Source organism: Paenibacillus yonginensis (genome assembly GCF_001685395.1).
Taxonomy (GTDB): domain Bacteria; phylum Bacillota; class Bacilli; order Paenibacillales; family Paenibacillaceae; genus Fontibacillus; species Fontibacillus yonginensis.
Map to the genome: position 1 here is coordinate 4,561,372 of NZ_CP014167.1, position 57,671 is coordinate 4,619,042.

Annotated in this window: 37 protein-coding genes (1 of these 37 running past the window's edge); 29 read left to right on the plus strand and 8 right to left on the minus strand. The window is 53.4% G+C overall.

The annotated features are described in order from the left end of the window. Positions 1-2,775, plus strand: the 3' portion of a protein-coding gene (locus AWM70_RS20665; RefSeq protein WP_068700922.1) for a PAS domain S-box protein. The gene continues 264 nt to the left of window position 1, outside the view; only the last 2,775 of its 3,039 coding nucleotides appear in the window; its start codon lies off the left edge, out of view; the stop codon is at positions 2,773-2,775. A gap of 125 nt (positions 2,776-2,900) precedes the next feature. On the opposite strand, the gene pepF is transcribed toward AWM70_RS20665, so the two are convergent. Continuing rightward, positions 2,901-4,715: an oligoendopeptidase F gene (pepF, locus tag AWM70_RS20670; protein WP_068699610.1), complete on the minus strand. Its 1,815-nt coding sequence runs from the start codon at positions 4,713-4,715 to the stop codon at positions 2,901-2,903. Positions 4,716-4,994: 279 nt separating this feature from the next. Then, positions 4,995-7,424, minus strand: coding sequence for a UvrD-helicase domain-containing protein (locus tag AWM70_RS20675; RefSeq protein WP_068699612.1), 2,430 nt, complete (start codon positions 7,422-7,424; stop codon positions 4,995-4,997). A 147-nt stretch (positions 7,425-7,571) separates the two neighbouring features. Between AWM70_RS20675 and AWM70_RS20680 the strand changes: the two genes are divergently transcribed. The 9 genes from AWM70_RS20680 to AWM70_RS20725 all read left to right on the plus strand — a co-directional run bounded on the left by AWM70_RS20680 (position 7,572) and on the right by AWM70_RS20725 (position 17,649). After that, a complete protein-coding gene (locus tag AWM70_RS20680; RefSeq protein ID WP_068699613.1) occupies positions 7,572-7,844 on the plus strand; it encodes a GNAT family N-acetyltransferase in 273 nt (90 codons plus the stop codon). Positions 7,845-7,987: 143 nt separating this feature from the next. After that, positions 7,988-9,016 (plus strand): agmatine deiminase family protein, encoded by a 1,029-nt coding sequence (locus AWM70_RS20685; RefSeq protein ID WP_068699615.1) that lies wholly within the window; start codon positions 7,988-7,990, stop codon positions 9,014-9,016. A 37-nt stretch (positions 9,017-9,053) separates the two neighbouring features. Continuing rightward, the gene (aguB, locus tag AWM70_RS20690; protein WP_068699617.1) at positions 9,054-9,929 is read left to right on the plus strand and encodes an N-carbamoylputrescine amidase; all 876 of its coding nucleotides are present in this window, start codon (positions 9,054-9,056) and stop codon (positions 9,927-9,929) included. A gap of 240 nt (positions 9,930-10,169) precedes the next feature. Beyond that, positions 10,170-11,804 carry a spore germination protein gene (locus tag AWM70_RS20695; protein ID WP_068699619.1) on the plus strand — a complete coding sequence of 545 codons (1,635 nt, stop codon included), beginning with the start codon at positions 10,170-10,172 and terminating at the stop codon, positions 11,802-11,804. 3 nt (positions 11,805-11,807) lie between these two features. Next, positions 11,808-13,085 (plus strand): Ger(x)C family spore germination protein, encoded by a 1,278-nt coding sequence (locus AWM70_RS20700; RefSeq protein WP_068699621.1) that lies wholly within the window; start codon positions 11,808-11,810, stop codon positions 13,083-13,085. Positions 13,086-13,126: 41 nt separating this feature from the next. Next, positions 13,127-14,248, plus strand: coding sequence for a GerAB/ArcD/ProY family transporter (locus AWM70_RS20705; protein ID WP_068699623.1), 1,122 nt, complete (start codon positions 13,127-13,129; stop codon positions 14,246-14,248). A gap of 236 nt (positions 14,249-14,484) precedes the next feature. Next, positions 14,485-15,450 carry an alpha/beta hydrolase gene (locus AWM70_RS20715; RefSeq protein ID WP_068699627.1) on the plus strand — a complete coding sequence of 322 codons (966 nt, stop codon included), beginning with the start codon at positions 14,485-14,487 and terminating at the stop codon, positions 15,448-15,450. Positions 15,451-15,644: 194 nt separating this feature from the next. After that, positions 15,645-16,658, plus strand: a complete 1,014-nt coding sequence (locus AWM70_RS20720) for a phosphotransferase family protein (protein ID WP_068699630.1) — start codon at positions 15,645-15,647, stop codon at positions 16,656-16,658. Then, a complete protein-coding gene (locus AWM70_RS20725) occupies positions 16,651-17,649 on the plus strand; it encodes a glycosyltransferase family 4 protein (protein WP_068699632.1) in 999 nt (332 codons plus the stop codon). The genes AWM70_RS20720 and AWM70_RS20725 overlap by 8 nt, the downstream gene beginning before the upstream one ends. Positions 17,650-17,798: 149 nt before the next feature. Here the strand turns inward: AWM70_RS20725 and AWM70_RS23585 are convergent, their stop codons facing one another. Then, complete coding sequence (locus tag AWM70_RS23585) at positions 17,799-17,954, minus strand: hypothetical protein (protein WP_169823381.1); 156 nt, start codon at positions 17,952-17,954, stop codon at positions 17,799-17,801. A gap of 256 nt (positions 17,955-18,210) precedes the next feature. On the opposite strand from AWM70_RS23585, the gene AWM70_RS20730 reads away from it, so the two are divergent. From AWM70_RS20730 to AWM70_RS20810, 16 genes are all read left to right on the plus strand, one after another. After that, positions 18,211-19,050, plus strand: a complete 840-nt coding sequence (locus tag AWM70_RS20730; RefSeq protein WP_083180584.1) for a formate/nitrite transporter family protein — start codon at positions 18,211-18,213, stop codon at positions 19,048-19,050. 39 nt (positions 19,051-19,089) lie between these two features. Further along, complete coding sequence (locus AWM70_RS20735; RefSeq protein ID WP_068699634.1) at positions 19,090-19,581, plus strand: pyridoxamine 5'-phosphate oxidase family protein; 492 nt, start codon at positions 19,090-19,092, stop codon at positions 19,579-19,581. Between the two features lie 192 nt (positions 19,582-19,773). Next, the gene (locus AWM70_RS20745) at positions 19,774-22,170 is read left to right on the plus strand and encodes a sensor domain-containing protein (protein WP_083180462.1); all 2,397 of its coding nucleotides are present in this window, start codon (positions 19,774-19,776) and stop codon (positions 22,168-22,170) included. A gap of 59 nt (positions 22,171-22,229) precedes the next feature. Beyond that, positions 22,230-24,065 carry a sensor histidine kinase gene (locus AWM70_RS20750; protein WP_068699638.1) on the plus strand — a complete coding sequence of 612 codons (1,836 nt, stop codon included), beginning with the start codon at positions 22,230-22,232 and terminating at the stop codon, positions 24,063-24,065. Then, positions 24,058-25,578 (plus strand): response regulator transcription factor, encoded by a 1,521-nt coding sequence (locus AWM70_RS20755; RefSeq protein ID WP_068699640.1) that lies wholly within the window; start codon positions 24,058-24,060, stop codon positions 25,576-25,578. The genes AWM70_RS20750 and AWM70_RS20755 overlap by 8 nt, the downstream gene beginning before the upstream one ends. Positions 25,579-25,943: 365 nt before the next feature. Next, positions 25,944-27,443, plus strand: coding sequence for an ABC transporter substrate-binding protein (locus tag AWM70_RS20760; protein WP_068699642.1), 1,500 nt, complete (start codon positions 25,944-25,946; stop codon positions 27,441-27,443). A gap of 185 nt (positions 27,444-27,628) precedes the next feature. Beyond that, on the plus strand, positions 27,629-28,558 hold the full coding sequence (locus tag AWM70_RS20765; RefSeq protein ID WP_068699644.1) for an ABC transporter permease: 930 nt from the start codon (positions 27,629-27,631) through the stop codon (positions 28,556-28,558). A 27-nt stretch (positions 28,559-28,585) separates the two neighbouring features. Further along, positions 28,586-29,539 carry a carbohydrate ABC transporter permease gene (locus AWM70_RS20770; RefSeq protein WP_068699646.1) on the plus strand — a complete coding sequence of 318 codons (954 nt, stop codon included), beginning with the start codon at positions 28,586-28,588 and terminating at the stop codon, positions 29,537-29,539. Between the two features lie 82 nt (positions 29,540-29,621). After that, complete coding sequence (locus AWM70_RS20775; protein WP_068699648.1) at positions 29,622-31,925, plus strand: glycoside hydrolase family 3 N-terminal domain-containing protein; 2,304 nt, start codon at positions 29,622-29,624, stop codon at positions 31,923-31,925. Further along, positions 31,925-35,065 carry an alpha-mannosidase gene (locus tag AWM70_RS20780; RefSeq protein WP_068699650.1) on the plus strand — a complete coding sequence of 1,047 codons (3,141 nt, stop codon included), beginning with the start codon at positions 31,925-31,927 and terminating at the stop codon, positions 35,063-35,065. Before AWM70_RS20775 ends, AWM70_RS20780 begins: the two co-directional genes overlap by 1 nt. A gap of 184 nt (positions 35,066-35,249) precedes the next feature. After that, positions 35,250-36,569: a glycoside hydrolase family 125 protein gene (locus AWM70_RS20785; protein ID WP_068699652.1), complete on the plus strand. Its 1,320-nt coding sequence runs from the start codon at positions 35,250-35,252 to the stop codon at positions 36,567-36,569. Continuing rightward, positions 36,566-39,736, plus strand: a complete 3,171-nt coding sequence (locus AWM70_RS20790) for an alpha-amylase family protein (RefSeq protein ID WP_068699655.1) — start codon at positions 36,566-36,568, stop codon at positions 39,734-39,736. The genes AWM70_RS20785 and AWM70_RS20790 overlap by 4 nt, the downstream gene beginning before the upstream one ends. Positions 39,737-39,889: 153 nt before the next feature. After that, a complete protein-coding gene (locus AWM70_RS20795) occupies positions 39,890-42,625 on the plus strand; it encodes an alpha-mannosidase (RefSeq protein WP_068699657.1) in 2,736 nt (911 codons plus the stop codon). A gap of 497 nt (positions 42,626-43,122) precedes the next feature. Beyond that, a complete protein-coding gene (locus AWM70_RS20800) occupies positions 43,123-43,452 on the plus strand; it encodes a thioredoxin family protein (protein ID WP_068699659.1) in 330 nt (109 codons plus the stop codon). A gap of 107 nt (positions 43,453-43,559) precedes the next feature. After that, entirely contained in the window at positions 43,560-44,138 is a 579-nt protein-coding gene (locus AWM70_RS20805; RefSeq protein ID WP_068699661.1) for a nitroreductase family protein, read from the plus strand. A gap of 146 nt (positions 44,139-44,284) precedes the next feature. Beyond that, the gene (locus AWM70_RS20810) at positions 44,285-45,403 is read left to right on the plus strand and encodes an acyltransferase (protein WP_083180463.1); all 1,119 of its coding nucleotides are present in this window, start codon (positions 44,285-44,287) and stop codon (positions 45,401-45,403) included. Between the two features lie 103 nt (positions 45,404-45,506). Here AWM70_RS20810 and AWM70_RS20815 read toward each other — a convergent pair whose 3' ends face one another. From AWM70_RS20815 to AWM70_RS20835, 5 genes are all read right to left on the minus strand, one after another. Next, positions 45,507-47,177, minus strand: a complete 1,671-nt coding sequence (locus AWM70_RS20815; protein WP_068699665.1) for a glycoside hydrolase family 13 protein — start codon at positions 47,175-47,177, stop codon at positions 45,507-45,509. Between the two features lie 60 nt (positions 47,178-47,237). Then, entirely contained in the window at positions 47,238-49,562 is a 2,325-nt protein-coding gene (locus AWM70_RS20820; protein ID WP_068699667.1) for a glycoside hydrolase family 65 protein, read from the minus strand. A gap of 78 nt (positions 49,563-49,640) precedes the next feature. Continuing rightward, on the minus strand, positions 49,641-50,306 hold the full coding sequence (gene pgmB, locus AWM70_RS20825; RefSeq protein ID WP_068699669.1) for a beta-phosphoglucomutase: 666 nt from the start codon (positions 50,304-50,306) through the stop codon (positions 49,641-49,643). A gap of 143 nt (positions 50,307-50,449) precedes the next feature. Then, positions 50,450-51,490: a LacI family DNA-binding transcriptional regulator gene (locus AWM70_RS20830; protein ID WP_068699672.1), complete on the minus strand. Its 1,041-nt coding sequence runs from the start codon at positions 51,488-51,490 to the stop codon at positions 50,450-50,452. Positions 51,491-51,709: 219 nt separating this feature from the next. Continuing rightward, on the minus strand, positions 51,710-53,458 hold the full coding sequence (locus AWM70_RS20835; protein WP_068699674.1) for an alpha-glycosidase: 1,749 nt from the start codon (positions 53,456-53,458) through the stop codon (positions 51,710-51,712). Positions 53,459-53,940: 482 nt separating this feature from the next. On the opposite strand from AWM70_RS20835, the gene AWM70_RS20840 reads away from it, so the two are divergent. From AWM70_RS20840 to AWM70_RS20850, 3 genes are all read left to right on the plus strand, one after another. Further along, positions 53,941-55,263 carry a sugar ABC transporter substrate-binding protein gene (locus AWM70_RS20840; protein WP_068699676.1) on the plus strand — a complete coding sequence of 441 codons (1,323 nt, stop codon included), beginning with the start codon at positions 53,941-53,943 and terminating at the stop codon, positions 55,261-55,263. A 105-nt stretch (positions 55,264-55,368) separates the two neighbouring features. Then, the gene (locus tag AWM70_RS20845; protein ID WP_068699678.1) at positions 55,369-56,670 is read left to right on the plus strand and encodes a carbohydrate ABC transporter permease; all 1,302 of its coding nucleotides are present in this window, start codon (positions 55,369-55,371) and stop codon (positions 56,668-56,670) included. Further along, positions 56,667-57,512 carry a sugar ABC transporter permease gene (locus AWM70_RS20850; protein WP_068699681.1) on the plus strand — a complete coding sequence of 282 codons (846 nt, stop codon included), beginning with the start codon at positions 56,667-56,669 and terminating at the stop codon, positions 57,510-57,512. The genes AWM70_RS20845 and AWM70_RS20850 overlap by 4 nt, the downstream gene beginning before the upstream one ends. Positions 57,513-57,671: the final 159 nt, after the last annotated feature.

Consider the following 57,671-nt stretch of genomic DNA (forward strand, 5'->3'; position numbering starts at 1 on the left):
CATTCGAAGGCCGGCGTTTTGCGCAGGCTAAGCTGGTCGCTGCTGGATGAGGCATCTCCTCTGCAGGAGGCCCGGTTGATCTGCTGTGCGGAAGATGTCACTCCATTGCCTAAAGCTGCGGATAAAGATATAGAAAGTGAAGAACTGTTTGGGCTGATTACCAAAAATGGACAGGACCTCATCTCGATCAGCTCGCCAGACGGCATTATCCAGTACATTTCGCCATCAGTCAACAGGCTGCTGGGATACGATGCTTCAGAAATGGTCGGACAGCTCCGAAGCTCGTTCTATCATCCTGATGATGCCGAAGAAATGAGCAAACCCGGCAAACTTTATTCGGACAAGGATGTTTTCACAAGAAGGGTTCGCCATAAAGACGGGCATTATCTTTGGTTCGAAACCTCCTTCCATGTGATCAAGGATCCGGTAGGGCAAATCCGCCGGGTTCTCGCGATAGGAAGGAACGTCACCGACCGGGTGAACTCGGATGAAATTTTGGCGAAAGCCCAGAAGATCGCACAGGTAGGCTCCTGGAGATGGGATTTAATCAGCGGGGAGCTCTCTTACAGCCGGGAGATGCGCCGGATGTTTGCCAACCGGATGTTTCCTAAGGAAAAAGACCATCAATCTTTGCTCCGGCTAGTTGTGGAGGAAGACAAGGACAGGCTTAACTCGGCAATGGAACGAGCCATTCAGGGAAGCAGCGAAGGCATTACTTACCGGATTAAGCTTCCCAACGGGGAAATTCACACGATCCGTGACCGGTGGGAGGTTTCTTTCACGGACGAAGGAAAGCCCTGCGAGATGATCGGTATGGCCCAAGACATTACGGAACGGGTGGCAATGGAGCAGCAGCTGCTGGAGAAAGAGCGGAAATACCGGCTGATTACGGAAAATACGCTGGATTTCATTTCTCAATGTACGGTTGAGGGGTTTGTTTATTTGTACTGTTCGCCGGCATGTTATAACCTGATCGGCTACACGCCGATCGAACTGCAGGGCACCTGTGTATATGACTACCTTCATCCGGAGGATGTGGGGGTGGTTCGCAGCTATATAGAGGCCTGTCACGAATCCAAAGGCAGCGATTTGCTGCCTCCGCTTACTTACCGGTTTATTCATAAGGACGGTCGCCACGTCTGGTTTGAATCAAACAGCAAGTTCCTGCTCGATGACCGGGGGGAACCGAGCCAGCTTATTTCTACCGCTCGGGATATAACGGAACGCAAAATTATGGAATTCAAACTGAAGGAAAACGAGCAGCGTTACCGCTCCCTGTTCGAATACAACCCTTCGGCGGTTTATTCCATGAGTCTGGAAGGGGATTACCTGACGGCCAACTCCAATCTGGAGAAATTGACCGGGTATTCGCTGGAAGAGCTGATAGGGATGTATTTTGGACCTCTTGTCTCCGAAAAGGATATAGAGCGGACGCTTTATCATTTTAATCAGGCCCGCGAGGGCAAGCCGCAAAGTTATGATTTAACTATTATGCATAAAAAGGGATACCCGGTTGAGATCAATACGGTCAATATCCCGATTGTCGTGGATGATGAAGTTGTTGGCGTCTATGGCATTACCAACGATATTACCGACCGGATCCGTTATATTGAGCAGATTGAACGCCTGAGCCGGGAGCACCGGCTGCTGCTGAATACGGTGTCGGAAGGGATCGTGGGGCTGGACAACGACGGGAAGGTCGTATTTGTCAACCCGGCGGGGGCCGGAATGCTTGGGTTTGATGCTCTTTCGATGATCGGGATTCCCTGCTCCCGGGTTATCCGGGAGACGCGGCAGGATGGCGGCTACCACACGGCCAAGGATTCGCCGATTCTGAAGGCAGTCCAGGCCGGGCTGCCTTATTCCAAGAAAGAAGCGGTGTTCTGGAAACGGGATGAGACCAGCTTCTTCGCTGATTACCAAGTTACGCCGATCTGGGATAAAGGGGAACGCAAAGGGGTAGTTATCGTCTTCCGCGACGTAACCGATGAGAAGGAAATCATCCATGCCAAAGAGTCGGCGGAACGGGCTGATCAGGCCAAATCGGAGTTTCTGGCCATGATGAGCCATGAGCTGCGGACCCCGATGAACGGGATTATCGGCATGATTGATCTTCTCCAGACGACGGAAATGGATGAAGAACAGCAGGAATTCACGGAAATTCTCAGGGACAGCAGTCATGCCCTGCTGCATCTGCTGAATGAAATTCTTGATTTCAGCAAGATCGAGACCGGGAAAATGACGCTGAACAGCGAACCCATTCATCTTCAGGCACTGCTGGGAGGCGTTATTGAGCTGTTCACTCCAAGAGCCAAGGAGAAAGGGATCGGGCTTAAAGCGATGCTGCTGAATCCTGAGCAGATTCCTTCGATCATAATCGGGGATGCCATGCGGATCAGGCAGGTGCTTGTCAACCTGATCAGCAATGCGGTTAAATTTACCGAACTCGGCGGCGTAACCTTGACGCTTGAAGCCGAGCATGCTGCGGATGAACGGCGGACAGCCTTAACGTTCAAAGTGCAGGATACAGGCATCGGTATTCCGTACGAGCAGCGGGATCAGCTGTTTGTGTCTTTCTCCCAGCTGCATCCGCAACTGAACCGCAAATACGGCGGGACAGGACTTGGGCTTGCGATCAGCAAGAAACTGGTCGAGCTGATGGGCGGAACGATCGGGGTGGAAAGTATAGAAGGAGCAGGCTCTACTTTTTATTTTACGATACCTTGTGAACGGGTAGCAGAGGGTGGGATGGAGTCCGAGGTTCATCCTATTTGATTCTGCTGCTGATGACAAATAAAAAAACGGACAAAAAATCGGCGACCTGGCCAGTGGAAGACTGGCGGCGGGTCGCCGATTTTTTAATTTCTTGGGTCTGCTTGCATTCCATTCAGACTATTAGTTTATTGGGCAGCCGACGTTTCGTATAGCGCCTCCAGCTCAGATACAAGCGAACCAACATAAGCGGCTGCTTTGGAAATTGGCTCCCTGCTGGTCATATCGACTCCGGCCATGGCCATCAGCTCGAGCGGAGTCCGGCTGCCGCCGGCTTTGAGCACTTCCAGCCAGCGGTCTACCGCAGGCTGTCCTTCCTCGCGGACCAGCTGAGCGGCAGCGGTCGAAGCCGTTAGACCAGCCGCGTAGGTGTATGGATAAAGGCCCATGTAATAATGCGGCTGGCGCATCCAGGTCAGCTTCGCGCCTTCGTCCAGCTCCAGCTCATCTCCCCAGAACTCGGCGAGGATGTCTCCCTTGAACCGGGACAGGACATCAGCCGTAATCGGTTCGCCGGCTTCGGCATGACGGTAAACGCGGCGCTGGAGTTCGGCTTCCAGCAGGTGCGTCACATAGTTATGGTAATACGTATTCAGCAGCTGGGAAATGATCCAGCGGCGCATCCGTTTGTCTTGCGATTTGGCCATCAGATGGTCGGCCAGCAGGAGCTCGTTCATGGTGGAAGGCGCTTCAATGAAATACATCGACGGACGGTAGTTCACCAAAGCCTGATTTCGGGCTGCCAGCATCAGGTGCCCGGCATGGCCAACCTCGTGGGCTAAAGTAAAGGCTCCCCGCATATTATCGGCCCAGGTGATCAGAATGTAGGAATGCACGCCGTAAATCGAGGAGCAGAAGGCTCCGGTCGACTTCCCGATGTTGTCGGCGTAATCCACCCAGCGCTCGGAGAAAGCGGACTTGACGATTTCGCCGTATTCAGGTCCAAGCACGGTCAGGGTTTCCTGGATAATCCCGCAGGCTTCCTCGTAGGTAACGGAAGGATTGTAATCGGGGTCCAGCGGCGCTTTCAGGTCGCAGAAGAGCATTTGATCGAGACCAAGCTCCTTTTTCTTCAGGGCGGCAAGGCGGCGCATATGCGGAGCCAGCTCGCTGAGCAGCGTGTCATGGATATTGTTGTACATCTCGAGCGTTACCTGCTGAGGCTTCAGCAGCATCTCGGTGACGGAGCCGTATCCGCGCAGGCGCGAGAGTACAACCTGCTTCTTGACTTCGGTGGCATAAGCTTCGGCAAACGTATGGCGCGAGCCGTGCAGCGATTTGGAGAAGGAAGCATAAGCCTCGCGGCGCAGCCGGGTATCCGGCGACATTTCATATTTATTCTCATATAAGCGGAACGAGTTCGGCAGTTTGTCTTCTCCTTCGCCGATATCATCAAAGGTCATGTCGGAGAGCTTGCCGCGCAGATAAATGCGGTAAGGAGCTTCCAGCACCTCGCTGAGGGAAGCGAGCACGCTTTCCGTTTCGGGATTCAGGCGGTGCGGCTTGCTTTCAAGCAGCAGCTTCAGGCTGCGTTCATAAACGGCCAGACCGGGCTCTGCGGCCAGATAAGCTTCGATTTTGCCGTCTTCCAGCTCCAGCAGCTCGGAATCGATAAAGGTCAGCGAAGAGCGGATCTGAGACATCACATCCCCCGATTTGGAGGAGTTCGCCAGGTGGGCCGGATTGGCTCCGTCCTCGGACTGGTGCAGGCGAGCATAACTCGCGGCGCGCATGACCAGCTCCTGCAGGGCATCCTGTTCCTTCAGACAGTCCAGCAGCACGCTGGGGCCTTCATGAAGCCGCCCCTTGAACCGGGTTACATGTTCGGCTTTATCCAGCGCCTCTTGGAGCGCAGCTTCAAACCCTTTCTGCGAATCAAACAGATCATCCAGATTCCAGGTGGACTCGACCGGAACCTCTGCACGTGTCAGCATTTTTGCCATAAACAAACGTCTCCTCTCTCAAACGCAAATATATGTAAGTTAATCTACCACAGTTCTATATTAGCATAGTTCTGCGCCGGATTCTAAGGTTACAACGGGAATGCGGCAGCAGGACATAGTGCCGAGAGGTGAAGCGGGCAGGAAGGGGCTTGGAGGAACGGACGCCAAAAAAAATAAGGAACCTGGGCTGTCCCGCCCGGTTCCTGTATGGGACTGCTAAGCGGCTGAGGCTTAGCGGCTTGCTGAGCCCGCTGGCCGCAGGCTGATGGCTTAGCCAGGTTAACGCCGAACCTGCCGCGTTCCTTTCGCCATCTGCGAGCCGCACAGCGGGCAGAGTCTTTCCGTCAGCTTCGCCTCGCGCTCGCTGACGATCCGGACCCAGGCTGCGCAGCCCTGGGCCGTGCATAGCCACGCCGGCACGACGCGTCCGCGTGCCGGCGCGGCCGAAGCCGCTGCCGCCGCACTGCCGGCGGCAGCTTCACGCGCGGCGCTCCCGCGGTAGCCTCCCGGGAGCGCCGCGCCCGCCCGTGCGCCAGCCGCTGCGGCGCTGGCGCGGGCGATCCGGCTCGGGGCGGCTGTGCCGGCCCCGGGGCCAAGGTCCGGCCGGGACCCGTTGCGCGACCCGGGTCCGGCCGTCTCCGCCGCTGCGCCAACGCCAAACGCGGCGAGCAGAAACCGCGACACGTCCGCCTTCTTGCCCCGGTAGCGCGCGGGGGAGCTGACGACCAGCTCCTCCTTGGCCCGGGTAACGGCGACGTAAGCGAGGCGGCGCTCTTCCTCCAGCGCCGCTTCGTTCTTCTGCCCGGCGGTCAGCTTCGGATGAATATCCTTCATCCGGCCGGCGTCCAGCGCAGAGGCGTGGGGCAGGCTGCCTTCGGAAGCGCCGATCAGATAAACGACGGGGAATTCCAGCCCTTTGGAGCGGTGGATCGTCATCAGGGCGACCCGGTTCCCCTGATCCTCCAGCTTCCGGGTCCTTCCTTCCTCATTTTTGGTCACGACCTCGTCTACGAAAGCCAGGAATTCTTCAATGCCGTCAAAACGTTCGGCGGAAGTCTCCAGCTCGTCCAGAAGCTCCTTCAGCATTTCGCGGTGCTGGGTCGCCTCCTGGCGTTCGTCGGTTTCCAGGTAGCTGTTATAGAAGCCAGCGCGAATCTGCCGGATGGCCTCCACAGGCGGCAGGCGGCGAAGGGAGCGGATCAGCTCGATCCGGCCGTTGAGTTTGTCGATCTGGAAATCCTTCAGCCCGGGCAGGGTTCGCAAATGCACCATTGGCCCTTTTTTGGCGCGGAGCTTCTCTTGCTCCATAATGTGGGCCATCCCCAGCTTCCGGTTAATATAAAGGGTCGGCAAAATACTTTCGATGGCCTGGAAATCCCGGCGGTTCAGCGCTAGCCGCAGATAATCGATAACGGGTCTTACGGCCCGCTGCTGGTAGAGCAGCTGTCCGTCCCCATAGTCGATATAAGGAATACCGCGCAGCACCAGCTGCTCCAACATGGCCCGGTTGTTGCTGGCAGCCCGGTACAGAATAGCGTAATCGCCGTATTGCCTTTTCCCGGTAACCACCTCATGATCAATCCGGTTCAGCAGGAATTCAGCTTCTTTATCCGTTGTATAAGGCCTTAGATACAGCGGCTTGACCCCCTTGCTCTTCCGCGCGGCCTTCAGCGTTTTGACCCGGCGCTGCATATTATGGCGGATCATGTCATTGCCGAGACCGACAATATTCGGGCAGGACCGGTAGTTGATGTCGAGGGTAATAACCGCTGCCCGCGGAAATTGTTTGTCGAATTGCAGGATAAATTCACTGCGCGCTCCGTTGAAGGAATAGATGGTCTGGTCATCGTCCCCGACGGCCATCAGGTTGTTGGCGGGCGCAGCCATCATGCGGACGAGTTCATACTGCAGCAGATTGGTATCCTGGAACTCGTCTACCATCAGGTAACGGAACCGCTCGCGCAGCCAGCGCAGGCTGGAGGGGTCTTCTTTGAGCAGATCATAAGAACGTGTCAGCACGTCATCGAAGTCCATAACCTGCTGCCGGGCTTTCGCGGCTTCGTACCGGAGGAAAATCTGCTTCAGCTCCCGGTCCGTTTCACTGTCCTCCGGCAGCTCGTCCACCTTGACCAGATTCATTTTGGCCGAGGACAGCAGGGCGAGCAGCGTCTCCGGTTCGTAAGCGTCCTGAGGAAGCCCCAGCTCGCGCATGATCTGCTTCAGCATAATATGCTGTCTGGTTGTGTCCGTCAGCAGTTCGGAAGCGGAGCCGCGGCTGTAAAGGAAGCGAAGAAAAAAAGCGTGAAAGGTCCTTGCGGACAAAGCCCGGATATGATGAGCCGACAGTCCGGGCAGTCCGGCAATCCGCTCGCGCATTTCCGCAGCGGCTTTGCTGGAGAAAGTCAGGAGCAGAATAGCGGAAGGAGCCACGCGCCGTACCCCGATCAAATAGCCGGTCCGGCAGACCAGCACGGACGTTTTGCCGGACCCGGCCCCGGCCAGCGTCAGCGCGGGCCCGTCACCGTGACGCACGGCGCGGACCTGCGCCCGGTTCAGAAGAATGCCGCTTTCTTCAAGTCTGCGGAAATACCAGGCATCGGGTTCGGCGTCACCGACCAGCGTGCGGCTGGTTTCGGTGGAGGCCAGAGAGGCGGACGGCACTTGACCTTCCGCCCCATCGGGTCTATGTTGAAATAAAGAACGTTCCATATACGAAATCACCTTGTTTTAGAATGTAGCTGTTGAAGATTTAAATATATCATACTCTGGACGGCCGGTCCGATGAGGTTTGGCCTTTTTGGAGAAACTGCTTACTAAGCGGGGCGCCAAATAAAATCAAATTGGGAGGTTATACGCATGCAGGAAATGGTTAATACAGGGTACGGTTTCGAACTGCAGGAAGACGGAAGAATGGTAGCGGAGATCACCTACCGACAGGAGGGCGATGTTCTGATTGCCGACCACACGTTTGTGTCGGAGGAGCTGCGCGGCCAGAAAGTCGCGGAGAAAATGCTGGATGAGCTGGTCGGCTACGCGCGTCAGCAGGGTTATCAAATCGTTCCGGAGTGCTCTTATGTCCAGACGATGTTCAGACGGCATGAGAAATATGCCGATGTTTGGAGACGTTAACGGAGCGCAGCGATCTTTCGCTTCCGCCAAGCGGAAATTCAGGAAAAATTTCATCTTGCTCACTCATTGAGGCAGGGGGAATTATATTGTATGATGTACTCTGGACTAACCCCCAAAATTTTGATTAAAGCGAGTTGACATAGATGAATCCTAGATCGGCGAACTACGCCATGCCCGCGGAGTGGGCTGAACACGAACGTACTTTGATCTCCTGGCCGGTGCAGGACTCCATGGTCTATCCGGACCAATATGAAGAGGTCAGCCAAGGCTACAAAGAGCTGATCCGGGCGATTGCCGAATTCGAGCCTGTCGGCGTGATCGTGAATCCGGAGGAGGTGGCCCGCGTACGGGCGATGTTCACCGAAGAGAATATCGAGATCCTGCCAGTGGAACACAGCGACGCCTGGCTGCGCGATAACGGACCGACCTTCCTGCTGAACCCGGCCGGCCAGCGTGCCGGGATCAACTGGAACTTTAATGCCTGGGGAGAGAAGTATAAACCGTTCGACCTGGATAACCAGGTAGCGGGGCAGCTGCTCAGCCGTTTCGGCATTACGCAGTTCGATGCGCCGATCACGATGGAAGGCGGCTCTTTCCATGTCGACGGGGAAGGCACGCTGATTACGACCGAAGAGTGCCTGCTGAACGACAACCGCAACCCGCACCTGAGCCGTGAGGAAATCGAGCAGACGCTCAAGGACTATTTGAACGTGGATTCCATTATCTGGCTGAAGCGCGGCTTAAGCGGCGACGAAACCGACGGGCATGTTGATAACGTGGCCTGCTTTGCGGCTCCCGGCAAGGTAATCCTGCAGGTGTGTGACGATCCGACCGACGAGAACTATGAAATTACGCGCGAGAATCTGGCGATTCTTGAAGCGGCCGTGGATGCCAAAGGACGCAAAATCGAAGTGATTCCGGTCCAGCAGCCTCCGGCTGTTCATTATGAGGATTCCAGATTGACGCTCAGCTATTTGAATTTCTATTTCGTTAATGGCGGCATTATTCTGCCGGTGTTTGGCGGAACAGCCGAAGAGACGGACCGTTTGGCCAAAGAAGTGCTGGAGCGCACCTTCCCGGATCGCCGGGTCCGCACGATTAACGGAATGGCCGTGATCCGCGAGGGCGGAAACGTGCACTGCACCACGCAGCAGATGCCTGCCGGCAAATAAGCCGAAGGTCCAAACAAGAAAGGAGAGGGGAACCCCTTTGAGAAATGTAAAGGTTGCAGCCACTCAGATGAGCTGTTCATCGAATATAGAAGAAAATATCGCCAAAGCGGACCGTCTGGTCCGTGAAGCGGCGAAGCAGGGCGCGCAGATTATTCTGCTACAGGAGCTGTTCGAGACGCCTTACTTCTGCCAGAAGGAGAAAGCGGATTATTATCCTTACGCTACGGAACTCGAGCACAACAAGGCCGTGAATCATTTTAAAGAGGTGGCCAAAGAGCTTAAGGTCGTGCTGCCGATCAGCTTTTATGAGAAAAAGAACAACGCCCGCTACAATTCGCTTGCCGTCATCGACGCAAACGGCGAGGTGCTTGGCCGTTACCGCAAAAGCCATATCCCGGACGGGCCGGGTTATGAAGAGAAGTTCTACTTTAATCCCGGCGACACCGGCTTTAAAGTATGGAATACGCGCTACGGCAAAATCGGCATCGGCGTCTGCTGGGACCAATGGTATCCTGAAGCTGCGCGCGTGATGGCGCTGATGGGTGCAGAAATACTGTTCTACCCGACCGCAATCGGCTCGGAACCACAGGATGCTTCCATCGACTCCAAGGATCACTGGCAGACGTGCATGCTTGGCCATGCCGCTTCCAACCTCGTTCCGGTGGTGGCATCGAACCGGATCGGCATTGAAACCGACGAAGATTCCAGCATCAACTTCTATGGTTCTTCCTTTATTGCCGGTCCTACAGGCAGCAAGGTGGCCGAAGCCGGCCGCACGGAAGAAGCCGTGCTGGTAGCCGAATTTGATCTCGACCAGCTGGAATCCCAGCGGATTGAATGGGGCATTTTCCGCGACAGACGTCCTGAGCTGTACCGCATCATTACTTCCTATGACGGAGAGCAAATGGTCTAGTCATAAACGGCCTAAGGGCTATAAGCCGAATAATTTCATTACAAATAATTTCTTAAATAGACAACACACAGAATCAGCAACGACCAGCCGCTTAGCGGCCGGTCTTTTTTTTTTGCGAATTGAACGCTGAAAGGGCTTGTTTCTCGATGAAGATGACGAAGCGCGGAAGGAATAAACGAATAAATTTAAGGTTTCCAGCAAATGTTAGAAATAGAAATCGGGAAGAGAAGGAGGGGAGACATGCTGTACGACTGGCTCAAAAAATCGCTGACTCCCCGGGCCCGCACGTTTGCCGGAAGCTCCAGCAGCATGAAAGGAAGCCTTCCGCTGCCCGTCCATGCCAATCTGACCGTTACGCTGGAGCTGTTCAGAAGCAAGCTTGGAAACAGTCCCGACGTGATCATCCGGTCTTTTGGATCCGCTGGGGAGGCGTCTGCTCCGCTGATCGCGGTTTGTTACGTTGAGGGACTGATCGACAATCTGCTCCTTGCTGAACTGTTGGAAACAGCCGCCAAGGCTGTGGAGAAGGACACGGAAGGGAACGGTCCGGAGACGGCCGAAAGGCTGGCCCGGGATATTCCGTCACTAGCTCTCCGCAAGACGGAGGTGCTGGATCAGGTATTCGCCTCGGTGTTATCGGGAGATGTCGTCTTCCTCATGGATCAAACGCCTTATGCCCTGTCGGCTTCCATCGGCGGCGGTCTCCGGCGCAGCGTCGAAGAGCCGACCTCGCAAACGGTGATTCGGGGGCCCAAAGAAGGATTTACGGAGGATCTCTCCACCAATATGGCTTTGGTCCGCCGGAAGCTCAAAACACCTGCTCTGCGCATGGAGGTCCGGCAAATAGGAACTTATACGCAGACAAGGGTTGCGGTTGCTTATATTGAAGGCATAGCCAAGGACAGCCTGATTGACGAAGTGCGGACGCGTCTTGATTCAATTCAGACCGACAGTATCCTGGAGAGCAATTATATCGAGGAAATGATTCAGGATGCGCCGCTCACGCCGTTTCCAACGATCATGAACACGGAACGTCCGGATGCCGTTGCCGCCAGCCTCCTGGACGGGCAGATTGCGATTATAGTGGACGGCACCCCTTTTGCGTTGATTATGCCGGTGACATTTTTTAAATTTTTTCAATCCAGCGAGGATTATTATCAGAGATACGATCTGGCGACCTTTTTAAGAGTTCTGAGAATGGCAGCCTGTCTGGTGGCCCTGCTTCTTCCTTCCTTGTACATTGCGATCACTACGTTTCAGCAGGAGATGCTGCCTATGACGATGCTGATTACGCTGGCCGCGCAGCGGGAAGGTACGCCGCTTCCTGCGCTGATTGAAGCCTTTGTGATGGAGATGACCTTTGAAGTGATCCGGGAAGCGGGGGTGCGAATGCCGAGGGTCATCGGTCCTGCTATTTCCATCGTAGGCGCCTTGGTAATTGGTCAGGCCGCGGTGCAGGCGGGTCTGGTTTCGGGGACGATGGTCATTGTCGTGTCTTTCACGGCGATCGCGAATTTTGTTATTCCATCGATCGACATGGCGGCCGCCATCCGGCTGATCCGGTTTACATTAATGATCTTGGCTGGCACGTTTGGGTTGTTTGGCATTTTGGCCGGGATTATTCCGATCCTCAATCATCTGGTATCCCTGCGTTCTTTCGGCGTGGACTATTTCCTTCCTTATGCCCCGTTCAACCGGACAAATTCGAAGGATTGGTTGGTCCGCATGCCTTGGTGGGCTATGAAATCACGTCCGGACCAGATTGCCGGCAAAAACAAAACGAGACAAGCTCCTTATCAATATCCGCCGGTCGAGGAGCAAGTGGTTCCTGATCCAAAGGCAAAGGATCAACAGCAGGATAAGCAAAGGGGATAAGTCATGCGCCGTTATTTGCAATTAGCTCTTCTTGGCTTCTGCTTGCTGCTGCTTCCCGGCTGCGGGAGCCGTAAGGAACTGAATGAGATTGGGATTGTTATCGCTACGGGACTGGATGGCAGCAAGGGAAACTACCGGATCACCACACAAACAATCGTCCCTTCGGCGATGTTTAATGGGACCGGAGGCTCCAGCGGGGCAGGTTCTTCTTTGGGGGTATATGTATTAACCACACAAGGGAAGACGATTCGCGAAGCTTTGCTCCAAAGTACGTTAACCAACCCGAGGCAGCTCTATTTCTCCCATAACAACGTTCTGATCATCGGCAAGGAAACGGCAAATGAGGGAATTTCCGAGCTGGTGGACCGCTACCTGCGCAATTTGGATACTCGCGAAACCGTTAAAGTGCTGGTCGCAGAACCCAGCGCGCAAGAAATTCTGGAAACGCTGATGCCTCCTGAGAAGCTGCCGGGCAAGGCGCTTGAGGAATTGCTGGATAAAGAGAAGACCTGGGCACCCTATTATACGGATACCTCCATGTATGATCTTGCGCTGAAATTAAGCTCGGAATCTGGAGGGGTAGGTGTTCCGGAAATCAAGCTGGAGGGCAGCAGCACGGAGGTCATGAAATCGCAGGAAGCCTTTAAAACTACGGCCCCGCCTGCTCGCCTAACCTTAAGCGGACTCAGCTTGTTTCAGGGGGAACGCCGGGTAGGCAGCCTGAATCAGAGGGAAAGCCTGGCTGTCTCCTGGCTCCTGAATCAGGTCAAAAGGGATACCGTCTCATTTGCGAGCAGTCAGGAAGGGGACGAGCAGGAAGAAAGTGGGCAAGAGGGCAATAAACAACGGAAAGCTATGTCTGCCTACAAAGTCACTTCAGCTCGGGTGAAGGTCACCCCGGTCAAAACGGAAGACGGGTTTAGGCTTAAGGTGAAGGCCAAGGTTGCCGGTGAGCTCAACGAATCGGACTCTATGGAGGACATCAGCAGCTTGTCAGGGATTCGGCACTTGGAGGAGCAGATCGAGCGTGAAATTACGGATGACCTCAACCTTGGGTGGAAAGCGATTCAGAAACAGCAGGTGGATGTTTTGGGAGTCGCCGACCAAATCCACCGGAAGTATCCGAAGGACTGGCAGAAATTAAAACCTATGTGGAGAGAGCAGTTTGCACAGATGAAAATGGAGGTTCAGGTCAAGGCTTCCATTAAACGGCCAGGGCTGATTGTACAATCCTTCCACAAGCTGCAAGAGCAAATCCATCATGGGCAGAATCGGGATTAAGAGGTCCGGAAATAAAGCGCAGAAGGGGAATTCAGGGAATTATGAAAAGAGAGGAGGGGACGGGATTGGACCGGGAGAAGATCAGATTGTCCGAGCTGCTCGTCAGTTTGTTTTTATTTGAAGTGGGCAGCACAACGCTTTTCTTTCAGGGAGGGGAAGCCAAACAGGATGCCTGGATTTTGATGCTGATTGCCGGTGCCGCCGGCCTGCTGGTTCTGCTCCTTCATCTCGCCATTCATCTCCGCGATCCCCGACTGGATCTGTTTTTGCTGTTCCACCGCTATATGGGCCCCTGGCTGGGTACATTAATTAATTTGGGGTTTATCGGTTATTTCGGCTACGAAGTTTCCCGAAATTTGAGGGATTTGGGGGAATTAACCTTGATGACCCTGCTGCCCAATACGAAATTATGGCTGACTATGGTAATTTCTTTTCTGGTCATAGCCAATGCGGTTCGTCATGGACCGAGGGTGAATTTTCTGATGGGAGTCCTGTTTCTCCCCTTCGTGGCCGCGGCATATGCCATTTTGCTTTTGGCAGTATCGATCAGCGGACTAATTCATTATGAATTTATGCTGCCGGTACTGGAACACGGCTTTACGGCCGATATGGGCAAATCGTTGTTTGAAATCGTTTCGTTTCCTTTTGGCGAGAGCATCGTTTTTCTGGTATTTTACCCCATGATTCAAGGGCGGAATAAAATGCTCGGAAAAACGCTTTTTTCATTTGCTTGGATTGCTGTATTCCTGACCCTAATCAATCAGCTGAATGTGCTTGTCCTGGGGCCGAATCTTGTACAGAACAGCGCTTTGCCGCTCCTGGAAACGGTTCAATTGATTCGTTTTCCGGGTTTGTTTGAACGAATGGACGCCTTATTTACGATGTTTCTATTCATTGGGCTTGGCGTTAAAATGGCGTATTTCTTCCTGGGCGGTGTTATCGGACTGGAACGAATCACAGGAATCGGCTTCCGGAAATGGATCATTCCGTTAGGGGCCGTTATTTTTGCCGCCTCGTTCTGGTCCCCCAACTATACGCATCATATCTACATTGGGCGCGAGGTCGTGGTTTTAAGCGTATGGCCTTTATTCCAGATCGCGCTGCCGATTCTGTTATTCGTGGTTATGCTGCTCCGCCGGAAAAAAATAAAACCGCACGGCTGATTCGCCCCGGTCATCAATACCGAATACCGAAACCGCAAGGGGGTTCGGTATTGCTGCTGAGTAACAGAGGATGGATCGGGGTAAGATTTTTTTGAAAAAAGAAAAAATTGCAGTTGACATTACATTGTGCACGATGTATATTGGGTACATAAATATTTTACACAATATAATTTTGGTTGATGTAACTGTTGGAAGGCGTCAAGCTAAGCTCTCTAAATATAAGGAGGAATTGAATCATGTCAAACCCAATTAATGAAGCCGTTCAAGGAAGAGTCGTATTGGAGCCAGCTGCTCAAAAATTCGTCCAGGACACGGCGAAACCGCCGTACCTGTTCGATCTTGGTCCGGTGAAAGGACGTGAAACCGTAGATGAGGTGCAATCTGGAGAAATAAACAAGCCGGCGGTCGACATGGAGGATTTGAATATTGAAGGCGGTCCAACCGGAAAGGTATCGATCCGCATCGTCAAACCTCGGAATGCCCAAGGCCAATTGCCCGTCATTCTGTATACTCACGGTGCAGGCTGGGTGTTTGGCAACGCGCATACGCATGACCGTTTGATCCGCGAACTGGCGGTCGGGACGGACTCGGCGGTTGTATTCACCAACTATGACCTCTCTCCGGAAGCGCGTTATCCGGTAGCCATCGAGCAGGTGTATACGGCTTTGGAATGGATCGCCAAAGAAGGAGCTTCCCACGGTCTGAATGCCAGCCGGATCGTAGCTGCCGGCGACAGTGTGGGTGGAAACATGACCGCAGCACTGACGCTGATGACCAAAGAGCGTAAGGGACCTCAAATTGCTAAACAGCTCTTGTTCTACCCGGTAACCGATGCTTCGTTTGATACACCTTCGTACCATCAGTTCGCAGAAGGATATTTCCTGCGCCGGGACGGCATGCAGTGGTTCTGGGATCAATACACCACAGATCCGAAGCAAAGAGCTGAGATTTATGCTTCGCCGCTGCGTGCGAGCCTTGATCAGCTGAAAGGCCTGCCTGAAGCTCTGGTCATTACGGGAGAAGCAGACGTACTGCGGGATGAAGGCGAAGCGTATGCCAACAAACTTCGTGAGGCAGGTGTACCCGTCACTGCGGTTCGGTTCCAGGGCATCATCCATGACTTTGTCATGCTGAATGCCTTAGCCGAAACTAATGCAGCTAAAGGCGCCATGCTGCTGGCTAACACCTGGATCCGCCAATAAGCTGGGTGTCGCAGGGAGGCTGGAAGCTTTGGCTGCTTTGCTGAGCAGAACGCTCTTCGGGTTAATCCCCCGAAGGGCGTTTTTTATTTTTTCGCGGCCGGCAGCTTTCCTCCTTGTCAGGGACTGGCATTGATTCCGGTGCAAGAATCCGTTTAAATGGAAAGTGACTATTGGAAAGTGCCTAAGGGAAGGCGGTGAAGGCAATCAGAGCATTAAGCAGTTATATCACGGATGAAGGCGAACTTGACTACCGCCGCATCTACCGGAGTGAACGTTTGTACCAAGGAATGAACGGGCGTTATGTGGAGCGCTTTTATGTTTCTCCGCTGCAAAGCTATATTTTCAAACCGGTTACTCATTCGGGGCAGGAAGATCGCGAAGTGTGGGTATATGAACAGGTATTGTCCCGAATTCCGAAAGTATATCCTGCATTGATTGACAAATCAGAGGACGGTGCGAGCGGATGGGCGGTCTTTGAGGATCTGGGCCCGCTTCGTCATGAGCACGGACCGAAGACGCTGCTGCGGATGTCCAAGCTCATCGCCAGATGGCACAGCCTGGACCCTTCAGGGTGGGACCCGGACGCTTTCCGGGCACCCAAACCACCGGTACAGCAGATGGCCCGAGAACTGCTGGAGCGGCGGACGGAAGTGAGCCGCCTGATTCATGAGGCAGCATTGCCCGGCGAACTCCTGGACCTTGCCTTGCAGCAGCTTGAAGGCTCCGATTGGGCGGGAGTCAAGGTGCTTAACCACGGCGATTTGCATGCAGGGAATTATGCCTCCATTCAGGGGGATTTGTTTGTGCTGGACTGGGAGCACGTCCATCTCAATTCGCCTTTATGGGATCTGTACCATCTGCTGGATATGTCGCACCCGGTATTTCCAAGGTTTACGCCCAGAAACGAGGAATTGAGGGAGCGGATTCTACGTATTTATGTCCATCAACGCAGATTTTATGGCCAGGAGCTGGAGGAATCCGGCCTTCTGGCCGATTACTGCGCTTATGCTTGCCTATTCACTTTGTGGATGCTGCTGCTTATCGAATCGGATCTTGGCATGGGGAGCGTTTATTGGAGCCGGCCACAGCTGCTGCGGCAGCAAGCGGAAGCCATGGACAGTCTCAAGGGCTGCGGTCTGCAATTTCTCAGGAGCACGGGAGCAGACTACGGGGAGAATAAGAGGGCAGAGGAGGATTTAGATGAGTAAAGTAGGGCTTGTCATGCGCAAAATCCAGTTTGCCGAAGCACAGGGACCGCGGATTTTTGCCGAAAGACTGCAAAGAATCAGCCGCGATCTCGGTGTGGAGCTGGTCTTCATTTCCCCTGAGCGGCATGTGAGCGAGCACGACTGGCTGCCGGGTTACGAGCATGAGAAAGGCGATCTGGTCAATTATGATGTTGTACTGGATCAAATCTATAGTCAAAAGATTGAGCATGTTATCTATACGGTATCGGGCTTCACTTTTCTGAAGATGTTTCTCCCAAACAGCGTTTTGTTCCCTCACAGCTTTCCCGACCCGGCTCTTACAGGATATGAGATGATGAAGCCTTTCTATACGATGGTTGACAAAGCGATCGTACAGACGGAATTTCTGCGGGAGCAGATCCGGGAACGCTACGGGGTAACAGACGTCGATGTGATCCCGATCGGCTTTGGCGAGGACTTGGCCAGACGGCACTTTGATCCGGATGCCATCGTTGACAACCGGATTTTATGGATTGGGCGTGACGAGGCCAATCGGCGTCCAGATCTGGTTTTGGAGTATGCCAGACGAAATCCGGACAAAGAAGTGTTTATGGTCTTTGGAGGCATGCGCTACAAGGAAAGCATGAAGAAATATTCAATTCCGGATAACGTGAAGCTGCAATTTGCTTTATCGCAGGATGAAGTGTTTGCGCTTATGAATTCAGCCAAGGTTTATTTCAGCTCCTCCAGGTTCGACACGTTTGCAATGCCGCTGACCGAAGCGATGGCCATGGGCAAAATCGTCGTCAAACCGGAGCATCCTTGTTACGGCCATATTCATGGCCCGCATTGTTTCGCAGGCAATGAAGCGAACTGGTTTGAGCTGGTCAATATGGCTGCTGCCCACCCGCGCAAATGGTCGGAGCAGAACCGGGAATATGCCTTTGATCATTTCTCCGAAAGAGTGATGGTAGAGGGCTATCGCCGCTTTTATGAAGCTTGGTTGAGATAGGAAAGGACAAACGCGGCGAACGATAATAATAAAGCCCGTTTCCTGCACGCCGAATGTTCGGGATGCAGGAAACGGGCTTTTCAAGTAAGTGCCGGGGAACCGATGTCAGTGATTGCTCTGAAGGATTTCCCTGATCTCCAAAGCCAAGGTTAGGCGTGCTGCTCTATTTTAACTCCGCAATCCAGATTGCGAAGCTTACGTTTGATTTCCTTCTGCCATTTCTCATCGCCAAGCCGGTTGGCCAGATTCAAGAGGTCCAGATAATCATCGACTTGAAGCAGGCATTTAGAGTATCGGTTGGTCATGTACATAAACTCCTTCTGTCTTGGGGTGGATGATGGTGGGCTGCAGCTGCAGCGACTTATCACGAATAATGATAATCATTATCATTTGATATTTATTATGGCATAACTCTCAGGGAAATGACAACCCTTTTAAGTATAAAGAGGTAAAGATCATAGCAAAGTCGGAAGAACGGGTTTATTTCCCTTTGAATTGTGTTATATTACGGAAAATAAAGGAATTCCGGGCCTGCCTGTTATCGCCGGATATGGAGGGGTTATGGAGACAGAAGCGTTATTAAAAGCCGAGGAATTGGCGCTGAAGAAGCATTACATCTTCAAACAAAGCTGGATACGGTATTTGGCCCGGTCCATGCTGGCCAGTATGTTCATCGGTTTTGGCGTCATTGTAGCCTTTAAGACCGGGAACTTTTTCTATGTGAAGGATTCCCCGTTCACTTATCCGATGGCAGCCATGACTTTCGGTGCGGCAATTATTTTGATTTCATATGGCGGCGGAGATCTGTTTACCGGCAATACCTTCTATTACACATATGCTGCACTGCGGAAGAAGCTGAAATGGACGGAGGTTTTGAAGCTGTGGGGCTCCAGCTACTTGGGCAACATTCTCGGAGCCTGCGTATTTGCACTGCTGATCCACTTAACCGGCTTGTTTGATTCCCCATCCGTGAACGGCTTTCTGCTGAGCGTGGCCCAGCACAAGGTCGAGGCGCCGGTCGGCGAGCTGTTCTTCCGGGCGATTCTGTGTAATTGGCTGGTTTGTCTGGCGTTCTTCCTGCCCATGTCCATGAAGGGGGATGGAGCCAAGCTGTTCGCCATGATGCTGTTCGTCTTCTGTTTCTTTATTTCAGGTTATGAACACAGCATAGCCAATATGTGTACGTTTGCTATTGCGCTGGTCCTGCATCATTCGGCGGATTTTACTTTTGGCGGAGTGGTCTACAACCTGATCCCGGTGACATTGGGCAATCTGGTCGGCGGCGTCCTGCTGATGGGTTATATGTATTATTTCGTTAACAAGCCTTATCTCGAAGCCGGAAAAGAAGGAGAGAAGCCGGACCCAGAGGCCCCTCGCTATAGGGAGCAAGCCCATAAATAAAGTGGTCAAAGACGGCAAAAGGAGAGGAGTGGAATCGTCATGGCACAAACCGGAGGCAGGCAGGATGGACAGGAAGCCGTGCTGCCGGCTGAAGTCCGTCAGCTGCTGAGCGGCAGCTCGCTGGCGGATAAAATAGGAGAAGCGATGATCCTGACAACGGTTTCGGAGGACGGATGGCCGCATACGGCGATGTTAAGTGTAGGAGAAGTTGTGTCTTGCGACAGCCGAACGGTCAGGCTAGGCTTGTGGCCGGGGACCGTTACGAGCGGGAACATGACCAGGACCGGCAAGGCGCTGTTGGTCGTGGTGTACCGGGGGAAAGTGAGTTACATCAAACTCAAGGTCAAGCCGCTCCCAGACCTTCAAGAAAGTGTTCATCCGCGCAAGCGATATGAAGCAGAGGTGGTTCAGGTCAAGCAGGATTCCGCCAAATATGCGGAGATTATAAGCGGCATACAAATCGCGCTCCATGATCCTGCGGATGTCCTGAACCGCTGGGAGATTACGGCATCTGAGCTGTTCAAGAACTGATGGAAGCCTACAGCTGTTGTCCCGACAAGGTAGCTTGTTTCGGAGGGCAGCTGTTTTTAATTGGCATAAAGCATAAAGCTACATTTTCATATGAAGAAAAATGGTTTATTTACGACACGGCCGCAAGGTATAATAAGTGGGATTGTAAAGCGAAAAAAATGTCGTTTTTTTGTAAGTTATTAGGAGGAATTTATGCGAAGTTGGATTTGGGGGACAGCTGTTTCTCTGGAGGCCGTGCCAGCTTTGGTTCGGAAGAATGGTGAGGGATTGCAAGGGGGCTTCCCGTCAACTCTTGATATGGATTTGAACCCTTATGTCGCTGCATGTTTTATAGGTCTCTTGGTTTTTATCGTTGTGGGAGCAGTTGTGGTCCTTATCAAATTCCCCCCATTTGAAACTCGCAGGGAAACCGAGCTGACGAGGGCTTTTATTAAAGAAACGCTCAAGCATTATCAAATCTTTGTTTGGGCCGTTGATCCGATAAAAGGAACGGTGTATTTCAGCAGTCATGCAAGCGAACTCTCCGGATTATCTCGCGAGCAGGTTATGGGAAAGCCGGTGCAGCAAACCGGACTGCGGGAAGCCGGATTTGGTGGTCTTGTTGACCTGATGGAGGATGCTGTCTCCGGCGAGCCTACTGAGGTTCAGGAGGAGGTTCGTATTCTGACCCCTAACGGCAAGAAACATGTTCTGCAAGTCCGTTTGTCGCTCCTGGGGGGAAATCGCAGGGGAACCGGCGTTTATGTCCTGTCCGCCATAGATGTGACTGAATCCAAGAAGATAGAAGAACGCTTCCGCCTGGCTCATGAGGGCTCGGGAGCTATTATCTGGGAATCAGATATGAACACTCATGAATATACCTTCTCCAAACGCTGGAATGAGCTAATGGGTTATGAAGAACGTCAGGAGCCGTACAGCGCAGCTGAACTTCTGAAGATGATCCATCCCGATGACTTGGAGCAGGCTGATGAGAAACGCCAGAGTCATCTTAGCGGCGAAGAGGCTGCTTACAATGCCGAATATCGAATGCTGACCGCACATGGGGATTACAGGTGGATGCAGGCCCACGGGAAGGTTCTGCTTGATTCCCGCGGCAGAAGAATCCGGTTTGCAGGTTCCCTTATTGATATTACGGATCGTAAAAATTATGAGCTTCAGCTCAAGGCCAGCCTCCACGAGCTTGAACAAATGAACCGTGAGCTTGCTGCCATGCAGGAGGAACTCAAGCAGCAGGTGGAGCTGCTGGTCGAGAGTCAGACCCGGCTTCAGCAGAACGAAGACAACTTACACAAGCTCGCTTATTATGATCCGATCAGCGGCCTGCCGAACCGGATGCTGCTTCTGGAGAAGCTGGAGAGCACTTTGGCAGACCCGGATCAACAAGCGGCCCTGTTATTTATAGATACAGACAATTTCAAGGACATCAATGACTCGCTTGGCCATAAATGGGGTGACGTGTTAATCCGCGAAGCCGGAGAACGCCTCAATTCCATGTTGCCCAAGGAGGCTATGCTGTTTCGGTTTGGCGGCGATGAATTTGTTATGCTGTTAATCGGAGAGATCTCCCCTTCGGATCTTCAGCTTCTGGCCCGAAGGCTGATTAACGGGTTCAAGCCTCCATTTGCAGCCGGGCAAGGCGAACTGCATCTGTCGATCAGTATCGGCATGGCGCTTTATCCGCTGCAGGCTTCAGGTCCGGAGGAGCTGATCAAAAATGCCGACCTGGCGCTTTATCGCGCACAGAAGCAGGGGAAGAGCTCTTTTGTCCTGTACGATGCCTCGATGCAGCTCGAGCTGCAGAGCCGGATGAAGATGGAGGCCAGGCTGTTGTCTGCGCTTGACCATGATGAATTCAAACTGGTCTATCAGCCGCAGGTGGATTCATCAACGGGGAGAATCAGCGGCTTTGAGGCCTTGCTGCGGTGGGAGAATCCCGAGCTGGGCCAGGTGGCTCCAGACAAGTTTATTCAGATCGCTGAAGACATCCGGCAAATTATTCCAATCGGAGAGTGGGTCCTTCTGACGGCCTGCAGGTTTCTGAAGAAGCTGCATAATTCCGGTTATGAAGGTTATAAAATATCGGTCAATATTTCCGTTATCCAGTTGAAGCAGGAAGGGTTTGTCCATACGATGGCGGATATTTTGCAGAAAGTGGACCTTCCTGCGGAGTTTCTGGAGATCGAGATTACCGAGTCCCTGTTCATGGAGTCCTCGGAAAGAAATGAGCTGATTGCCAAGCTGGACCAATTAAGGCAGCTGGGCATCGGGATTGCGCTGGATGATTTTGGGACCGGATATTCGTCCTTGGATTATCTGCGCGAGCTTCCGATAACGACGCTCAAAATGGACAAGAAGTTTGTTGATCCCATTGAACAGGATGAAGACAGCCGTTCGCTTGCTTCGGCTATCCTGTTAATCGGCCATAGTCTGGGATTGAAGATCGTGGCGGAAGGTGTCGAAACGGCGAGTCAATTTCATTTTCTGAAGACGCATGGCTGTGACAAAATTCAGGGTTATTTGTTCAGCAAACCTCTTGGAGAAGCGGAGGTAGCCGGTCTGTTGTCCAAGTGGGATGACGGGAGGGCTTGAATGCGGCCCGGGTCCCCATCATGTTATAATAGACCTATCACAGGTCTGGGGGATGGAGCATGAGGATCGGTTACATCTATAGGAATTACTTTAAAAATAACCTCTTTATGAGGATGCTCCTGATCTTTGTGGGAATCGCGGTTGTCACGATCATCACCTTGTCTTATCTGATGTTTAAGTCCTTATCCCAAGCGATCATTAACCGGGAGCTGGATAGCCAGAAGTCGGCTATGGAGAGCGTGAACCGGTACATGGCCTCGCGTTATGAGGCCGTTCAGAATATGGTCCGGGACATGTATCGCAATGAGACTTTGTATGCCAATATTAATTATCTTATGGAGCATAATTACTCGGAATATGTCCAGCATCGGATGGACCAGTTTTATAACGAAATAAGCGATTCGACAGATGCGCTTCAATATCTTCAGAATTTAATGGACGAGAACAGCGATTTCACAAATTTGATCCTGTACAGCTCGGAGAGTCAGGTTCTGACGTCCTTTAATATAAACAAGCAGTTCAAACAAGTGTCGGTTCAGCTAACCCATTCGTATATACCGGATGTAATGGCGATGGAGAGCAAAAATATTACGGCCCCGAACTATTGGATTCGAAAGGCTGTAAATCAGACCAATCCGGCTCTATATGCGGTCCGGGTGCCGATCAACAACCGTCAAACGCTAAAAAATGCGGGGCAGCTTGTTGTTTTTCTGGATTCCGAGAGCATCTCCTCTGCATTATCCGGATATCGGAATAGCCTGAAAGGCGAAATCGTCGTTCTTTCGACCGATGATGTCGTGCTGTACGATTCCAAAGGCAAGTATTACGGCCAGAAATACCCGTATGTCAACATGAAGGACGCGCTTTATGATAATCCGGATAACATCCCGATGAACAAGGATCAAAGTTTATATATCAACAAGCTGATTGCGGCGGATGACGGGTACGTGGTCATTGGTTCCATGCCCAAATCTGTAGTTGCTGATGCTTATTCGGGGATCAGGAAGACGATTATTACGATCAGCGTTTTTTGTATCTTGTTCGCGATCTGTATTCCGATCATTTTTGTAATGAGCTTTGCCAACCGGACCAATCAAATTATTAAATTTACCCGCAAGGTGAAAAATGGCGATTTGTCCGCCAGGATTGATGACCCCCGGGAGGATGAGCTCGGACAAATCTCCAGAAGCTTTAATGACATGTTGAATGAGCTTAACTTATACATTGAACGTGTATATAAAGCCGAGATCAAACAAAAAGAAACAGAACTGGTAGCCCTTCAGGCGCGGGTTAGTCCCCATTTTCTATACAACACGCTCGAGGTTATCCGCATGAGGGCGATTTCGCAGGGAGCCCGGGACGTCGGTGATATGATCTACAGCTTGTCTGTGCTGTTCAAGAACCTTGTAAAGCAGAAAACTCCTTACACGCTCAAAGATGAGCTGGAGTCCTGCCGCTTGTATCTCGAATTGTTCCGGATTCGCTACAAGGACAAATTCAACTATTCCATTACTCCAGAGCCCTATCTGGACCATAAAATCGTAACAAAACTTTCCCTGCAGCCTATAATTGAGAATTACATCGTGCATGGCATCCGGACAGACCGTGATGACAACCGCTTGTCGATCCGGATCTGGACAGAAGGGGAAGTGCTGATTGCCGAAATTTCGGATAATGGAAAAGGCATAGAAGCGGGGCGCCTGGATGAAATTAAAGAGGTGCTGGAGAATGCTGAGGAGACGGGGGAAATGTTTGGCCTGCGCAGCGTGCACAGCCGGCTGAGATATCTCTATGGGCCTGAATATGGACTGAGCATTACCAGCCGGCCGGGTGAAGGGACAACCGTCCAGGTAAAATATCCGAACCGTGAGGAGGTGGGGGCAGAACATGTATAAAGTATTTATTGTCGATGATGAGCCGTTTATCATCGAAGGTTTATACGATATTCTGGATTGGCCTTCTTTCGGACTTGAGATCGTCGGACAGGCCGAGAATGGCCAGCGAGCACTAGAAGCGCTAAGCGCCAGACCGGTCGATGTACTGATTACAGATATCTCCATGCCGGTTATGGATGGACTCAGCCTGATCCGTGAAGCAAGGAAGCTGCACCCTAATTTAAAAGTCATTATCCTCAGCGGCTTTAACGAATTTGATTACTTGAAGGAAGGCATGAAGCTGGGCATTGAAAATTACCTGCTGAAGCCGATCAACATAGACGAGCTTGAGTCTACGCTGCGAAATACCATCCAGAAGCTGGACAGCACCAGCTCGGAAGAATTGTATGATGCCTTCGACGTTCAGATTATCAAAGACAACACGTTGTTTCGCTGGCTTACCGGACAAATGGCGGCGGCCGAATTTGAAGAACGGGCCGATTTGTTGGGTCTGTTCCTGGACCGGCCGTTTATTGCCACAGCGGTATTAAGACCGGTGGAGAGCGGGATCGATGTGTTTGACTGGACCCGGAGAAGGCTGGCTGGTGAACAGGGGTTGACCTTGTTCCGGGATGTGGACGGTGATCTGGTGTTAATCGCCTCCATAGAAAGCTGGGCCGAAGGAAAACGCGATTTCACCCTTCTGCTTGAGGAGCTGTCTTTTGAACTCTCGGAGCTGAAACGTCCCGTGCAGATCAGCATCGGAAGCGTGGGCGAGTGGCCGGAGGAAGCGGCTCCGAGCTACAGGGAAGCGAAGCGGGCACTGGAATACTTTATGGTTTATCCGGACCGGCGGGTGATGGATATCACCGGTCTGGAAGCGGAGGATGAAAGGGAAAGCTCTGAGTTTACCCTGCAATGGCCAGAATACGTAAAGCTGATTTTAGCCAGAGATGCGGAAGGACTGGCCCAGCGAATCGCGTATGATTTTGAGCAAATGCGGGTATTGGGAGGCATTGGGCCACAGGATTTGACCAACCGGGCGCTGGAACTGGTAGTCCGCTTCAAGATGGAGCTTGAAGAGATTCGCCATACGGAAGAAGAAGCCATCTTCAAGAGAGGACTTGAGAAGGTTCGCAGCAGCACCGCTTTTGGCGGGCTTGTTCAGGCCCTGCAGGAAGTGGCGAGGGAGACGGTGTACGCCCTGCTCCAGGACACCAAAAACCCGGTGGTCAGCCAGGTGCTGGCGCATATCCACGATCATTATGCGGACGAGCTTTCCTTAAAGACGCTTGGAGCCCAATATCATATCCACCCCGTTTACCTGGGACAGCTGTTCCATAAGGAGACGGGCGAATCCTTTGCCGAATATATCAACAAATACCGGGTTGAACAAGCGAAATATCAGCTCAAGCACACCAATCTGAAGGTGCAGGAAATCGCCAGAAACGTAGGGTACTGGGAGACCGGATATTTCTATAAACAATTCAAGAAATATGTCGGCATTTCGCCAACGGACTTCAAAGCGCTATAGGAATCGGACTAAAATCTCAATTCGAAAGGCACTGCTCTCCCACGAGAGCGGTTTCTCTTTCGGGTTGAGGTTTTTCTTTTTGATGTCAGACATGAAATTGACAGTTCAAGTAAGCGTTTTAAGAAAACGGTGACAAAATTCTACAAAAAACACGTTTTCCTTTAATTTGTACCCTAATTTATTAAGTTTATCTTCTTTTTGAGAATGCTTTCATCCGGTAAGGTTAAAGTAGTTCATTTGGTTATCCAAATGCGTACAAAGGACTATGCCGGAGCAAAACAAAGATAACCCTATCCGGCAAAACCGCTTTGGAAGAGTGAGAGAACCTGCAGTACACCAAGCAATTAAAAAGGGGAGGATTCACAATGGGGAAGAGTAAGAAGAGACTTTCCATCGCGCTTGCCATGCTGACAGCGCTGACATTCGTACTGAGTGCCTGCGGCGGCAATAACAACAGCAGCGCAAACAGCGGTAATTCCGCATCTGGCTCGGGCGGCAGCTCCGAAAAACCGGTTAACCTGATCTGGTACACGATCGGCACACCGCAAAAAGACGTAGATAAAGTTATGGCTGAAGTCAGCAAGTACACACAAGAGAAAATTGGCGCAACCATCACCATGAAAATGATTGACTGGGGCGACTATACGCAAAAAATGCAGGTTAACGTAGCTTCCGGTGAACCTATGGACATCATGTTCACGTCGGCCGGCGGATTTGATTATGTACAGAACGCAAGAAAAGGCGCGTTTATGCAGCTTGACGATCTGCTTAACCAATATGGACAAGATCTAAAGAACACGATTGACCCAGCGTTCCTTGAAGGCTCCAAAGTTGACGGACACAACTACGGTATTCCGGCTAACAAAGAGCTTCCGCAGCTCGAAGTATGGCGCTTCAACAAAAACCTGGTTGACAAGTACAACCTGGACATTACCAATGTTCGTTCCCTGGAGAGCATCGAACCTCTTCTGAAGACGATCAAAGAGAAAGAACCTAACGTAACGCCGTTTGCCATGGATAAAAACTATGTGCCTTACGTGCCTTACGATTACATCATCCAAAACCTGCCTATGGCAGTGAAATTGGATACTACGGACTACAAAGTCGTAGATATCCTTGAAACGCCTGAGATGAAAGCTGCATTGACTACTATGCACAAATATTATCAAGCGGGTTATGTGGCTCCAGAAGCTGCTACAACAGGTTCCACAAGCGACTTGATGACATCCGGCAACTGGTTTATGGACCGTGCGCAATCCCAGCCTCTGGCTGATAATGTTTGGTCCGCAAGCTACGGATACCCTGTAGTATCCACGCCTGCAAGTGACGCGATCATCACGAACACGTCTGTACAAGGTTCGATCATGGCAATCTCCGCTAACTCCGAACATCCGGACAAAGCGATGCAATTCCTGAACCTGCTGAATACCGATCCGGTTCTGCGCAACATGGTTGACTCCGGTATCGAAGGTACGCACTACAAGAAAACCGATGACAAACACATCGAGAACCTGCCAGAGTCCAAGAACTACGACATGCCTTCTTACTCTCTTGGCAACAACATGCTGCTTTACTTGAACCCTAACGATCCAGACGACAAATGGGAACAATTCAAGAAGTTTAATGCTGAAGGTAAAGATTCTCCAATCCTGAGCTTTAACTTCGACAGCACCAAAGTGGCTACAGAAATGGCTGCCGTACAAAACGTAAAAGAACAGTTCTGGGCTTCCCTGATGACAGGTACAGTTGATCCTGAAGAATACCTGCCAAAAGCGATCCAGAAGTTTAAAGAAGCCGGCCTTGATAAAATCATGGCTGAAGCTCAAACACAGCTTGACGCATGGAAAGCTGCAAACGGCAAATAAGAAAGTTCAGTTTAACCTTAGTGTGACCCTCTATAGCAAGCAGTTGAAGCAGTTCAGTAGCAAGGACAGCATTATAGAAGCACTAAGCACAAAGGTAACAGAAATCTAGTCGGAAAGGATCGGGCGGGTGGTCAAAACGCCCGATCCTTTTCATTATCTGAATAATCATCCGGGAGGGAACGATAGTGGCTACATTTTTTAAAAACATCCTTAAAAACAAAGTCATGCTGTTTATGGTGCTGCCTGGAGCCCTCTGGTTCTTTTTCTTCTCTTACCTTCCGCTTGTGGGAACGGTGGTTGCATTTAAACAGTACCGCTTTAACCGTGAAGGCTTCTGGGCCAGTATCGTTAAAAGCGAATGGGTAGGCTGGCAGAACTTTAAGTTCCTGTTCAGCGGCACCGATGCCTGGGTCATCACCCGTAATACTTTGTTCTACAATATTGCGTTTATCTTTATCGGGCTTGTCTTGTCTGTGGCGATGGCGATCCTTTTGTCGCAATTGGTTGGGAAAACGTTGGCCAAAGTGTATCAGACCGGCATGTTCCTGCCATACTTCCTGTCTTGGGTAATCGTCGGCTATTTTGCGTTCAGCTTCCTGAGCATGGACCGCGGGATGCTGAATCAGATTCTGGGCTGGTTTGGAATGGAGCGGGTTCAATGGTATTCCGATCCAAAATATTGGCCGTATATCCTGATCTTCGTCAGCCTTTGGAAATCCATCGGCTACAACAGTGTGGTTTATCTGGCTTCCATCTTGGGCATCGACAAATCGCTGTACGAAGCAGCCATGATTGACGGCGCAAGCAAATGGCAGCAGATCCGCAACATTACGATTCCTATGCTTTCCCCGATCATCATCATCATGACGCTGCTGGCTGTCGGACGTATTTTCTACGCAGACTTCGGTTTGTTCTATCAGGTTCCACGCGACTCGGGTACGCTGTACTCCGTAACGAACGTTATCGACACTTATGTCTATCGCGGTCTCAAAACCACCGGCGAAATCGGTATGAGTACTGCTGCAGGTTTATATCAATCCGTTGTAGGTTTTGTGCTGGTTATCGTTTCGAACTTCGTGGTGCGCAAAATCGATAAAGACAGCGCCTTGTTCTAATTTAAAGCTGAAAGGAGCTCGAGCATCATGGCAGAAGTGGCTACAAGCAACACACAGAGTGTTTCTGACGTTCCGCGCAGAAAAGCAAAAGATTTTCACAACATTAGTACCGGCTGGAACGTAGTTTTGAATATTATCGCAGGGCTGTTTGCCTTTATCTGCGTTTTTCCTTTCTTGTTCGTCTTGATCATTTCCTTTACGGATGAAAAGACGCTGGCTACCGACGGCTACCGCCTGTTCCCGGCCAAATGGAGCTTTGATGCCTACCGGTTCGTCTTCCAGACCGGAGACGCGCTGCTTCGTTCCTACGGGGTGACGATTCTGGTTACCGTACTGGGCACCATCATCAGTTTGGTGCTGATCTCGCTTTACGCGTATGCTATTTCTCGGACCAGCTTCCGCTACCGGAGATTTTTCTCCATCTTCGCTATCGTTACCATGCTCTTTAACGGCGGGATGATTCCGACTTACATGGTCGTATCCCAGCTGCTGCATATGAAAGATACACTTTGGGCGCTGGTGCTTCCACTGGCGATGAACGCCTTCTACATCATGATTCTCAGAACGTTTTACAGCACAAGCGTACCGGAAGCGATTATCGAATCCGGACGGATCGACGGTGCGGGCGACTTCTACATCTTCCTGCGCATCGTGCTTCCTCTGTCCCTGCCGGGTCTGGCAACCATTGGATTGTTCAGTACCCTTGGCTACTGGAACGACTGGTTTAACGCCCTGCTGTACATCGATAATCCAAACCTGGTTCCTCTCCAGTCCATGCTGATGCGGATCGAAAACAGTATCCAGTTCCTGCAGCAGAACTCGCAGAACAGCTCGCTGAGCATGCAGGCTTTGTCCTCCATCCCGCAGGATACGTCCCGTATGGCGATGGTTGTGCTCGCAACGCTGCCTATTATTTTTGCATACCCGTTCTTCCAGCGTTATTTCGTGCAAGGTTTGACTGTAGGCGCGGTTAAGGAATAAGGATAATTTCTATGTTCGCTGATACGACAAACGTCAACTCATAACTTCACCATAGAGAGAAATTGGAGGGGGGAGGCTACGCATGCTGAAATATAAAGACGCTGCTTTGCCCGCTGCAGAGCGGGCGGAGCATCTGCTAAGCCTGATGAACGTGGAAGAAAAGGTTGGCCAGCTTGTCCAGCCTTTTGGCTGGCAGACCTATGAGAACAACGGCGGCACGATTACACTCACCGAAGATTTTAAAGAGCAGGTCCGAAATGGCGGAGTCGGCTCCCTGTACGGGGTACTGCGCGCCGACCCATGGACCGGCGTTACGCTGGAGAGCGGCTTGTCGGCCAAAGAGGGAGCCGAAGCCGTCAATCAGATTCAGCGTTATGCTGTTGAGAACTCCCGGCTCGGGATTCCGATCCTGATCGGGGAGGAATGCTCGCACGGGCATATGGCCATCGACGGGACCGTGTTCCCGGTTCCGCTGCTGCTCGGCAGCACCTGGAACGTGGATTTGTACCGCGAAATGTGCCGGGCGGTGGCGGCGGAGACCCGCGCCCAAGGCGGCGCGGTCACTTATTCGCCGGTGCTCGACGTCGTCCGTGACCCCCGCTGGGGCCGGACGGAGGAATGTTTCGCCGAAGATCCTTACCTGATCGGCGAATTTGCGGCAGCCTCCGTGCAGGGGCTGCAGGGCGAAAGCCTTGCCAGCGACAGCAGCGTGGCTGCGACGCTGAAGCATTTCGTCGGCTACGGCAGCTCGGAGGGCGGACGCAATGCCGGTCCGGTTCACATGGGCTGGCGCGAGCTGCTTGAGGTGGACTTATACCCGTTCAAGAAGGCGGTGGAGGCCGGAGCTGCATCCATCATGCCGGCTTACAACGAAATCGACGGGGTGCCGTGCACAGTTAATACAGAGCTGCTTGACGGCGTGCTTCGCAAGCAGTGGGGGTTTGACGGCATGGTTATCACCGACTGCGGCGCCATCGACATGCTGGCTGCGGGCCATGACGTGGCTGAGGACGGCTTGGACGCATCCGTTCAGGCGATTGAAGCGGGCATCGACATGGAAATGTCCGGCGCCATGTTCGGCAGCTATCTGCTTCAGGCGGCCCGCGAAGGCAAGCTGGCGGAAGAAGTGCTGGACCGCGCCGTGCTTCGTGTGCTTACTCTTAAATTCAAATTAGGTTTGTTCGAGAAACCTTACGCCGATCCGCAGCGGGCCGAGCGGGTGATCGGCAGTGCAGAGCATAAAGCTTTGGCACAGCGGCTGGCGGAGGAAGGCATTATTCTTTTGAAAAATGAAAATCAAACTTTGCCGCTTGCCCCCGGCAGCGGCAAAATTGCTGTGATCGGACCCAACGCCGATCAAGGTTATAACCAGCTCGGCGATTACACCTCGCCGCAGCCTTCCGAAAAAGTTGCTACCGTTTTAAAAGGAATTCAGGCCAGATTGCAGAATGAAAATAGACACGTGTTATATGCGCCGGGATGCCGGATTAAAGGCGATTCCAGAGAAGGCTTTGAGACCGCTTTGGCCTGTGCCGAAGAAGCAGAAACGGTCATTCTGGTCATGGGCGGCTCAAGCGCCCGCGACTTTGGTGAAGGCACCATCGACCTGAAGACCGGGGCGTCCAAAGTGACGGACGACTCCTGGAACGATATGGAGTGCGGCGAAGGCATCGACCGCATGACTCTTGGCCTGGCAGGTGTCCAGCTGGAGCTCATGCAGGAGATCCGCAAGCTCGGCAAACGGCTGATCGTCGTCTACATCAACGGCCGACCGATTGCCGAGCCTTGGGTAGACGAGCATGCCGACGCCATACTGGAGGCCTGGTATCCTGGACAGGAGGGCGGACACGCGATTGCCCGCATTTTGTTCGGCGATGTCAACCCGTCCGGTCGTCTGACGATCTCCATTCCGAAGCATGTGGGCCAGCTGCCGGTTTATTACAACGGTAAACGTTCCCGCGGCAAACGGTACCTGGAGGAGGACTCCAAACCGCGTTACCCGTTCGGATACGGACTGAGCTACACTACCTTTGCTTATGACAACCTGCGAATCAGCCGGACCTCCATGACGGTGGAAGAATCCGCGCTTGTCACCGTGGATGTGACCAATACGGGAGGCATGGCCGGTTCGGAAGTCGTGCAGCTGTACATCTCCGATGCCGTCAGCGCCGTCAGCCGTCCTTTCATGGAACTGAAAGGTTTTGCCAAAGTGGCTCTGGAGCCCGGCGAAACCAAGACGGTGAGCTTTGAGATCGGGGTAGAGCAGCTGCAGTATATCGGCCGCAATCTGAAGCCGGAGGTTGAACCTGGACAATTCCGCATCCATGTCGGAAGACACGTAAATGACACGGTTAGCTGCGAGTTAACCGTTCGGGAGGCTGAATAATGGAACGCATCAGACGTTTTATCCGCGAGCTGGCAGACCGCCAGTGGCTGGAGCAACAGGAGCTTCGCAGCTGGAGCATTACGAAATCGTATTACAAGCTGCCGGGGGAATATGAGAACTTTGCGCCTTATCCGGAAGGAGAAGGACTAGACTTTTTCCCGAGCAAGCAGGGTACAACCTATTTCTTCAGAACAACGCTGGAGGTTCCGGCCGAATGGCGGAAGGAGCCTTACGGCCTTGTGTTTGCTTCCGGAGGGGAAGGACTGCTCCGCGTTAACGGCGCGTCTTTCCAGGGACTGGACCGCAATCACACTTATGTGACGCTTGATCCCGCTAAAGTGGGTGAAGCTCCCGAGCTGGAGATCGAGCTGTTTGATCCGGTGCCCGAGCCCGTGGACCCGCTGAACCGGCAGGCCGTTATTCAGCCGCCGATTACCTCGGTCACAAGCCTGCTTGTACGGCCTAACCAGGCTGTGCGGAGCTTGATGTATACCGCCACGGTGGTCCGCGATTCCCTTGTCCTGCTGTCCGCAGACGATTTCCGCGGCGTCCGCCTGAAAGAGGCGTTGTACCGGGCGATGGACCGGTTTGTGAATTTGGATGAATCAGCCGTGCGCGAAGGCGCTGCGGTTGCTGAAATAGAAGAGAAGCTGAAGCAGGAGGTTCAAGAGATAGGCGGCAATGCCGAAGGTCTTGAGCATATGGTCGGACAGTCGCATATCGACATCGCCTGGCTGTGGCCGGTGCGCGAGACGGTCCGCAAGACGAGCCGCACCTTCTCGACCGTGGACCGGCTGATGGACGAATATCCGGAATACCGGTATTCCCAAAGCCAGCCGCTGCTGTTCGCCTTCCTGAAAGAGAACGATCCCGAGCTGTTCGAACGGGTTAAGAAACGGATTGCGGAAGGGCGCTGGGAGCTGGTTGGCGGCATGTGGGTCGAACCCGACCTCAACCTGCCGAGCGGCGAATCGCTGATCCGGCAGATGCTGTACGGCCAGCGTTTCTACCAGCAGGAGTTCGGCCAAACGTCGAACATCGAGTGGCTGCCGGATACCTTCGGCTACTGCGCGTCCCTGCCGCAAATTCTGAAGCATGGCAAAGTGGATTATTTCATGACCACAAAGCTGGGCTGGAACGATACCAACGTGTTCCCTTACGACCTGTTCCATTGGGTCGGCATCGACGGCACGCCTATGCTCTCCTACTTGAATCATGGGGTTAACGAACATACAACGCCGAAGGATATTCGCGACCACTGGCAATCCTACCGGGAAAAAGCCGTCCACAACGAGCAGATGCTGCTCTACGGACACGGCGACGGAGGCGGCGGGGTCACTCGCGAGATGCTGGAATACTTGGACCGCTCCAAGCTGATGGTCGGCCAGCCAGCCAGCCGCTACAGCACGGCCAAGGAATTCTTTGAAGGCATCAGCGCGGCGAATCCGGAGCTGCCGGCCTGGCACGGCGATTTGTATCTGGAGCTGCACCGCGGCACGTACACGACCCACGCCCGCAACAAACGCAGCAACCGCAAAGCCGAGGTGCTGTACCGCGAAGCGGAGCTGTGGAACGAGCTGGCCCGCCCGGCGCAGCAGGCCGCTGCCCGTGAGCAGGCTTTAAACAGCCTGCATGAAGGCTGGAAGCTGATTTTGCTGAACCAGTTCCATGACATTATCCCGGGTTCGGCGATTACCGAAAGCTACGAAACCTCGGATAAAGAATATGTGGAAGTGTTTGAAAAAGGACAAGCCGGTCTGCAGGAAGGCCTTACGGCCCTCGCTTCCGGCATCGACACGTCCAAGCAGGCCGAAGGCACGCCTTACGCCGTGTTCAACAGCTTTGGCTGGAGTCGCAGTGCGGCGGTTCGCGTTGAGCTTGCAGAGCTGGAAGCCGCCACCGGCGCGTCCGGCTATGCCGTTTGCGACGAATCCGGCCAGCCGCTGGTGGCCGACCGCGACGAAGGCGGCTTGACCGTCTACGTTCCGGACGTGCCGGCCTTCGGCTACAAAACCTTCTGGGTGAAGGCTGCCAATCCGGCATCGGCTCAGACAGCTGCAGCCGGACGGGCCCAAACCGCACGTCCTTCCGAGCTGAACGATACTTGGGAGACGGATTTCTACTCCGTACGCTTTAACGGACGCGGTGAAATCATAAGCCTGTTCGACAAACAGGCCGGGCGTGAAATCGTCAAGCCGGGCGAAGCGGCCAACCGCTTCCATTTCTTCCATGACCGTCCGACGCTTTGGGACGCCTGGGATATCGACACCCGCTACGAGAAGCAGCGGGCCGGCGAAGCCGAGCTGCTGGAGAAACGCCTCGTCCTGGCGGGGCAAACGAAAGACGTGCTCCGGTTCCGCTGGAGAATTGGAAATTCCGAGATTACGCAGGACGTCATCTTTTACCATCAGAACCGCCGGATCGACTTCAAAACCCATGTGAGCTGGAACGAAGCGCACAAGCTGCTGAAGGTTGGTTTCCCGGTAGACGTGCTGACCGAAAAAGCAACCTACGAAATTCCGTTCGGATCGCTCGAACGCGTAACGCACCGGAATACAAGCTGGGAGCAGGCGCAATACGAGGTTTGCGGACACCGCTTCGTCGATGTTTCTGAATTCGGCTACGGCGTGTCCCTGCTGAACGACTGCAAATATGGTTATGACGTGCAGGGCAGCACGATTCGTTTGTCGCTGCTGCGCGCGCCGAAATGGCCGGATGTCCAGGCCGACCTTGGGGAGCACGACTTCACGTATTCGCTGCTTCCGCATGAGGGCGACTGGCGCACCAGCCATATCGTCCGCCATGCCGCCGAGCTGAACCTGGACATGCCTGTGCTTCAGCTTGAAGCCGGTAAAGCTGGTTCCCGTCCTTCTGCCGGATCGCTGATTGCTTTCGAAAGCACCCATGTGGTGCTGGATACGGTCAAAGCGGCGGAAGACGGAAACGGCACGATCCTGCGGTTCTACGAATCCTCCGGCGGACGCGAACAGGTCAGTGTGCAAGGGCCGCCGGCTTCCGGCAGCAGGAAGGCTTACCTGTCCAACGCACTGGAAGAGCAGGTGGAAGAGCTGCCAACGGAAGACGGGAAAATTTCGCTTTCGTTTGCCCCTTACGAAATCAAAACCGTGCTGCTGAAATAACACGAACCATAGAGCATTAGAATCGACTGTAAATCGTGCAAGGAAATAGAGAGCAAGATAAAGGTTAAGCTTAAGCCGCAAGATTAGCTATGAAATAAGCATGCCCAGAAACGGAGGAGGCCGGCGAAGGCCGGTCCTTCCCTCATTTTTACAACTTTTTCAAAAGCAAAGGAGCGTATTTCACTTGGAACAATTCAGACTGCCTAAAATCCCGATGCCCAAGCTGGAGCTGCCGCAGGCCATCCAGGAAGTGATCCGCGAAGCGGAAGAGAAGCTGGCCCACCGGCCCAAGCTGCTTCAACTGTTTAAGAACTGTTTTCCGAACACGCTTGAAACGACTACAAAATTGATGGAAGACGGCACCACTTTCGTTATCACAGGCGATATCCCGGCTTCCTGGCTGCGCGACTCGGTCGAGCAGGTCATTCATTATGTGCCTTTTGCCAAAGAGGACAAAGACCTGCAGCGCATTATCAGCGGCCTGATCAAACGCCATGTGAATTACGTCCTGATCGACCCTTACGCAAATGCGTTTAACGAATCGGCCAACGACTGGCACTGGAACACGACGGACGTGACGGACATGTCCCCATGGGTTTGGGAGCGCAAATTCGAAATCGACTCGCTGTGTTTTGTGGTCCGCCTGGCTTACCAGTATTGGAAAGAAACCGAGCTGACGGATATTTTTGACGCGAACTTCAAGAAAGCGATCCGTACGATTGTCGATCTGTTCAAAACCGAGCAGCACCACTTTGAGAAATCCCCGTACCGCTTTACGCGCAACAACGGCATTTTGACCGATTCCCTGCGCAATAATGGCCTTGGCATGCCGGTTAACTACACGGGGATGATCTGGTCCGGTTTCCGTTCCAGCGATGATGCCTGCGATTTCCACTATAATGTACCGGGTAACATGTTTGCCGTTGTGGCTCTGCGCCAAATGCAGGAATTTGCCGAGTGGGTATTCCGCGACATGGATTTGCTGGCTGAGCTTAAAGAGCTGGAAATCGAAGTTAATCACGGCATCCAGCTGTACGGCATTTACCGCCATCCGGAATTCGGTCCGATTTACGCTTACGAGACCGACGGTTTCGGCAACTACTGCCTGATGGACGACGCCGGCACACCGGGCCTGATGTCGATTCCTTACCTGGGTTATACAACGGCGGACGATCCGATCTATCAAAATACAAGACGATTTGCGCTGAGCAAAGAGAATCCGTTCTATTACGAAGGCAAAGTGGCCAAAGGGATCGGCAGCCCGCATACGCCGGAAGATTATATCTGGCATATGGCGCTTTCCATGCAGGGCATTACGGCGCAAACAGCGGAAGAAAAGCTGGAAATGATCGCGATGCTGGAAGCGACCGACGCGGACACCGGCTTTATGCATGAAGGTTTCCATGCGGACGATCCAACGATTTTTACGAGAAAGTGGTTTGCCTGGTCGAACAGCCTGTTCTCCCAGCTTGTCTATAAAGCGATGAAGGACGGTTTGCTATGAGCATAAGCCGGAACATCGTCATTTTGTTTGATGCAGAGTTTCCTGCAGCCGGCTCTCTGCCGGCTCAGGGAGCTTTTGACGATTTTGAGGGCGTGCGGACGGTTACGGCCGAAGGTTTGGCTGAAGCGCTGCGCGGATTGGATAACGGATGTTTCGTGAACCTGCATGCGCCGTATTTCCCGAAAGCGGCCTGGACGGAGATCGCAGCTTTCCTGCACAGAGGCGGAAGCCTGATCAACGCGGGCGGCGCGCCGTTTAAGCAGGCTGTCCGCAGGGAGCAGGGGCAGTGGGCAGCCGAACAGCCGCAAACGGCTTACCATCAGGAGCTGTACATTCATGAGGCGCTGCCGGTGGACGGCTCTAAGATCACAGCTTTGCAAGCTTTAGACACGGTGCCCGTGCTGGCAGGGTCCGAGTCCCTGTTTGAAGCGGCGGACAGCTGGAACCTGGTTCCGCATACGACGCGCAGCAGCGACCTGCCGGAGCAAATGGGCTCGGCAGGCCCGATGAGCACGCAGATTTATCCGCTGCTCAAAGGGATCAGCGCGGAAGGCCGCGAAGTTGCCGCTCCGGTCATTTTATGGGAGAACTCGCGGGTTACTTTCGCGGGCTCGCGCTGGATGTTTATCGGCCTGCCGCTGACCGCCTCCTTCTGGGAACAGGGCGGAGCCGGCAAACTGATCAGCTGGGCGGCGTTCTGCGCCAAAGGTGTAACCGAGCTGAGCCTGAAGCCGAATTATGCTTCCTATGCGCCGGGCGAGCCGGTTACGCTGACGCTGCAGACGCAAATTTTGCAGCGCGGCAATGAACGCAAGGCAGCGCCGGAGCTGTGGAGCTTCGAACTGAGCGTACGGCCGGAAGGCGGAGCTGAAGGCAGCGCAGAGGCAGAAGGCTGGAGCCACGGCTTTAAGGCTCCGGTGACCGGCGAGCAGAATTTTGTGCGCCTGCCGGTGCCGCTGACGATTCGCGCCGGCTTGTACCATGCGGAACTGCGCGCCGAAGGGCCGGATGGCGAAGTGCGTGTGCTGCGCCAGGGCTTCTGGGGCCGCGACGACGCTCTGCTGGCCGAAGGCACGCCGATTACGCGCAGCCGCGATTATTTTGTGAAGGACGGCCGGCCGCTGCCGGTTGTCGGCATGACTTATATGACCTCGGACGTAGCCCGGAAATTCCTGTTCCTGCCGAACGTTGACGTTTGGGACCGCGATATGGCCCAAATGGCGAAAGCCGGCATCAACTGGATCCGCACCGGCGTCTGGACGGCTTACCGCAATATCATGCAGGTAGACGGCCATGTGTCGGAGGAAGTGCTGCGGGCGATCGACGCCTTCTTCCTGACGGCGAAGCGCCACGGCCTCCAAGTGACGTTTACCTTCTTCTCCTTCACGCCGGAAACGTGGGAAGGGGTGAACCCTTACCTCGATCCGCAAAGCGTGGAAGCGCAAAAGCGGTTTATCCGCGCCATCGTCAGCCGCCATACGGCAACGACGCATGTGGATTGGGATTTGATCAACGAACCGTCGATGTTTGATCCGCCGCGCATCTTCTCGGACGGCCCGCGTTCCGCGCGTGATCCGTTTGAGCGCGAAGCTTTCGTGAAATGGCTGGAGCAGCGCCACGGCCGGATCGAAGACCTGCAGGCGGCCTGGAACATGTCACCGAAGCAGCTGCCGGACTTCGCTTCTGTTACGATTCCGGAGCCGGAGGAGATCAACTTCGACGTGCAGGATATGCACCGGGCCAAGAAGGGAACACGCTGGCTGGATTACTGCCTCTTCTCCATGGAGATGCACAATGTCTGGGCCAAGCAGCTTGTGGCGACTATTAAAGACCTGTGTCCGGATCATCTGGTGGTCGTAGGGCAGGACGAAGCGCTTGGCGCGCAGCGTCCGTCGCCGTTTTTCTATGAGGAAGCGGTGGACTATACGACTGTTCACTCCTGGTGGCTGAACGATTATCTGGTTTGGGACGGCGTGTTCGCGAAGACGCCAAACAAACCGAACCTGATCCAGGAGACCGGCATCATGTACGTGGAGACGCCGGACGGCCGAGCCAAACGGTCTGAAGCAGAGCTGCGGAACATTCTGGAGCGCAAATATGCTTATGCTTTCTCGACAGGCGGAGCAGGCGCGATTCATTGGATCTGGAACACCAACTTCTATATGGATAACGCCAATGAATCCCACATCGGCGCCCTGCGTGCGGATGGAACGGAGAAGCCGGAAGCCGACGTTTCTTACGACTTCGGACGGTTTATCGCCGCAGCCCGCGATTTGTTCACGGACCGCGAGCTTGAGGAGATTGCGGTGGTCTTCCCGTATTCGAACGACTTCTCCAACCGGAAGCTGGCGTTTGAATCGACGACCCGTACGATCCGGATTTTGACTTATGATTTGAAGCTGGCGAGCCGCGGGGCGTCCGAATACCATCTGGACGACCTCGCCGCTAATCCGCCGAAGCTGATCCTGCTGCCAAGCGCGCATAACCTGGACAGCGCGGCGCTGGAACGCCTGCTGGACATCGTCCGCGGCTCGGGCGCCACGCTTCTCGTCACGGGGCCGCTGGGCCTGGACGCTTACTGGCGTCCGACAGACCGCGCCGACGCCCTGCTGGGCGAACGCGTGCTTGGCAACGTCCGCCGCGAGGAAATGCTGGGCCTTGGCGGCAAAATGCTGCCGGTCTCCTACGGACACCGCCGCATTGCTGAAGTGGCGAAGGAAAGCTCCGCGGCCGCTTCCGCCGCAGCCATCGATGCCACCGAAGCCGCCAGCAAACGTGTGGACCGCGTAGTCGACTTGCCGCTCGGCAAGGGCCGTCTGATCTGGAGCCCGCTGCCGCTGGAGCTGAACGGACGGGATGAACCAATCGCTGAGCTGTACCGCTATGCCGTTGCGGCAGCGGAAGTGAAGCCGGACATGGAATGGCTGTCCGCCGGCGATCTGCCGGGCGTGTATGGACGCAAGCTTACGTTTGCAGGCGGCGGCCTGTTCGTCTTTGTCTCCGAGTTCGGCTGGGACGCCGACGTGAAGATCAAAGACGCGGCGACTGGCAAGATCTACAGCTTTACGCTGGAGAGCGACCGCAGCGTATTGTTTGCAACCGACGTTGAAGGCCGGATTACAGCCGTTTACCGCCCGGATGAAGTTGAAATCCGGACGGAGGCCTAAGCCCGCGAGCGAAGGCGTACAATCACGGCCGCTTAGGATTCTGCGACATCCGGGCGGCCCTTATGTCGGAATCTTATAATTGGTTCCCTGAACCGGTTGGGTTAGTATAGGAACAAGCAGCTTTGGAAGTTTTGCTATAGAGGAGGAGCAGTTATGAGCAAGAAAAAAGCCCATATCATTTCCCATACGCACTGGGACCGGGAATGGTATTTACCTTATGAGAAACACCACATGCGGCTGATCAGCCTGGTGGATTCCCTGCTGGACAAACTGGACGCGGGTACCGAGTTTAAAAGCTTTTACATGGATGGCCAAACCATCATCCTGGAGGATTATCTGCAGGTTCGTCCGGAGCAGCGCGAACGTCTGGAGAAACATATCAAGGACGGCCGGATCATCATCGGCCCTTGGTACATTTTGCAGGACGCCTTCCTGACCAGCAGCGAAGCGAATGTCCGGAATATGCAGGTGGGCCACCACGACGCCAAACGTTACGGCGTACCAGCTAAAGTCGGCTACTATCCGGATACGTTCGGCCTGACAGGCCAAACGCCGCAGCTGATGAAGCAGTCCGGCATTAACAACGTATTTTTTGGCCGCGGCGTGAAGCCGACTGGCTTCAACAACATGGTTTCGGACAGCGGCTACGAGTCTTCGTTCTCCGAGCTGATCTGGGAAGGGCCGGACGGCTCCAAGGTGCTCGGCATTTTGTTCGCGAACTGGTATTCCAACGGCAACGAGGTACCGGTGGACGAGCAGGAAGCGAAAGCTTACTGGGAGCGCAAGCTGGCCGACGCGGAGAAATACGCCTCCACCGGCGAGCTGCTGTTCATGAACGGCGTTGACCACCAGCCAGTGCAGCTGGACCTGCCTGAAGCGATCGAAACCGCGAAAAAGCTGTACCCGGAGGTGGAGTTCATCCACTCCAACTTCCCGGATTACATCGACGCTGTAGAACAAGCAGTTGACCGCGAGCTTTCCAGCGTTAGAGGCGAGCTGCGCAGCCAGCGCACCGACGGCTGGGGAACACTCGTTAATACCGCGTCTGCGCGGATTTACCTGAAACAAATGAATCAGAAGGGCCAAGCCCTGCTGGAAAAAGTCGCCGAGCCGCTGGCCTCCCTGGCCGACCTGCTGGGTAAACCTTACCCGCATCATACGTTTACTTATGCCTGGAAAACGCTGATGCAAAACCACCCGCACGACAGCATCTGCGGCTGCAGCGTTGATGAAGTGCACCGCGAAATGGTGACCCGCTTCGACAAAAGCCGTCACGTAACCGAAACGATTATCGACGACAGCAAACAGACGATTGCGGATGCGGTCGACACGACTGTGTTCAGCAAATACGGCGAAGATCCGGTACCTTTGGTAGCGTTCAACACCTCCGGCTGGGACCGCAGCGGCGTCATCTCCGTTGAGGTGGATGCAGCCCGTCTTTACTTCCGTGAAAATCTTGGCCTCGAAGAAACCACCCGCCGCATGAGCAGCGTCGATTTGTCCGGCCGAGTGCTGGTGGACGCCGAAGGCAACGTGATTCCTTGCACGGTGGAAGACCTGGGCCTGCTGTTCGGCTACGACCTGCCGGACGACAAATTCCGTCAGCCTTACAGCTGCCGCCGCGTGCGGCTTACGTTCGAAGCGGCTAACGTGCCTGCGCTCGGGCTTAAAACCTTTGCCTGGGTACGCAGCTCCGCAGCGGCATCTGCATCCGCATCTGCCAAAACTTCTCTGCTTGCGGGCAGCCGCACGCTGGAGAACGGCAAACTTAAAGTGGAGATTGCGGACAACGGCTCCTTCACTTTGACTGACAAACAAACCGGCCGCGTGTACCGCGATCTCGGCATTTACGAGAATGTCGGCGACATCGGCAACGAATACATGTTCCGCCAGCCGGACGGCGAAGAAGCGCTGACCACGCGCGGCTTGAAAGCCGACATTAACGTGATCGAGGATACGCCTTACCGCGCTTCCGTAGAAATCGTGCATCATTGGGAGATCCCGGCGTCGGCGGATGAGAAGCTGGACCAAGAACAGCGCGAGCTCATCTGGTATCCGAACCGTAAGGCGCAGCGCTCCAAAGAGCTGATTCCTTTTACGATCCGTACAATTGTTTCCTTGAGCAAAAACGGAAAAGGCGTTTCGATCGAAACTTCCTTTAACAACCAGGCTAAGGATCACCGTCTGCGGGCTTTGTTCCCAACGGATCTGCAGGCTGCGGTTCACAACGTCGATTCCATGTTTGAGATCGCCAAACGTGACACTGTTCCGGCCGAGGAATGGGAGAACCCAAGCAATACGCAGCATCAGCAGGCGTTTGTGGATGTCAGCGAAACGGGTGCCGGTTTGACTGTTGCCAACCTGGGACTTAACGAATACGAGGTTCTGCGCGACGGCCGCAACACGATTGCCGTAACGCTGCTTCGCGCTACGGGCGAGCTTGGCGACTGGGGCCTGTTCCCAACGCCGGAAGCGCAGTGCCTGGGTGAGCACACCGTTCACATGGAAGTCATTCCGCACAACGGTGACGGCATTCGTTCCGGGGCCTATGCCGAAGCGTACCAGTTCCAGATACCTTGGACGGCAGCCCAAACCGGCGTACACGCAGGCAGCGTAACGCCTGACTATGCGCCTCTGGCGTGGAACGGCCAAGAGCTGGCTTTCTCTTCCCTCAAAGTGAGCGAGGAATCCGGCGACCTGATGTTCCGCTGGTACAACATGGACAGCAGCAGTGCGGAATTGTCTTTTGCCTTCAAGCCAGTGAACGGCTCCTATTACAAGAGCAACATCCTGGAGGAGCAGGGTGAAGCGCTCCAGCCTGCGAACGACGGCAGCCTGACCCTTCCGGTTGGTCCTTGCGAGATTGTGACGGTAGGAGTTAGCAAATAAATAGGATGAGAAGCTGAAGTTATAACAGCTTTTAACCATAAGTGACCAGCCGCCAGATATCTACTGGCGGCTGGTTATTTTTTTGTCGAATTCTTTCCTAGGGAATCTCTACTTCGTAAATTCCTCTAAGTCCCTATCCGATAATATTCCATATTTTCGCTCAAGCTGGAGGGCTGTGGGATGAGGCGGCTAATGGTTCGGTCATGATTTGGCTTGGATACGTGGTCTTGTTTCTTGTCGGCCTCTTTTTTCTCGGAGAGTTCGCTTTCGCCGTGATTAAGGGGATAGCGGAGTTGTAAGGGGATTAAACGAAAATGATCCGCTCCAGGTTGGCGAACCGGTGGGCGGGTCAAGATCTGTTAACTCGATTTGTGTTGCCTGGATACCCGGAGTATTTCACCTGGTCACACGACTGTGGTAAAATCCAGAATACATATACGGACTGGCAACAAAGCAGAAACATCAAGACTACGGGTTCAAGAAAGGAGCTGATTCGCATGCCGCTCAAAGAAATTACCGAGCAGGAGCTGCTTCAAAGCCTGGACAGCAATCAGGAGCGCCAGGCGGTCCTGTTCTTCACCCCGATGTGTGGAACATGCCAGGTAGGCGAAAGAATGCTGGAGGTTGTGGAGGCTACAGGACGAAGCGTTCCCCTGTATAAGCTGAACATCAATTATGCGCCGAAGCTGCGGGAGCAGTGGAGAATCGAAAGTGTGCCGGGCGTGGCGGTCATGCAGGGCGGTGAGCTGCTGCATAAGGAGTATGCGATGCGTTCGGTGGATCATTTGTTTGAATATCTGCGGGAGGATAAGCTTTATCCGGTTTGATGAAAGGCGCCGGCAGGTTTAAAATATATTGTATTCATAGGCAGCAACTGTCCTGTACAATAGCAGGATTCATTGATCATAATTCCACTGGAAGGGAAGAATCGGACATGAATGTATTTGAAGCGATCCGCACACGTCGGAGCATTGGGAAAGTAACGGGGGAGGCCGTTTCCAAGGAATTGATCGAACGGATTCTGGAGGCGGGCACCTGGGCGCCGAACCACCGCCGGACAGAGCCTTGGCAATTTTTTGTGATGAGAGGGAAAGGACGCAATAAGCTGGCGAAGGCTTTGGCGGAAATCGCCAGACTCGAGGCCGGGGAAGTTAGTGCAGAACAGGCAGCGGAGCTGCTGACCAAAGCGGAAGAGAAAGTGAAACGGGCTCCGGTTATTATCGGCGTGGCCGTCCAGCCTTCCGATAAGCCTGGTGTAGTGGAGCTGGAAGAATATGCGGCGGTGGCCGCGGCTATCCAGAACATGCTGCTTGAAATCCATGGGCTGAACTTGGCCGCTGTATGGAGAACCGGCGAGCAGGCTTATCATCCGGTAATGAGCCAGACCTTCGGTCTTGGCGATAAAGGGAAAATGCTGGGATTCCTCTATATCGGCTACCCCGCTGTGAAAGAGCTCCCGGAGGGGAAACGCACGTCCTTTGCGGACAAAACGGTTTGGGTTGATCAGGCCTAACACCTGAAGGCCAAATTGGACAACAGCTTGAAACGCTTGGCAGCCTTGAAATGCGGGTAAAGATTTTTAGTATAGCTTCAAGAAGACTCTTTAGATAAACTATAACAGCAATGAATGACTGCCGAAAGAAGTGATTTCAAGTGAGTATGACTCCACTGGCTGGTATGCCCCCACCGGCTGCTGAACCTAAAACCAAACCCAGAATAGAAAGCCTGGACGTTTACCGCGCGATAGCTATTCTGGCCGTTGTCATCATTCATCTCACCTCGAATCCGGTTGTCCGGATGCAGCAGCTGCCGGGCAGCGGGCTGACGATATTTTATGAGTTCTGGAACCGGTTCAGCCAGTTTGCCGTCCCGGCTTTTATTTTTCTGAGCGGTCTGGTTCTCTTTTATAATTATGCCGACCCTGAGCGGCAGAAGCGCGGATGGGCGGCAGGATTTTACAAGAAACGGCTGCTGTACATCTTTGTGCCTTACGCGGTCTGGTCTTTAATCTATTTTCTGATGAAGCAGCGGGAGCAGGGGAATGATCCCCTTGCAGAATGCAAGACTTTCCTGATCGACCTGCTGACCGGCAACAACTATGAACACTTATATTATTTCGTGATCCTGATCCAGTTCTATGTGCTGTTTCCGCCGCTGCTGGCGGTGCTTCGTTATCGGGCGGCGGTGCGCTGGCTGATTCCATTCGCGATTTTGTTCCAAACCGTCTTTTATTTTCTGAATAACGAGGTACTGCACTGGACGTCAGGGGATGTTTTCGCCACCTATTTTCTGTTGTTTTCGCTGGGGGCCAGCTTTGGGATGAACTTGGAGCGGTCGATGGTTTCTGTGCGGAAGTGGGCTTGGCTGATCCTCTCCCTATTCGTAGTGAGCGGCCTCTGTTACGTGTTTGCCGGACGGCTGTATTATGATTGGGCTCCTGTGCTTTTGCCTTATAAAATGATTTTCAATTTCGCCATTTATTATCTATTTACGATTTGTGCAAGCCTTTCTTTGCTGCTGATTGCAAGGGGATTGTTCCTGATCGGGCAGAACGGCTGGCCCGTCCGGCTTCTATCAAGCTTCGGCGCGGCTTCGTTTGCCATCTTCCTGGTCCACCCGTTCCTGCTTCATTATTGGAGAATAGCCGTGGTGAACCGGTACGGCACTTATTATCATTATTTGACCTGGCTTGGCGGCGCGGTTGTGTTCCTGGTCTCCTGGGGGTTCTACCTGCTGCTGCGCAGATGGAAATGGAGCCCATACATGATTGGACGCTGATATCTGAAAAATAACAAGAGCACCCTTCCTGGATACCGGGCATGTGGGTGCTCTTTGTAGTTTAAGGCCCTGCGGTTGTATTGAGCAAAAGGTAAACGTCTGTTTACCCTTTAATCCGGTATACCCGCGCTTCATAAGGACGGAGCGGATCAGCGGCCTGGCCTTCGGCCGGATAGTTGCCGATGACGAGCGTTTTGCCGCTTGGATTCAGCTCCTTCGGCAGTTCAAATGAAGCCTGTTCCGCTGAAAAGTTCAGCAGCACCAGCCACTGCTCCTCATCCAGCGTGCGGGTGTAAGCATAGATCTGCTCGTTGTCCGGAAGAAGCGGTGTATATTCGCCGTAAGCCATAATCGGATTTTCCTTGCGGAGGGCGATCAGGCGTTTGTAATAATGGAAAATCGAATCTTTATCGGCCAGCGCCTGCTCGGCGTTGATCTCCTTATAATTCGGATTCACCTTAATCCATGGCGTTCCGGTCGTAAAGCCGGCATTCTCTTCGCTGCTCCATTGCATCGGCGTGCGGGCATTGTCACGGCCTTTGGCATGAATGGCTTTCAGAATCTTGTCGTGGTCTTCACCGCCGTCGACGACTTTCTCCTTATACATGTTATGGATCTCAATGTCCTTGTAGTCTTCCAGACTCTCGAAACGTACATTGGTCATGCCAAGCTCTTCACCCTGGTAGATATATGGGGTTCCTTTCAGGGTATGGAGAAGCGTAGCCAGCATTTTCGCGGATTGTACGCGGTATTCGCCGTCATTGCCGAAACGGGATACCATTCGCGGCTGGTCATGGTTGTTCAGGTAAAGACTGTTCCAGCCTTCCTCCGCCAGGCCCAGCTGCCATTTATCCAGCACTTCGCGCAGCCTTGGCAGCGTCCATTGGGCCACATCCCACTTGCCTCCGGGACCGGAATCCACGTCCATATGCTCAAACTGGAACACCATCTGCAGCTCTTCGCGGTCTTCCGCCGTATACTTTTTCGCTTCCTCTACAGTAACGCCCGGCATTTCGCCGACCGTCATGACCGGATATTTGGACAGCACCTCGCGGTTCATTTCGTGCAAATATTCATGGATTCGGGGACCGTTCATATAAAAAGGACTTCCATCGGCTAGTGGAGCCGTTCCGTTTGACGGCAAACCCTCGACCTTGGAGATCAGGTTGATGACGTCCATCCGGAAGCCGTCAACGCCTTTATCCAGCCAGAACTTCATCATGTCATAAACCGAAGAGCGCAGCTTCGGATTCTCCCAATTCAGATCCGGCTGCTTCCGGGAGAACAGGTGCAGATAATATTCGTCCGTGGCTTCATCATACTGCCAGGCTGAGCCGCTGAAGAAGGAAGCCCAGTTATTGGGCGGAGTCCCGTCCGGATTGCCTTTTCGCCAGATGTAATAATCGCGGTAGGGGTTATCTTTGGAAGAACGGGACTGGGCGAACCACAGATGTTCATCCGAGGAATGGTTCACGACCAGGTCCATCATCAGCTTGATGCCGCGGCTGTGCAGGCCCTCCAGCAGCTCTTCCCAGTCGGCCATCGTGCCGAATTCGTCCATAATATCGTAATAATCGCTGATATCGTAGCCGTTGTCGTCATTCGGGGATTTGTAGACCGGGGAGAGCCAGACAACGTCAATCCCCAGCTCCTTCAAATAATCCAGCTTGGATGTTATGCCCTTCAGATCGCCTACCCCGTCGCCGTTGCTGTCTTTAAAGCTGCGGGGATAGATTTGGTATACGACGGCTTCTTTCCAAAAAGTGCGTTTCATTCTGTAATTCCTCCTGTCCCGGATGTTTCGGATTTTTTGATATAGGCTTCGGTCAGACGATCAGACGTTAGCTTCAGCTTCGCTTTTGCGAGTGTGCACCTCTGACAGGCCGTCCAGCTTGAAGCTTTGACCGTAAATCCGGACGGCAGCCGGCGTTTCGGTTTCGTTGACTACGCTGACAGTCTCCCCCTGTACATTAACCTTCAACCGGGCCCCGCGGAACATCACTTTGAAGGAAAAAGAATGCCAGTGCTCCGGAATAAACGGATTCAGCACAAGCTCGCCCTGCATGACCCGAAGCCCACCGAAGCCCTGCACGACGGACATCCACGTGCCGGCCATGCTGGTAATGTGGCAGCCGTCTTCCGTGTCGTTATTATAATTGTCGAGATCCAGGCGGGACGTCCGCAGATACATCTCGTAAGCTTTCTCCTTATACCCTAGTTCACAGGCCAAAATGTTGTGCAGGCAAGGAGACAAGGAAGATTCGTGAACCGTCAGCGGCTCATAGAAATCAAAGTTCCGTTTCTTCGTATCCAGATCATACAAGTGCCCGAGGAAATAAAGACCCTGCAGCACGTCAGCCTGTTTGATATAACAGGAGCGCAGAATCCGGTCCCAGGACCAATTCTGGTTAAGCGGCAGATGCTCCGGCGACAGCTCATTGACCGGGATCAGTTCTTTATCGAGGAAACCGTCCTGCTGCAGGAATACGCCCCGCTCTTCATCATAAGGGTAATACATGTTGGCGATAATATCTTTCCAAACGGCCCGTTCCTCATTCTCCAGCTTCAGCGTCTCCAGCAATTCCGCATAGCGGGCAGGTTCGGATTTCTCCAGCTCTTCCAGCACCTCCAGCGTATATTCCAGCGTCCAGGCAGCGATCCGGTTAGTGTACCAGTTGTTGTTGACGTTATTTTCATATTCGTTAGGTCCGGTAACGCCCAGAATCACGTATTTGCCTTTAGCCGTGGAACGGCTGGCCCGCTGCTCCCAGAAACGCGATATTTCCACCAGCACCTCAAGCCCGTATTGGCCTAGATAAGCGCGGTCTCCGGTGTAGTTAACATAATTATAGATGGCATAAGCGATGGCCCCGTTGCGGTGAATTTCTTCAAACGTAATCTCCCATTCGTTGTGGCATTCTTCGCCGTTCATCGTCACCATCGGGTAAAGAGCGCCTTTCGTAAAACCGAGCTTCCGCGCATTTTCGCGCGCTTTCTGCAGATGTTTGTAACGGTAAATCAGCAGGTTGCGGGCGATGGAGGCGTCCGCCGTGCTGAGGTAGAAAGGGACGCAGTAAGCTTCAGTATCCCAATAGGTGCTGCCGCCGTATTTCTCGCCGGTGAATCCTTTCGGCCCGATATTCAGCCTGTCGTCTTCGCCGCTGTAGGTCTGATTCAGCTGAAAAATATTAAACCGGATCGCCTGCTGCGCGGCCGGGTCGCCTTCAATGACGATGTCGCTTTCTTTCCATTTCTCCGCCCAGGCCACGGCCTGCTCCTGTTTCAATACATCGAAGCCGTCTTGAACGGCCTCCTCAAGCTGATCCCTGGCGGCCTCCACGAGCTGGCCCAGCCCGTAATTGCGGGAGGTGACGTTAGCGACGTATTTGTACAGCGTTAACGTTTCGCCGGCTGCGGCTGCTGCGGTTAGGGAGCCGGCCACGTATTTTTCCCGTTCGGCAAATGTGCTTTCGGCTTGAACCGGCTGACTGTCTTTCTCAAGCCGATAGGCCATGGCGGAGGTGACGTGGAAATCCAGCTTTTTGGTCTTCAGCGTCAAATAACCGCCGCTGGCATAAGCCTGCTTCTCGACCTCGTTCCAGAACTTTTCCTCATAGTTGGCGTCTTTGTTTTGAATGTCTCCATCCAGGTAGGGAGTGAAGGTAATGCTGCCCGAAAAATTCAGCGGTGTCACCGCATAGCGGATCGCGCCGATCGGCTGGCGTTTGACGCTGACGAAGCGGATGGCTTCAACCCGAAGCTCCCGGCCGCCGTCCAGGACCGCCGTGAACCGGCGGGACAGCCAGCCTTCTTTCATGTTCAGCTCACGAACGAACTCCTTCACGCTGCAGTTTGCAAGGTCCAGCGGCTCGCCGTCGATAACTACGTCGATGCCAATCCAGTTGGTGGAGTTGAGCACCTTGGCGAAATATTCCGGGTACCCGTTTTTCCACCAGCCGACCCGGGTTTTGTCCGGATAATAGACGCCGGCCATATAACTGCCCTGCAGCGAACGGCCGCTGTACCGCTCTTCGAAATTAGCCCGCTGGCCCATATAACCGTTGCCAATGCTGAAAATGCTTTCCGAAATTTCCTGCGTAGAAGGATCAAAAGAGTCTTCAATAATCGACCATTCGTCAACCTGTAAATATTGCTTCATGCTTAACGGCTCCTTTATTTTCTCTATTTTCTTTATTTAGGCTTCAAAAATACATCCAACCATGATCCCGCGCTCCCGCTAAGCGGTGACTTGCCACTCGCGGAGCTTCGCTACGGAAAAAGCCGCGAGGGAAGGGACAACGACGTCCGCTTGGGTTAAAACGGCAGGGGAGCCGATGCCGACCGAACGCATTCCGGCGCGGACGGCGGCTTCGATGCCGGCTTCGGCGTCCTCGAACACAACGCAGGCGCCGGGCTGGACGCCAAGCTTGGCAGCTCCGAGCAGGAAAACCTCGGGATCGGGTTTGGCGCGGGAGGTCAGCGTCCCATCGACGATTGCGTCGAAATAAGGGGCCAGACCGGTGTTGGCCAAAATTAACGGGGCGTTTTTGCTGGCGGACCCCAAAGCCGTCCGAATCCCGTTAGCCCGGCATTCTTTTAGAAACTCCAGGGCTCCGGGCAATAGTTCCGAAGCATCCATCCGAGAAATGGATTCGACGTACCAGCTGTTTTTGCGTTCGGCCAGCTGCTGCCGCTGTTCTTCCTTAACATCGCTGATTCCGCCGACCTCCAGCAGGATTTGCAGCGAAGCATCCCGGCTGACGCCCTTCAGCCGTTCGTTGTCTTTCTCGGTAAACTCGAAGCCAAGCTCACCGGCTAGGCGCTTCCACGCCTGGTAATGATATTTGGCCGTATCGACAAGAACGCCGTCCAGATCAAACAGGCAGGCTTGTATGGCATCCATTTTTATTGCCTCCTTAGGGACTAAGATTCGAAATGAGAAGTTTAAATCTTAAATTTGCGCAAACGTTTGAACAAGCTGTAAAAAAATATATGAAGCACCAGGTGCCTCACATATTTTTGACGCTAGACCGGGATCTCCCGGCTTTATTTCCGCGGAACGGCAAAAGCCGAAGATTCACGGACGATCAGCCGGTGCGGAATAACGTTCCTGGCCGGCGCGAAGCGAGCGCCCGTTCCTTCGTTTTGAATCGACTGGATCAGAATCTGGGAAGCCGTATAACCCAAATGGTAGATGCCGATGTCGATGCTGCTGATCGGCGGCGTCGAAAGCTCGGATAACGGAATGTTATTAAAGCTGACGATGCAGAGGTCTTCGGGAACCTTGAATTTCAGTTCATGAAGACCTCTAAGGACGCCGAACGAAACCATGTCGTCCACGACCACAAGCGCGGTCGGCCGGTTCGGCAGATTCATGATGAACGACATGGCCCGGTAGCCGCTTTCCTGCAGGAATTCGCCTTCGACAATCCACTCGGGCCGGACTTCAAGCTCCGAATCGGCCATTGCCCGCCGGTATCCGAGCAGCCGGTCCTGCGATACGACCAGGTTGGGGGGACCGCTGACAAAGCCAATCCGCTCATGCCCCATCGTGATCAGGTGTTTCGTGGCATCGTAAGCGGCCTGAACGTTATCCGTATCAACCGTCAGAATATCCGGATGCTCTTCGCTGCGTCCGATCAGCGTAAACGGATAGCCGTGCTGGTAGAGGAAATCTACGACAGGATCGTCTTTCCGGGAATACAGCAGAATGGCGCCGTCCACCCGGCGCCCGTTCAATAGCCGGGATACGGCAGCCAGTTCTTCTTTTTCGCTCCCGCCCGAGCTGAGCAGCACATCGTAGCCGGCACGGTTGGCCTGGGCGACGATCCCCCGGATCAGCTCCATGAAGAACAGATTCGAGAACAGCTCCTCCGCCGGTTTTGGCAGAAGCACGCAAATGCTGTTGGTTGTTCTGGACACCAGGCTTTTGGCCATGATGTTGGGATGATACCCGAGCTCCTCCATAACCGCTTTGACTTTTCTGGCGGTTTCGGTGCTGATTCTGGGATGATCGGACAATACCCGGGACACGGTGGATGGTGATACTCCGGCCTTTTTGGCGACATCCTTGATCGTAACAGCCATGAGCAACCTCCTTTGTGAAACCGTTTGCCTCTTATCTTAAAGGATGGCTCAATACTTGTAAATAGCGAATGATTCAGCTGGGGTTCCCCGGGATCGGCAGGCCAAATCCGTTTACCCGGTTCTGAATCAAGCCTTAGAAACGTGTTCTCAAAAGCACGGCCGGCAGGGAATTTCTCCTGCCGGCCCTTCAAGCTGCGGCCATGTGACGGCCGTTTGCCATTATTCTCCCGGCACCAGCACGGCGAAGCCGTAAGCCGGGAGCCGGACATCCAAACCTTCCTGCCGGTTCTCCCAAATCCGGCCGCTGAAGGCGTCTTTCCAAACGCCTGCCGGCTGATTCTCAAGCCGCACGGTTTGAATGGCGGCGTCGTTGTTCAGCAGGATCAGCACGCGGTCCGTGCCGAGCCGCCGCTCGAAAGCAAGCACGGGTTCCCCGGCCTCCGCTTTGAGGAAACGGAGCGAGCCGGTCCGCAGGGCAGGCAGGGATTTACGCACCTCAATCAGCTTCCGGTAGAAGCTGAACAGTTCCCGGTCCTGCTTGCTCGTATCCCATTCCATACATTTTCGGCAGTCCGGGTCCTGCCCGCCGTCCAGTCCAACCTCGTCGCCATAATAGAGGCAAGGCGTTCCCGGGTAGGTAAACTGAATCAGGCTTGCCAGCTTCATGCGGTTTTTGTTGCCTTCGCATAAAGTCAGCAGGCGCGGCGTGTCATGGCTGTCCAGCAGGTTGAACGCCACTTCGCTGGCTTGCAGCGGATACAGGGTAAGCTGCCGGCCGACTGCTTCGGCAAACTGCTTCGCATCGAGTGTACCCCGCACGACAAAATCCAGCACGGCATCTGTGAACGGATAGTTCATAACCGCGTCGAACTGGTCGCCCTGCAGCCACGGGGAAGCTTCATGCCAAAGCTCGCCGAGAATGTAAGCTTCCGGATTGGCCGCTTTGACCGTCTGGCGGAAATCGCGCCAGAATTGATGATCCACCTCATTTGCCACGTCCAGGCGCCAGCCGTCAATGCCTACTTCTTTGATCCAATATTCCGCCACCTTCAGCAAATATTCCTTGACCTCCGGGTTTTCTGTGTTCAGCTTGGGCATCATCGGTTCAAAAGCAAAAGCGTCGTAAGTGGGAATTCCGTCCTTCACGGCGAGAGGGAACTCGCGGATGTGGAACCAGTCCTTGTATTTCGACTGCTCGCCATGCTCCCGGACATCGACGAAAGGGGCAAAGGTCCGGCCCGAATGGTTGAACACGGCGTCAAGCAGCACACGAATGCCGCGCTCGTGGCATAAATCGACAAGTTTCTTCAACGTTTCGGCATCGCCGAAATGAGGATCGACTTTCATGTAGTCCTGAGTGTCGTATTTGTGGTTCGTGGTTGCCTCAAACACTGGCGTGAAATAAATCCCGGTAACGCCCAGTTCGGATAGATGGTCGAGATGATCGATCACGCCCTGCAGATCGCCGCCGAAGAAATTGTCCCGCTGCGGCTGTCCGCCCCAGGGCAGCACGCCCTCGGGATTTAGCGAAGGATCGCCGTTCGCGAACCGTTCAGGGAAAATCTGATAGAACACGGCATCTTTCACCCATTCCGGCGCTTTAAAGATATCCACGGGATTGATGAACGGGAAGTCGAACAGACGGTCAGGCGTCTTGGGCCGCTCTTGCTGGAAGCCGGTTTCGGTCATCCACCAGGCTTCAGCTTCGCTTTTCAGCAGAAATCCGTATTTCAAGCGGCGGTACGGCGGTTTCGCTTCACATTCCCAATAATCGAACATCGAGTCGGTAAAAGCTTTGGACATCGGTATCAGCTCCTGGGTGTTCTCCCAGGCATATTTGTCCCCGGCCCAGGCGAAAACCTGGTCCACATCGTCTTTCTTGGTGCGGATGCGCAAATGAATCGTTGATTCATCGTAAGCATACGCCCAGTTCATTTTGGGGCGGTGATAAACAGCTTCGAGCAGCATGGAAATCCCTCCGTATAAGTTATGAGTTGGAATGATATTGAAATGCTAAAAAAAATAAAAAGGCACATCCACGGCTGTATACACAGGTCCGAGGATGTACCTTTACAGATAACAGTGCCTTCAGATTGGTTTAGCTGAAAGACTCCGGATCAATAGCTCCGGTCTTACAGGAACACTATAGCACAGCTTCCTTGCCAAGTTTAAACATAGAAAAAATGCGAATCCGAGAGATATACCGAGCATTACTAAGCATTGACGGCAATAGTTGCCTAAAATCCATTGTGCAAACGTTTTTACATATCAAAGGACGTCGTGTATGATGGTGGCCAGAATGAAGCGCTTTCGAAATCGCAAATTCGGCATATTACAGCCTTAAAAGAGTAAATGATGGGATTTTTGCTGCCGTTTGTGGAATCGTTTGCGCAAATTTATTAGCTTGCTAATTGATTTAATAAACGTACAAGAGAGGGGTTAATCAAGTGATGAAGATGAAAAAGTTTATGGTCACGCTGGCCGCGCTGACACTGGCAGTATCCGTTACGGCATGCGGGTCCGGCAATAATGGGGGCAATGCTGCAGCCAACAATGGAGGCAATGCAGCTAATGAGAGCGCAGCAAACGCAAGCGCTGACAATTCGGGAGGCGGAGCAGCTATCGCTCCTGAGGACGGCGCGCAGCTGCTTGTCTGGGAGAGTAAGGAAGAAAGAGCTTATACCGAAGAAATCGCCAAGCAGTTTACGGACAAATACGGCGTTCCTGTCAAAATCGAAGAAGTATCGCCTGCCGATCAGGTAACCAAACTTACCCAGGACGGTCCGTCCGGGCTTGCCGCAGACGTTGTTGTTTTCCCTCACGATAACCTGGGCAGAGCTGTGGAAGCGGGACTGCTGCTCGAAAATGACGATTTTGCAGAGGAAACGACCAACAATAATACAGAAGTTTCCATCCAGGCTGTCACGTATGATGGCGTGCTGTACGGATACCCTAGATCCGCTGAAACCTACGCTCTTTATTACAACAAGGATCTGGTCAAAGAAGCGCCAAAAACATTTGATGATGTTATTGCTTTCGGCAAAACCTTTACCGACAAATCCAAAAACAGATACGGCATTATGTGGGAAACGGGCAACATGTATTTCAATTATCCGTTCATCGCTACAACCGGCGGTTACATTTTCGGCAGCAACGGCACGGATAAAAACGATATTGGCATCAACAACGCCGGTGCCATTGAAGGCCTGAAAACTTATGTAGCTTTGAAAGAAGTGCTGCCGGTCAAGAGCGGCGACATCAACCCGGACATTAAACGCAGCTTGTTCAACTCAGGCGATGTAGCCATGGACATTAACGGTCCTTGGGAGCTGGCTGGCTACAAAGAGGCGCTTGGCGACAAGCTGGGGATCGCTCCAATTCCTAGCATCGGCGGCAAACCGGCCATTTCTTTCTCCGGCATCAAAGCCTGGTATGTCAACTCTTTTACGCAGTATCCGAATGCGGCCAAATTGTTTGCTGAATTTGCAACAACCAAAGACGCTCAGCTTATTCTGAACGAAAAAGTCGGCTCCGTTCCAACCAACAAAGAAGCGCTGGAGTCGGATCAAATCAAAAACGATCCTTACGTGTCCGCTTTTGCCGAGCAGACTCAAAACTCCCAGCCGATGCCTTCCATCGCGGAAATGGGCAACGTCTGGTCGCCGGTAAACGCCGCGCTACCTGAAATCTGGGACAACGGCAAAGATCCGCAGCAGGCTATGGACAAAGCTGCTCAGCAGATCAAGGATTTGAACAACGGCTCAGGCCAATAAGCAGGCTGATTTATAACGGGCATTAACGGACCATAAGAAGAACGCCCGCCGCTGAACGCCAGCGGCGGGCCCTTCCATGGTTGGCGTGAAGGGAAGGAGAAGAGAATGGACCGACACCGCAACAAAGCCACTGTACTGTCGATCATAAGCATGGGATTGGGACAAATATATAACTGCCAATTCATCAAAGGCATCCTTTATCTGCTCGTCGAAGCAGCGGGGATTTTCTATTTCAGCAGCACGCTCGGCCGGGCGCTGTGGGGAATAACGACGCTGGGCGAAACGGCCCGCCACAAGGTGCACGGCAAATTCGTCAACGGGGACCACTCGATTTATTTGCTGGTGCAGAGCTTGATCACCTTGATTTTCCTGGCGATCTTTATTTTGATTTATGTCATAAATGTCCGCGATGCCCGCAAAACGGCGGCGGAACGGGAGAAGGGCATTCCCCCTCACAATTTCAAGCGTTCACTGCGCTACCTGATGGATTATAAATTTGCCCAGGCCTTTTTGGCTTTGCCGGCCGTAGGCATCTTGTTTTTTACGATTATGCCGATCATCTTTATGATTCTGCTGGCGTTTACCAACTACTCCTCGCCGGATCACATTCCGCCGGCCAAGCTGGTTGACTGGGTCGGCTTCCAGACGTTCCGGGACCTGGTGGCGCTCAAATCGTGGAGCCATACGTTCTTCGGCGTGCTGATCTGGACGATTATCTGGGCCGTCTTGTCTACGGTGACGACTTATTTCGGCGGATTGCTTGTTGCGCTGCTGATCAATCAGCAGGGGATTAAATTCAAGGGCTTCTGGAGAACGATCCTTATTATTCCTTACGCCATTCCGCAGCTGATTTCGCTGCTCGTTATGCGCAACATGTTTAACGGCCAGTTCGGGCCGATCAACCAGTATCTGGGCTACTTCGGACTGAAGGGACTGCCTTGGCTGACGGATCCGTTCTGGGCCAAAGTAACGGTCATCGTCGTCAACATGTGGGTGGGCATTCCGGTGTCCATGATCCTGATTATGGGCGTGCTGACCACGATCCCACGCGACATGTACGAAGCGGCCGAGGTCGACGGGGCGACGGGCTTCCAGAAATTCAGAATCGTCACGCTGCCGATGATTTTGTTCTCGACCGCACCTACGCTGATCATGCAGTTCGCGGGCAATATCAACAATTTCAACGCGATCTTCCTGCTGACCAACGGCAATCCGGTCGTCGGGGATTACCAGTACGCGGGCGCTACGGACCTGCTCGTGACCTGGCTGTACAAACTGACGCTCGACCAGAACAAATACAACATGGCTTCCGCCGTCGGCATCATCATCTTCCTGATTATCGCTTCGTTCTCCATCTACAATTACCGCAGAACTAAGTCGTTTAAAGAGGAGGATATGATCCAATGAGCGGCATGAAAATGAAAAAAACGATTCGCCTCACCCTCAGCTATATCGTGCTTGTCCTGTTAGCGGTCACGGCCGTTTATCCGGCGCTTTGGGTCGTGCTCGGCTCACTCCGCCCGGGTAAATCGCTGTACAGCAAAACGTTGATTCCGGAGCATTTTACGCTGGATCATTACAAGGAGCTCTTCACCTCCAATACGATCCTGTTCGGGCAATGGTACATGAATACGCTGAAGATCGCCGTGTGCTCCATGCTGATCGGCGTGCTGCTCACGCTGCTGACCAGCTACGCGGTGTCGCGGTTCCGCTTCCGCGGGCGTCAGACGGCGCTGTCGACCATCCTCATTCTCGGCATGTTCCCGGGCTTTATGAGTATGATCGCCATCTATTTGCTGCTTAAGGAATTTCATCTGCTGGACACTCATCTTGCGCTTATTATCGTGTATGCGGCGGGAGCGCCGCTTGGCGGGACGTTTATCGCCAAAGGGTTTCTTGATACCATTCCGAGAACACTGGACGAAGCGGCCAAAATCGACGGCGCCAGCAATATGATGATTTTTACCCGGATCATTCTGCCGCTCTCCAAACCGATGCTGACTTACATGGCGCTGACGCAATTCGTCGGCCCGTGGGTCGATTTTATCTTCGCAAGGCTTGTGCTGCGGACCAAAGAGAACTGGACGCTGGCCGTCGGGCTGTACGACATGGTGTCATCGAATCAGAACACGAACTTCACGGTGTTCTCGGCGGGCGCGGTGCTGATTGCGATTCCGATCACGGTGCTGTTCATGTTCCTGCAGCGGCTCCTGGTCGACGGACTCACGTCGGGGGCGAGCAAAGGCTAGGGGCGCACCCGCGCATCAAGAGGAATTATCATCACTGTAATCAAGGTGCAGACTGGAGCGATCCAGGCTGCCCTTTTTAGTGTGCCACGCATGGCGATTAACTAGGTGGTGAAAGTCCACTGTGGGGGTTTGTAGTTACCAACCACTAGCCAAGAGCAA

What these genes read in the sequence shown, in the direction of transcription:
- pepF (WP_068699610.1), bottom strand. Translation starts at nt 4,715, where the DNA reads ATGGCAAAAATGCTGACACGTGCAGAGGTTCCGGTCGAGTCCACCTGG.
- AWM70_RS20675 (WP_068699612.1), bottom strand. Translation starts at nt 7,424, where the DNA reads ATGGAACGTTCTTTATTTCAACATAGACCCGATGGGGCGGAAGGTCAA.
- AWM70_RS20680 (WP_068699613.1), top strand. Translation starts at nt 7,572, where the DNA reads ATGCAGGAAATGGTTAATACAGGGTACGGTTTCGAACTGCAGGAAGAC.
- AWM70_RS20685 (WP_068699615.1), top strand. Translation starts at nt 7,988, where the DNA reads ATGAATCCTAGATCGGCGAACTACGCCATGCCCGCGGAGTGGGCTGAA.
- AWM70_RS20695 (WP_068699619.1), top strand. Translation starts at nt 10,170, where the DNA reads ATGCTGTACGACTGGCTCAAAAAATCGCTGACTCCCCGGGCCCGCACG.
- AWM70_RS20700 (WP_068699621.1), top strand. Translation starts at nt 11,808, where the DNA reads ATGCGCCGTTATTTGCAATTAGCTCTTCTTGGCTTCTGCTTGCTGCTG.
- AWM70_RS20705 (WP_068699623.1), top strand. Translation starts at nt 13,127, where the DNA reads ATGAAAAGAGAGGAGGGGACGGGATTGGACCGGGAGAAGATCAGATTG.
- AWM70_RS20715 (WP_068699627.1), top strand. Translation starts at nt 14,485, where the DNA reads ATGTCAAACCCAATTAATGAAGCCGTTCAAGGAAGAGTCGTATTGGAG.
- AWM70_RS20725 (WP_068699632.1), top strand. Translation starts at nt 16,651, where the DNA reads ATGAGTAAAGTAGGGCTTGTCATGCGCAAAATCCAGTTTGCCGAAGCA.
- AWM70_RS23585 (WP_169823381.1), bottom strand. Translation starts at nt 17,954, where the DNA reads ATGACCAACCGATACTCTAAATGCCTGCTTCAAGTCGATGATTATCTG.
- AWM70_RS20730 (WP_083180584.1), top strand. Translation starts at nt 18,211, where the DNA reads ATGGAGACAGAAGCGTTATTAAAAGCCGAGGAATTGGCGCTGAAGAAG.
- AWM70_RS20735 (WP_068699634.1), top strand. Translation starts at nt 19,090, where the DNA reads ATGGCACAAACCGGAGGCAGGCAGGATGGACAGGAAGCCGTGCTGCCG.
- AWM70_RS20745 (WP_083180462.1), top strand. Translation starts at nt 19,774, where the DNA reads ATGCGAAGTTGGATTTGGGGGACAGCTGTTTCTCTGGAGGCCGTGCCA.
- AWM70_RS20750 (WP_068699638.1), top strand. Translation starts at nt 22,230, where the DNA reads ATGAGGATCGGTTACATCTATAGGAATTACTTTAAAAATAACCTCTTT.
- AWM70_RS20755 (WP_068699640.1), top strand. Translation starts at nt 24,058, where the DNA reads ATGTATAAAGTATTTATTGTCGATGATGAGCCGTTTATCATCGAAGGT.
- AWM70_RS20760 (WP_068699642.1), top strand. Translation starts at nt 25,944, where the DNA reads ATGGGGAAGAGTAAGAAGAGACTTTCCATCGCGCTTGCCATGCTGACA.
- AWM70_RS20770 (WP_068699646.1), top strand. Translation starts at nt 28,586, where the DNA reads ATGGCAGAAGTGGCTACAAGCAACACACAGAGTGTTTCTGACGTTCCG.
- AWM70_RS20775 (WP_068699648.1), top strand. Translation starts at nt 29,622, where the DNA reads ATGCTGAAATATAAAGACGCTGCTTTGCCCGCTGCAGAGCGGGCGGAG.
- AWM70_RS20780 (WP_068699650.1), top strand. Translation starts at nt 31,925, where the DNA reads ATGGAACGCATCAGACGTTTTATCCGCGAGCTGGCAGACCGCCAGTGG.
- AWM70_RS20790 (WP_068699655.1), top strand. Translation starts at nt 36,566, where the DNA reads ATGAGCATAAGCCGGAACATCGTCATTTTGTTTGATGCAGAGTTTCCT.
- AWM70_RS20795 (WP_068699657.1), top strand. Translation starts at nt 39,890, where the DNA reads ATGAGCAAGAAAAAAGCCCATATCATTTCCCATACGCACTGGGACCGG.
- AWM70_RS20800 (WP_068699659.1), top strand. Translation starts at nt 43,123, where the DNA reads ATGCCGCTCAAAGAAATTACCGAGCAGGAGCTGCTTCAAAGCCTGGAC.
- AWM70_RS20805 (WP_068699661.1), top strand. Translation starts at nt 43,560, where the DNA reads ATGAATGTATTTGAAGCGATCCGCACACGTCGGAGCATTGGGAAAGTA.
- AWM70_RS20810 (WP_083180463.1), top strand. Translation starts at nt 44,285, where the DNA reads ATGACTCCACTGGCTGGTATGCCCCCACCGGCTGCTGAACCTAAAACC.
- AWM70_RS20815 (WP_068699665.1), bottom strand. Translation starts at nt 47,177, where the DNA reads ATGAAACGCACTTTTTGGAAAGAAGCCGTCGTATACCAAATCTATCCC.
- AWM70_RS20820 (WP_068699667.1), bottom strand. Translation starts at nt 49,562, where the DNA reads ATGAAGCAATATTTACAGGTTGACGAATGGTCGATTATTGAAGACTCT.
- pgmB (WP_068699669.1), bottom strand. Translation starts at nt 50,306, where the DNA reads ATGGATGCCATACAAGCCTGCCTGTTTGATCTGGACGGCGTTCTTGTC.
- AWM70_RS20830 (WP_068699672.1), bottom strand. Translation starts at nt 51,490, where the DNA reads ATGGCTGTTACGATCAAGGATGTCGCCAAAAAGGCCGGAGTATCACCA.
- AWM70_RS20835 (WP_068699674.1), bottom strand. Translation starts at nt 53,458, where the DNA reads ATGCTGCTCGAAGCTGTTTATCACCGCCCCAAAATGAACTGGGCGTAT.
- AWM70_RS20840 (WP_068699676.1), top strand. Translation starts at nt 53,941, where the DNA reads ATGAAGATGAAAAAGTTTATGGTCACGCTGGCCGCGCTGACACTGGCA.
- AWM70_RS20845 (WP_068699678.1), top strand. Translation starts at nt 55,369, where the DNA reads ATGGACCGACACCGCAACAAAGCCACTGTACTGTCGATCATAAGCATG.
- AWM70_RS20850 (WP_068699681.1), top strand. Translation starts at nt 56,667, where the DNA reads ATGAGCGGCATGAAAATGAAAAAAACGATTCGCCTCACCCTCAGCTAT.